A 57,671-nucleotide genomic window follows, 5' to 3' on the forward strand; every position below is an offset into this window, starting at 1 on the left:
CCATATTGTATTTTCGTCAAACAGATTCTGTATCTCTGTGGTATTCAGTAGTTCGTCCCAACGGAATTGACAGGTTTCGTTCTTATTAAACCCGGGAATATTACTGATATATTCATAACCGTATTTGTGGGAGGTTTTGGTAATACCGGCTACCGTGTCTTCTGTAAATTTCGGGAAAGCAAACTCCAAGGGATAAGATCCGGTATTGCTGATTGTAATTTGTTTTACAGTGGGAGCGGCATTCAAATCCAGGTCGCCTACAGCTACCTGTGTCGGTGCGATTGTAATATGGGCCGGATTGATAGCTGTACCTGTCAGGGTGATGTTGTGCGTTTCCCCTGTTTCACTGTTCAGGGTAAATTTACAATTGAATATTCCTTGATAAGTCGGCGTGAATTTTAGTTTGATACGGCTGGTGGAACGGGCTTCTAATGCCGGAATCGGGACTCCCTCACCCCATTCTCCTGATGTATTGAAATGGTTGTCACTGAAACTGTATCCACCGTTATAATCGTATAAATCATATCCGCCTTGTCCTGCGAATTTTCCGTAACCGTTATTGAATATTTCGACGATTACTTCTTTTCCTTTGCCGACAAAAGTTTTTCCGAAATCTATTACTTTTGCACTTTTCAGATCGGGTTTGTGTCCTTTTACGGAGAGTGTACCGGGGATCGTTAATTTTTCTTTATCCTTGCAGTTGGTATTCAGGTATAATTTGAAATTGTAATCTCCGTTAATCAATTTTACTTTTTCAGGAGAGGCGATTACAGCTTGTTTATCGTGTGGTCTTACAATACCGGAAGAGGGATTCAGGGTCAGATATTCGATCCATCCCGGAGTTTGGCTCACCGCTTTTATCGACCAGGCCTGTAGGTCGGCATATTTACTGAGATTTCCTTCACTCAACACCTCTCCCAATGTATGCCAGGTTTTTCCCATATTGGAACTGTAATAACTGTAGAGGTGGGCATTGGAATAGTCATATTCATCACCGGTTCCCAGGCATCCGGCATTGCCTTTAGGCATATGAAAAACAAGCCAGAAATCACTACTGGAAGGGATCATGATATCTTCGCTTAGACGTATCGTATGTGAGAAAGGACTGACAGCATCCAGCGTGTCGCTGAGCAACAATCCTTCCGGTGTGAGTCCGCCTTCACCGGAATAAACTTCCACGATGGGACGTCCTTGGGTATATACGCCTTCTACATAGAATCCGGTTAAATTGAATCCTTCCGGATATAATGATGGATCGACAAAGAAATATTGAGCCATGGAATTGGTCAATGCGGTATCTCCTTCTCCGATATAGAATCTCAAATCCTTGTAGTATTGGAATTCTTTCGGATATTCGTCCAGGTTGTAGCCCGATTCGATGACCTCAGTCGGCGTTACGGACTGAGTGTTAATGATACCTTTAAAAGAATAGGTTTTCGGTTGTTTTTTTGCGGTAGCGGAAGCTGTTGTTGTTCCGGGGGTATTGAATATACTCCAGGGGTCTTTGTAGTAGCTTCTTATGCTTGCATTCCATTTTAACAGTCCTTCTCCCGTATTATTTAAGACGATAGAGTCTTCGGCTGTATACGACTGGGTAACGTCCATTTCGATGGTGTAGTCGGTTTTGCTGAGTTCCAGTTCGGGTCCGGCATTGGTAACGATCGTTTTTACTTCTGACAGTTCTGAGCCGTTTTGCCAGCGGTCGAAGGCTTTTACGGCAACCCAGTATTCAGTCTCGGGTTTGAGCCCCGGAATATTGATTGTGATTTTATCTCCGGTTTTATTAAAACGGGTGGCGATTTCCACGCTTTTTAAAACACTCAGATCACTGGTAGCAGTGAAAGCTTTGTCGCTATAGTAAGCAATTCCTTTGGCGATATTGTCATTATCCGGATCGCTGGGGAGCAGATATTCGACCTGTATATCTTCCTGCGAAGCTACAAGTGTAAAATCAGCAATTTTAGCCGGAGCATTGTTGTTTTTAGCATCCAGGGCCATGTAAGCATCGATTATTCCGGAACCTAATTTCCCTATATATTGCGGATTATAGCCGTATATGTCATGTACGGATTCCGTCAGGCGGTTTCTTAAATCCGTATTCGTGAAATCAGGACCTCCGTATTTAGCGATAATTAATGCAGCAATACCAGAAACATGAGGACAGGCCATAGATGTGCCGTCATAATAGCCGTAACGGTTACCCGGGAATGTACTGAGTACTCCCCAGGATTCTCCGCCTAATTCCACATCTCCCCCGGGGGCACTGACATCGGCCCAGTCCCCGCGGCTGGAGTAAGAGGCTACTTTGTAGTCAACGCTTAGTGCCGTAACGGATACGGCCGTTGCATAAGCACCCGGATAGAACGTACCTTCCAAACCGGTGTTGCCGGCAGCAAAGATGCAAAGGCCGCCTTTCATCGGGCTTCCTTCGTAATTTCCGGCTTCCTGGGTAAAATAGTCCATAGCATCCAATACGGCTTGCTCTACATAGCCGTCATTGTCCCAGCCCCAGGAGCATTGTGCTATGACAGCTCCTTTGTTGGCAGCGTAAACAAAGGGAGTGGCGAAGTCGCCCTGTCCTGCGTAATCGTCGAATACCTGACAGGACATCAGAAGAACCCCGTCTTTGTTACCGGTACCTCCGGCGACACCGCATACCCCTTTGCCGTTGTTATTTACGGCAGCTACTGTTCCCGCTACGTGAGTACCGTGTTTGTGTGCTGTCAATGCCGGCGATTTGGCTGCAAAATTATAACCGTATATATCATCAATATATCCGTCACCATCATCGTCGACGCCTTCTTCACCATTTAATTCCGCTTCATTGACCCATAAATTGTCGATCAGGTCTTCGTGTGTAATATCTATACCACCGTCAATAATGGCAACAATAACGTTACGGGCGCCTGCCGTAATTTCCCAGGCTTTGTAAAGATTGATGTCGCAACCTGCGATACTGCCTTGAATACTGCCATCGTTTGCATAGTGCCATTGATTAACTAGTAAGGGATCGTTAAAAGGAAGAGTAGCCCGTGTTTGAGGGGTTGGGGTTACATCTACCGTTTTAGAGGGCGGTAAGGTTTGTACTCTTACGATTTCAGCTATTTTTATACCGGATATTCCCTTGAATCGGTTTACTGCTTGTTCCGGAGTTAATTTTTCATCGTAACTGATTTCATACCATAAATGAAGCCCGTGTTTCCTCATTCTCTCCTCGAATTTAGGCGCATAAGGGAATACCCGCTTCATGTTTACGGCTTTAATTTCTTTATTTACCGCATCGAAAGATTGAATTCCTGTCGATACGATTCCACCTCTTGTCCGGGGGGTGTTACCCAGTTGTTCTGCCACTGCCGGATCAAGTTTAACCCTGATTACACCGTCTTTGGCATAACTTGCTAACTGTTGTCCATTTATCGGTAAACACCAGAGTACCGATAGTAATATGAAACAACTGAAAATCCATGTTTTTCGCATACTTTTAAATGTTTAAAATGATTTTGCTATTTTTTAATAAAATGTGTGTATGTCTTCAAAATAAATGTTTATATAAATTTTAAATTGCCTGACAACCTGATTCGTTATCAGATTTTTTAGTCTAAAATCATAAATCTGCAATTAAAATGTTCCATAATAATGGATGATTTTATTTAAAGTAGTTTTGGAAAGAACATGAGTCATTTGTAACAGATAATTTAATGTCTGTTAGTGAATTAGATAAAAAAGTAGCAATGAAAAGAATGAATTTTGTAGACCTGTCGATCTTCGACTGAAAAAAAGGAACGATTTTGGTTGGGATAGAAACTTAAATCCGATATTTTCATTTCTTTTACAAAGAAAAGGATTTATTTTTAAAAATTGGTTAAAATGGGCGGTCGTTTTTTTATTTTATTTTTGAAAAAATTGCTTGCGAATCCCAATAGAATATAACCTGGCCGACTGTCGTATATTTACATAATTGAAAATTAGTAACATAAAATTTTTGAAAAAAATGGCAGGTCGAAATAGAAGCGCGAGTTTATGGTCTCCTTAGGTGTTTAATATATGAATTTCCCGGATTGGCGGCATGGACGATTTTGCAGGTTTATGGAAAGAGGGTGTATGCCAGAAAGTTTACTTGTTTAAATTTGGTATAATTGCTATATTTGTCAATATGAAGACTATGGATGCTTTATGAAATCAATCAGTGAATATTTACAACTATTGGCAGGCTATATGCAAACACATGCCTCCATTTATCATATTAAAAGGATAGGTATATTTGGCAGTGTGGCCAGAGGTGAGCAGACAGAACATAGTGATATTGATATTTGCTATGAAGGGGAAGCTCCGACTCTGTTTACATTGGCTCGTATTAAATATGAATTGGAAGCCTTATTAGGATGTCCTGTGGATTTAGTACGTGTGCGTGAGAGAATGGATGAAGTATTAAAACAAACTATTCAGAAGGAGGCTATCTATGTATGATGTAAAAGTCCTGCATTTACTTGATAAAGTAATCGAATTCAACAGCGGACGGAAACCATTCACTGTGTCAATGATTTTTGGGATTCTGCGACAGGTACGTTATTGCTGGACGGTGTTTGTATGAAATTGATAGCATCGGGTGAAAGTATAAAGAATCTGGATAAACTGACTGCTGGAAATTTACTTGTTCATTATCCACAGATTCCGTGGCGTGAAGTTATGGGAATGCGTGATATCATTGTTCATCATTATTTTGAAGTGGATGCTGATGTTATTTTTAATACGGTTCAGGAAAGCATTCCTCCTTTGTTGGAGGTGTTGGAACAGATGCGAAAAGACTTGGTAGAAGGAAAGTAAAAAAGGATGCCTCGGGCATCCTTTTGTTTTATGTATAAAGTTTACGAATCAAACCTACCGTTCAGTATATGAATTTCCAGAATTGGCGGAAAGGATGATTTAGTAGTTTAATATACAGATTAAAATTTAATTAGCTGAGTTTCTATATATGGAAACTTATTTTTATATTTGTGCTATGATTTCTATTGAAAAATTTAAGGTTATATTTTATAAGGATGCTTTAGAGTTTTTACAGAGAGTGGAATCTAAAACAAGGGAAAAGATTGTTTATAATATTGATAAAGCACGGTATACTTTAGACCCTAAATTATTTAAGAAATTAACAGGAACTGATATTTGGGAGTTCAGAACTTTGTACAAGGGGAAGCAATATCGTTTATTAGCTTTCTGGGATAAAGACGTTGATGTATTGGTGATTGCTACTCATGGTTTTGTGAAGAAAACGGATAAGACACCCATAAAAGAAGTGGCAAGAGCAAAAGAGATAATGAAAGAATATTTTGAACAAAAATAAGGGAGCTATGGAAGAAAAGAAGTTTTATACGCAGGAGGAGGTGAAAGATATGCTGATTGGAAAGAAAGGCACACCTGAACGCGATAATTATGAAAGTGAACTGAATTTATTTTTGATAGGTGAAGCTATTAAACGTACACGTTTGGATAAAAATATGACTCAGGAAGACTTAGGGAAACTGATAGGGGTACAAAAAGCTCAAATCTCCCGAATAGAAAATGGTAAGAATTTGACTTTGGCTACTGTTATTAAAATATTTAAAGCTTTGGGGGTAAATGCAAGGTTAGAAATAGAGGATAATGGTTATAAAGTAGCTTTGTGTTAAATAAAAAAAGGATGCCTCAAGAGAGCATCCTTTCGTTTTATATATAAAGTTTACGAATCAAACCTACCGTTCAGTATATGAATTTCCCGAATTCGCTGATTATGGTAAGCTTATTTCCTTCGCCTTCGTCATTGTCATAGCAGCGACCGACGATTTGGGCATCAATATTAAAGCTTTGGGAGATAGCGATGATTTTATCGGCTAATTCTTCATCGACGTATATTTCCATACGGTGTCCCATGTTGAATACTTTATACATTTCTTCCCAGGATGTGCCGGATTGTTCCTGTATCAATCTGAATAGGGGAGGAACCGGGAAAAGGTTGTCTTTTACAACATGCATATTTTCGACAAAATTCATCACTTTGGTTTGGGCTCCACCGGAACAGTGTACCATGCCATGGATTTGGGGGCGGTATTGATCCAGGATTTTTTTGATAACCGGAGCATACGTACGTGTCGGTGAAAGGACCAATTTGCCGGCATTGAGGGGAGAATCCGTTACGGTGTCCGTCAGTTTGCATTTCCCGGCATATACCAATTCTTCCGGTACGGCGTTATCGAAGCTTTCCGGGTATTTTTCCATCAGATATTTAGCAAATACATCGTGGCGGGCTGACGTCAGTCCATTGGAGCCCATACCGCCGTTGTATTCCGTTTCATAGCTGGCTTGTCCATAAGATGCGAGACCGACGATGACGTCTCCTGCTTTGATGTTGGCATTGTCGATGATCTCTTCTCGCTTCATCCGGCAGGTGACTGTCGAATCGACAATAATGGTGCGTACGAGGTCTCCGACGTCGGCTGTTTCGCCGCCGGTAGAATAGATACTTACTCCTAATTTCCGGTATTCTTCCAATAATTCTTCGGTGCCGTTAATAATGGCGGCGATCACTTCTCCGGGGATCCGGTTTTTGTTACGTCCGATCGTGGAAGATAAAAGGATATTATCGACAGCCCCTACACAGAGTAAATCGTCGATGTTCATAATCAGTGCATCCTGGGCAATCCCTTTCCATACAGAGAGGTCACCGGTTTCTTTCCAGTACATGTAGGCCAGGGAAGATTTTGTTCCGGCTCCGTCGGCGTGCATGATATTGCAGTAAGAAGGGTCACCTCCTAAATAATCGGGTACAATTTTGCAGAAAGCTTTGGGGAAAATTCCCTTGTCGATGTTTTTGATCGCGTTATGAACGTCTTCTTTTGAAGCGGATACGCCGCGTTTATTGTATCTTTCGTCTTTTCTCATGCTTAAATTCGTATACGAGGTTACGGATGTTTTACACTTTTACGTCGATTCGTACGTTTGTATGTCGTATTGAATATGCAAACTTACGGAAAACAATTAGAAAATCTCAGAAAAATTGAAAATTTTCAATGCCATATCCGGTTGAAGATCGCATATAAACGCCACCAAATCAGGAGTACCAGCCCGATTGTGATGATATAAGTTGCTGTCGTTCCCGTATGTAGGAAATAACGCACGGTGAAAGCCAAGCCTTCTATGCCATTCCAGGGATTGAGTCCTATCCAGGTATATCTGAATTCTTTAGGCATCGAGCTCATCGATAACAGGCTGAAAGCGACGACAAGAACGATCAGGGAAACAAAAAATGCGATTTTGTTGATACGGTTCATAGGTATAATCTTGAGTATTTAAAATATAAAATGTCTGTAAAAACAGAATAAGAGGTGGAAAGAAAACCTTTTAATATTAAAAAAGGATACCGGTTTCCGGTATCCCCTTCGCTCCTCAAGTAGGACTTGAACCTACGACCTACGGATTAACAGTCCGCCGCTCTAACCAACTGAGCTATTGAGGAATTTGTTTTAAGAACGACTTGTTTTTCTTGGCTCCTCAAGTAGGACTTGAACCTACGACCTACGGATTAACAGTCCGCCGCTCTAACCAACTGAGCTATTGAGGAATTTTCTAAAGCGATGCAAAGATAGAGCTATTTTTGAAAGTCACAAAATTTCGAAAGGAAAAATTATCGGTTCGGATTTTTTTTTCCTATGTTCATTTCTGGTGTAAAAAATTTGAATGAATTATGAAAAATAGTTAAGTTTGTGTGCTATTGGTAAATATGTGCATTATGACTTTTTTAAGCTGTTTATACAGAGCTGCGGTAGTGTGGCTTGTATTCACCCCATTGTGGGGGGAAGCGCAGACCTTGGTGTTGGGAAATGAAAAGAATTTCAGAAATTGTGTAGAAGGGGACGATAGTGAATTCAGGTTGGTAATAGAAAACAGGTCGGATGTTACAGCTTTTCAGGAAGGAACTTATTCTATTGATTGGGGGGATTCAAAACCCGGAGAAAATTTAACGAATGTAAATCATGCGGCTTTAAATACGTCCCATCTTTATACGGAGTGGGGGGTATATGAATTGAAGGTAAGTGCTGTTTCGAAACAATCCGGAAGAAGAGTGGAGCAGGTATATCAAGTGATAAACCTTTCAAATCCTGCCGTCGGTTTTGAGCGGAATTTATCGGGAACTCCTTGTGTGAATTCGGAGGCGGAAATCTATGTGACGAATTATAATTCCAATTCGGCGGCAACGACGTATACATTGGATTTCGGAGACGGGAGTACGCGGGAATATACTCAGGCACAAATTGTGGCTGACGGAGGAAAAGTTTTGCATCAGTATGAAAAGACCCATTGCCAATTGAATAAACCGAAAGGCATAACGATACGTGTGACGGCTAAAAACGAGTGTGGTTTTACGACTTCGATGGATTTCCCGAATTACATGATTATTCTTCCGCCGACCGCTGATTTCGATTACAAGGAGAAACCCGGTTGTACGGAACGGGAGGTGCAGTTTATCAATCAGACGGACGGTGGTTTGGGAAAAGATTGCCAACCGTTAAATCTGACTTATGAATGGGATTTCGGAAAAACCGGAGTGGGAGTGGGGCAGGAGAACGTAAAAAATCCATTGGTTGTTTACAATGAAGACGATACGTATCAGGTGACATTGGAAATTAAAAATTCCAATGGGTTTAAGTGTGCATATGTAAAGAAGACTTTGCCGGTCAGGATTATTAAGAGTGTAAAGGCTGGTTTTATCGTCGATAAAGATTCCGGATGTGATCCTCTGGGAGTTTCGTTTACGGATAAGTCGGCGGGTGAGGAACGCAAATATCAATGGACGGTTGTCGAACAGGGTGTGAACGGCGGTTATGCACCTACCGGGGGGCTGAATCAGGCCAATGTTCATATTAATTTTCATTACGGAACTTATAAGGTAACGCAAATTGTCAGTAACAATTGTTCGACGGATTCCAAAGATACGACGATAAGTGTGAAGAAGGATCCGGAAATTGTCGAATTCAAGGCATTGCCTGCCTTATGTCCGGGAAGTGTGTTGAGTTTGCCCGATTATATTACGTATGCCTGGTATAACAATACTCCGGATTTGAAGTGGGAGATTACCCCAGCGTCCGGCTGGATACTTAGGGCCGGAACGACACTGACGTCGGAAAAACCTCAGATTGAGTTTACACAACCGGGGAAATATACGCTGAAGGTTACTTTAAAAGGGGCCGGTTGTGGGGGTACGAAGCTGGTCGGAACACAGTTGTTGACGGTTTATGATCCGTCCGTGAAGGCAGAAGGGATGGTAGCCGATAAAACGGAAATGTGTGAAGGAGAGCGGTTGACCGTGAACGGCATTCCCGGGGGTGTGATTAACGGTGTAAATTGGTACGTAAAGACGGCTGCGGGAGTTACGGCATCCTGGAAGCCTCAAACTTCGGGTAACAGCACTTCGATACAGATACCGGAATATGGAAAATATGTATTGGTAGCCGATATCGACGGGGTATGTACGGATTCTGTAAAGAACTTTGAAGTAAGGGTATACAGGGCTCCTGAAATCGACTTATCGGCATTTCCTGCTTATCATTGTCCGGATAACGAGTTTTATCCGGGTGATTTCGTGAGGTATAAGGATAACGGAAATGAAAATGTCGCTGTGAAGTGGGAGGTTTTTACCGAAGGGAATCCGACGGATAAGGTAACGGTTATCGGAGGGAATACGATGACACCTAAATTAAAATTCAGTGAATGGGGGGATTATGAGATTCGGGTGACCTTGACGAATCCGACGTCTTGCGGTCCGACGGATAAATTGAGTGCTTCCCAGGTGTTGCATGTGGTGAATCCGCGTTTAGACGTGATTATTGAAGCAGACCAGAAGCAGATTTGTATCGGAGAAAAGTTGACGTTTACCAATACTTCTTCGGCTGCGGTAGAACCGACTTATTCATGGTCGGTGACCCCGGGTGTCGAATCTGTCGATTATGAGTTTACGGATGGAACGGATGCCACTCATAAAGCTCCGCATATTTTGTTTCATACTTCCGGAACATATAGTGTCAGTGGGTATGTGCAGGGTGTTTGCGGTGGGGAACCACTACCTTTTACGATTGTCGTTAAACAAGACCCGAAAGTGACGATCGATCCTCTGGAGGCGATGTGTCCTGGAATGCTTCGTTTGTCGGATACTCATGTACATTATGTATGGAATGACAGTTGGAACGGGGGAGCGGAAAGTTTGCGGAAAGTCGAATGGACGTTAGTGAATAAGCCGTTGAATGCGGAACATACGCCTTATACTTCTCCGGAATGGGATAAATTGTATCCGGAGATCGAGTTAAGGACTCCGGGAGAGTATACGTTGCAGGCAAAATTGGTTTCTGCGGCGAATTGCGGTGGGGACTTGGTAGCAACTCAAAAGATTTTGATATATGATCCTGAAATATATACGAATATAAAGCCGCATTTGGATGCTAATGTCCAGGATTTGGGGAGTGGTCGTTATCAGACGTTACAGGGAGAACCGTTGAATTTTGAGAATACGACGACGGGGGTAAATTTGAGTTATCAATGGACTGTCACTCCGGATGTCGGTTACACGATTTCGGATAAGAATGCGGACAAACCGGCGATTACTTTTAATAAGTACGGGGAATATAAGGTACGGGTGGATATTAACGGGGCTTGTAAGTCTGATTTCCGGGAATTTACAGTTGTAGTTAAGGGAGTACCCAGCTTTGTTTTTGACGTGATCCCGAATCGTTGTGATAATTGGGAGGAAGTGGTTGATATACGGGATTATCTGCATTGTGATTCGGCTGGAAGTGCGAGGATTCTTTGCAATTGGACAATCGTACCGGCAGACGGAGTGGTGGCTGTAGGGAGTAATTTGAGTGATATGTTTCCGAAATTGCGCTTCACCCGCAGCGGGGTATATCAGTTGACATTGCAGGCTGAAGCCGAGTATGGTGGTGTGCGGACTGTGTCCGGACAGGTGAATGTGTTGAAACATACGGTAGTAGCCAAGGCTGAGTTATCACAGGTAGCCGGATGTACGACGGACGGAGTCGTATTGCATTTAACGAATCGGTCAGAAGGAGATTCGTTAAGTTATGTATGGCGGGTAGAACCACAAATCGGATGGACCGGAAATTTGAATGTAGAAAATCCGGATTTGACATTTACCGATCCCGGAAATTATCAAGTGTTTCTAACGGCTGGGAATATTTGCGGGGAACAGCCGGTTGTGTATGATTTCCGGGCTTTTTCAAAGCCGGAAGTCGAGCGGTTGGGAGCAGAGGATTTAGGACGGCAATGTGAGCGGGATTATATATTTATCGGGACAGAACATGTCGGAGAAATCCGGGAGAATAACGACGAGTTGAATTATATCCGGTGGAAAATTACACCGGCGGGTGTAAATTGGGAAAACGGTACGGATGCTTCTACGCGTAAGCCGGATATGACGTTTGCGGGAGGAAAGACGTATCGTATTGTCGGAGAGTTTGCCAATCACTGCAAGGATACAGCCAGAATCGCCTATACTTTGGAGGTCGATAAGTTTGAGAAGGTCGTTTTGACTCAGCCGGATCCTTTATGTGCTATGAGTGAACCGATTTTGTTGCAGGCCACTCCGGAAGGAGGAGAATGGACTACCCGCGAAGCCGGCATGTTGATAGAGAAACCCGGAAAACAGTTTTATTTTGATCCGAACCGGAATGAGGAATCGGTCGTTTGGACGGTGTATGAGTACGGAAACGGAACTTGTATCGATAAGGACAGTATCCGGATAAAAATACGAAAACTACCTGTCGTTGATGCCGGTGGGGATTTGGATTATTGTCTGAATTCCGGGGAACAGAATCTGATCGGTATAGAACCTGCGGGATTACCTAATTGGTTCGGGAACGGTGTGAAAAACGGGAGTTTGTTTGATCCGGAAATTGCAGGAGAAGGCGTATCCCGGTTGGAGTACCGTTATACAGATCCTTTGACCGGATGTGATAATCTGGATACGGTGTTCGTAACGGTACATGAATTGCCGGATGCGGTTTTCAATGTATCAACCCGGCAATGCCGGGCGGTAGACTCCTTGTATGTCCCTGTCGAATTGGGTAAAGGACATCGTTTTAACTGGGATTTCGGAAATGGGGATACACAGGAAACAATAGATGCTCCGGCTTCTTATCGCTATCCGGCAGTCGGCGAATATCCGGTTACTTTGATCGTAACTTCTGTATATAATTGTGTCGTGGAGGGAACACCCCAGGTGGTAAAGGTCTTGAATCCTCCGCCAACAGCTCTTTTTGAAACAGATAAAGTGAACGGTTGCGGACCTTTGGAGGTTGCTTTCCGGGTCGACCCGGCACATTTTGCGGGGGATTATTATGATTTGCAATATTTATGGAGTTTTGGAAACGGAAATGTTACGACTGATTTACAGCCTGGAGTCCAGACTTTCGAGCCCCGGCTTTTCGATACGACTTATCAGGTGACGTTTAAGGTTTATAATGTATGTGGTACGGAAGCGACGATAAAGGATATTGCTGTTTATTCCCCGGCTGTAGCTGACTTTGTTTCAAATCCCGAAGATGAGGGGTGTACGCCTTTGGAGGTGACGTTTATAAACCGGAGTACGGGGTCCGGGAATACTTATGTTTGGGATTTCGGGGATGGAGAGACGTCGCAGGAGGAGGATCCGGTTCATATTTTCCGTACGGGTACAACCATGTCGGTATTCGAGATCGGCTTAACGGCTGTTAATCGTTGTACGCCTGATGGCAGCCGTGCAACTCGTTATATTAAAGTTAAGCCTAATACGATCCTGGCCCGTTTTATAAAAGACAAAAAATATTTATGTGCCGGGGATACGGTATGTTTTGAAAATTATTCGGTGGATAAAGATCCGACGGCTGCGTTGAATTATTTCTGGGATTTCGGGGACGGGGAGATCGCTGCCGTATGGGATACGTGTCACCGTTATCTGAATGCCGGTGTATACAAGATAAAGCTCGAGGTCGACAATGGGTGTGCCAGCAGGCAATACGTGGATTCCGTCGTTGTGCATACCATACCGGTTCTTCAAATCGAGGGAGAAAATGCCTTGTGTGAAGACAGTGAGTTGGATTTGCGTTTGGTATCGAGTGAGGCATTGAAAAATATTACCTGGAATTTTGGGGACGGAAAGACGGACCGGGGAATATGGCAAGTGTTCCATGCTTTTACGGAGCCCGGAATTTATGAGATAAATGTGCGTGGAGAAAGTAATCAGATACCTTCTTGCCCGGGAGTGGCAACAAAGCAGGTAGAGGTGTGGCCGAAGCCGCGGGTACAGATTGAGCCGTTGGATACGGTCGCCTGCCCGCCCTTCCTTTATCGGCCGAGAGTTGTAGCTACCGGTTATGATTATTTCCGCTGGGATTACGGGGACGATACGGGTTTGACCTCAGATATGGAGCATTTGTATGAGAATGACACTAATTTTATATTGGAATATGCAATTACGGCTTATGTGGAAAATAACAGGGGATGTAAGGAAGAGCATTCCGGTCGTATAAAAGTGTTTAACGGTCCCCGTGTCGCATTTGATAAAGATATTGCTTATGGGCGGCCGGAGAAAGTGACGTTTATCAATTTATCGAAAGATTATACGGAATTTATTTGGTACCTGCCGGATGGCCGGGTGGTTTATTCTCCGGAAGATCAGGAAGTCGTATTCAATGAAAAAGGGACTTATCCGTTGTCAATGGTCGGTATAAATGAGTACGGTTGCCGGGATTCGGTCTATACAGACCATATCGCTTATATGGGAGGCTTGTATTTTCCAAATACATTTATTCCGCATAATTCGAATCCGAAGGTCAATAATTTCCGGGGCATCGGAATGGGACTCAAAGAATATCATTTGGAAATATTCGATTTATATGGGAATAAAATATGGGAGACGACGGCATTGGAAGACGGTGAGCCTTCTGAAGGCTGGGATGGCCGTGATAAAAATGGGAAGTTGTTGCCACAGGGCGTATATATGTGGCGGGCAAAGGCTATTTTTTACAGTGAGGATCTTTGGACCGGGGATAATAATCCGTCGGGGGCTAAACAATCAACTCAGGGAACTGTATTGTTGTTAAGAAAATAATGAAAATTAAAGATAGAGAGATATGGGAAAGGTAGTTAACTATGCGACGTTGCTTTTGCTGGGGTGGACGATTGGCTGGCATTCGGCCGGGGCGCAGGATACGAAGTTGCCGCATCCTTTTATGTGGAAGTCTTTCAATAATCCGGGCTATAGCGGTTTCGACGGGTTGGCAAGTGTAAATGTCGGCATAAGGCGTGCTTATTGGAGTAAACCTTTGGATTTCCGGAGTTATTTCGTATCCGCGGATTATCCGTTTCAGGAAAAAAAGACGTTCGGTTTGGGGGGTGTTTCTCTGTTTTACCAACGGGATCAGGAAAATTCGTTGATGTATGTTACCAATACCATCGCAGCAGCTATTTCCGGACGGGTAAAGATTGCCCGTTCTACTGTTCTGCAAGTGGGTATACAACCGGCTCTTTATTTGAAAAGTCTCGATCCTTCACGGATCAAATTAGGAGATCAATTCGATCCTTATTACGGGCAAATTTTGGCGTTATCACCGGAGCTGATGGCTTTTTATGCCGATAATATTACCATGTTTGATGTGGCTGCCGGTATATACGGGCGGACCGATTTTTATATCGGATTCCGGGGGCTTGCAAGTTTGGAATATGGTTTATCTGTGTATCACATCATTGAATCGACACAATCATTTTTATCGGAGCACGGTTCGGTTTCTTCGGAAGAGAATTTATTAAACCGTCGTTATTCGGCTTATCTGGCTTATTCTCATCCCTTGCCTTTGGGTAATGGAATCAATACAGTGCTTGCTCCTTATTTGATGGTGGATATGCAATCGGTTATGAAGAACATACAATTCGGAGTTTATTGGGAGGAGGAGCGGTTCGGAATGATAGGCCTCGGGTTGCGTAGCGATCAGTATGAGGGGATGAATATCGGGACGTTTTTGTTGAATTTGGGATTGAACCTTCGGAAGAATGAGGATCAGGGCTGGAAAATCGGATATACATTTGAGGTACCTACTCACCAGGGAACGATGTATAAAAATACCAGTCATTCATTGTCATTGCATTGGTATTTTAAATACACACCTTCCCGTTGTATCGGTCGTTTCGACAATTCGCCGGATAATTTCCGGCGTCCCAAGGCGAGACGGAATGCCGGAAAGTCTTATCGGTTTTAATAGTTAGCAGGTTAAAAACGAAGGAGTATGATCGGACGTAAATTATTATATGGCGTTTTTTGTGTTTGCTGGCTTGTGCTTTGGTTGGTCGGGGATGTGACCCAAGGATATGCACAGGGTGCTGGTTTGGAAGATAAGTTGGTTTTGCACGAAGAAAATGATTTTTTGATTTGTAACGATGAGGGAAAGCAATTTCGTACGACGGTTACCAATGAGACGCCCGCCGGGATTTTTCAGGACGGTACTTATGAGGTGGATTTCGGAAACGGGACAGTAAAGTCGAATTTGTCGATGTCCAGCTTTCCTTTGTTATTGACTTATACTGAAAGTAAAGAATATATTTTAAAATTTTCAGCGATTGCGATATCTACCGGAACGAAAGTGACAAAAGAGTATAAGGTAAGGGCTTTGGGACGTCCTGTTATCGATTTGCGTAAAGTGGATGAAAATGCACAATGTATCGGAAGTGATGTCATTTATTTAGTGGAGGTGGCTGATAAAAATACGCCCGGAACGACCTACACCATGAATTACGACGACGGGACGGAGCCGGAAGTGTTGACAAACGATCAGTTGAAGAATCAGAATCAGCGGTTTGTACATCGGTATGACCATTCGTATTGCGACCGGGAACATATGGGTTCGTCTCATGAACAGTTTGAAGTGAAGTTGACGGTTAGAAATGAATGTAATTATTCTGATTTCAAGATTATCAGTGAGCATGTCGTAACTCCTTTGGATGCAAAATTTACATTCGATAAGAAAAAAAATTGTACTTATGAAAAGGTAAGGTTGCGGAACCTGACGACCGGCGGGGGAAATTCCGATTGTAGCGGGGGAAATATATTTTGGGAGTGGTATTATGGTGACGGGAAGGAATCGAATGCTTTTGAGCCGGAGATTACTTTTGAGGAAGCCGGAAATTATCCGATAAAATTAATAGCAACGAACAATTATTCCTGTGCCAACGATACGGCGACGGAAGAAGTGGTTTTGATCGACCGGGTAAAAGCTTTGTTTAAAATTGCGGACGATACGTTGTGCAGTGGCGAGACATTGGAATTTAAGAATTTGAGTACGGGTGACGAACTTCGTCCTTTTCGTTGGCAGATATTTCCCGAGGATGGAGGAACGCCTCCGACGATTGTAAATGGAAATTTTACGGTTACGGATCCGCAGATCAGATTCGATCATTATGGCCGTTACCGGGTATCACTTACCGTAACCAATGATTGCTCCGAGTCTGTCATGGATACGACTATTATCGTCAGGGAAGATCCCGGTATTTTAAAATTTGATTTACCTGCAACGATTTGTCCTCCCCGTTTGAATCTATCGGATTACGTTCGTTTTTCCTGGAATGGGAACGAGGTGAAGCCTGTATGGACGATTACCCGTGATGGCAGCGGTGAGACAGGATATACTTATGCCGGGGGAACCGGAAAAAATTCGGAATTTCCGCAAATAGATTTTACGCTGCCGGGAGATTATACCCTGAAAGTGCAATTGACGTCAGTCGGTTGCGGAGGGACTGTATTGGAAAAGTCGGGGCGGGTGAAAGTATATGATCCGGATTTGTTGATGAAGGTTACAACCGGTAATCTGGATATTTGTGAAGCCGGAACAGTTTTATTTACGAGTAATTCCGAAGGGGAGAATATCGACCATAAATGGACAGTGGCACCTTCGGCCAATACGAGTTTTGCCGGAGGAACAGTTGCTTCGGACCGGACCCCTTTGATTCGGTTTGATAAATACGGGGATTACGTGGTCCGCCTGAATTTGAAGACACATTGCACGGAAAAGGATTCTTCTTTTACGGTGCATGTACATAAAGAGCCGAATATTGCTCATTTTGAGCCTCAGGCTGCCGTATGTCCGGAAGATGTGATTGATTTTCACGATTGCATTATTTATCAGTTCTGGAATAATCCAGAGGAGGCAGAATGGACGATTACTCCTACAGCCGGACTTGAATTTTTGAACGGAACAGATGAACATTCCACCTATCCGGTAATTCGTTTTAAAACCCCCGGGACGTATGAATTTACGGTAAAACTGAACCCGGTTTCCTGTTCGACGGAGGGAGTTACGCAACAATTGACCCGGAAGGTGAAGGTCAGGAATTCGGCAATGACGCTGAAGGTTAGTGCCGATGATACGGCCGTATGTGAAGCCGGACGGTTGTCTTTTTCGATGACGGCGGCAGCAGCCGAAGACGATCCGATTGTTTATAATTGGACCGTTTGGTCTGATGCCCCGCAGGCCGATTATGCTTTTGAGGATTACGGAAATCAAAAATCGGTCGCCAAAGTTTTGTTCAATACCTGGGGAACTTATTGGGTACGGGGAGAGGCCAGCGGATATTGCGGCACGTTGGATTCTACGATGACGGTGACGGTGAAGAAAGATCCGGAGGTGCATTTGAGGGATACCGGTGGAATATGTCCGGGAACTGTGCGATTGGAGGATTATGTGAGTTATGAGTGGTATAATAATACACCGAAAGTGACCTGGGAAATTGTACCTGCCAGCAGCGGAACTCCGACCGATGGTTTTGGTTATTCGGAAGGGACGGGTGCCAATTCTTTATATCCGGTTGTCGATTTCCGGAAAAAAGGAGATTATCAGGTAAGAGCGACTTTAGAAACTGCCGGTTGCCGGGAAGAATATCTTACGGCGTTAAAACTATATACAGTTTTCGATACAACGATACTTGTGGATGTCCGGCCTTTGGGGGCGACGGATATTTGTGAGGGGGAGACGGTGCGTTTCCGGAACAGAAGTGAGGGGGTAGGATTGGTTTGTCATTGGCAGGTTGAAGGTCCGGAGGGCGGGTGGTTGTTTGCAGAGGGAACGGATGCGATGACAATGGCTCCGGTATTTCAGTTTTCCCGGTACGGGGATTATGTGCTGACGTTGGTTATGGAGGGTACCTGTAACCGGAAAGAACGGAAATTTCCGGTCAAGGTAAGAGGTATTCCGGATGTTGTGTTGACGGAACAAATGGCTCCGATATGTGCGTCTTCTGCGGCAATCGATATGGGGCGGTACGTGGAATACCGGGATTTGAAAAATTGTGATGTCACCTATTATTGGTCTGTAAATCCCGGGGATGGGTATGAATTTGCCGACGGTTACGGAAGAGATTCCCAATACCCGCAGATCAGTTTTACGAAGAACGATCGTTATACGATTACATTGGAAGTTTATTCCCAATGTGGAACGGGAGGGGTACAAACTTTCGATGCCAAGGTCAATGTGTTGAATAATAGCCTGAAAGCAGCTTTTGTATTGGATTCGACGGTTTGTATTCCTGCAAACCTGGTGTTGGATAACCGGTCGGAAGGTGATTCGTTGGTTTATAAATGGCATGTTTTACCTGAGACGGTTTCAGGAGGAGGGTGGGAGATTTCCGGAGAAGGGCAGGATACGGCGCGTTCTCCGCATTTGACGTTTTCGGAACAAGGGTATTATAATGTAACGTTGGCAGTGCAGAATCTTTGTGGTACGGACGATACGACGTTCCGTGTCCGGGCTTTTGCCGTACCGGAGGTGACTGTTGCCGATATAGCCGGGGTATGTGAGCCTTTTGCTTTTTCAGCCCGGGATCGGATTCTCGTAGAAGGAAATAATGATCGGATTCATAAGGCTGAATGGACAATAACATCGGCAGCCGTTTACGATTATTTTGATAAAACGGCTTTGTATCCGGATGTTGTATTTCATGCCGGAGAGTTTCAGGTGAATGTAAAATACTGGAACCGTTGTGCTCAACCCGGTGAAGGAAATTTTTCTGTTGTCGTGGATGAGTTTGTCCCGATACAGGCATTGAGGGATACGGCAGTATGTGTATTGACCGATCCTTTTCTTTTAAAAGCACAGCCGGATTGGGGAAGCTGGGGGTCAGAAGAGGGGGAGGTGTTGCAAAAAGACGGGAAATATTATTTCAATCCTCATTTCGACGCTTACTATGAAGGGGATATACAGGTCGTTTATAATTTACCGAACGGAACCTGTTTGGCTAAAGATACCTTAACGGTTCATATTCATCCTCTGCCGCGTGTAGATGCGGGGACGGATCCGGAAATGTGTTTGAATCACGCTCCTTTGCCGTTGACGGGAACTCCGGTTGCCGGGCATTGGGAGAGTGCCGGAGAGGTATTGCCCGGAGATAAATATACGCCATCGACGGCTGGTGATTTTGCCGTATATTATTATTATACCGATGGAAATGGGTGTACGAATTTTGACTCGGTAACACTTACGGTGCATCCTTTGCCGGTAACGACCTTCCGGACCGAAGCGCAGCATTGTCGTTATGCCGAAGCATTGTTTATGCCGGACCAGCCGGAAGGAAATCGTTTTGAGTGGGATTTCGGGGATGCTGCACCGGTTGTTGTTTCCGGAGGAGATACCGTACATGTGTATGACGGATACGGTTATTACGATGTCCGTAATGTGACGACATCCTCGCATGGGTGTATCGATCGGTCGGCACCAGTTCGGATAGAAGTCGTCAATTTACCGCCAGACGCTTATTTCGATGTGGATCGTATCAATGGGTGTGCTCCTTTTGAAGCGATGTTTTCTGTCGATCCGTCCCGTTATCCGGACGACCATAATCATCTTTCTTTTGCTTGGGATTATGGAGACGGAACGATAACGGACAGTTTAATGCCTATCCGGCCGAAATTTTATCAGGAGGGACTTTGGGACACCAGTTATATAGCTACTTTTACGGTGAAGAATAAGTGTGGCGTGAGAACTTACGATACGTTGCTTACGGTGAATTCCTATCCCATTGCCGGTTTTGAATTAATGCACAAATGGGAATGTTCTCCGGTAACGCTGGAGTTACAGAATACGACAACAGGTAACCAGTGTAAGTTTACGTGGGATTTCGGGGACGGAGCGCCGGTAGATCATACCCCTAATGCCGTTCATGTATTTACAACAGGAGGAACTTCTACAAAATACCATATCACTCTTGTTGCTGAAAATAAATGCGGGAGGTCGGAGCATACCGATTCCCTGATTGTAAAGCCACGTTCCTTATCTGCCCATTTTACACCTGCTAAGCCATATGCCTGTGTGGACGAGGTGCTGTGTTTTAAAAATAATTCGACGGATACTTTAGGGTTGGTAGAGAATACCTATTGGAATTTCGGAGACGGAGACCGGGATTCTTTGTGGGATGTTTGTCACAGCTATGCTGCTGCCGGTAAATATCAGGTACAGTTGTATATCGAAAACGGCTGCGGGTTCGATACAATCAGCGACTGGATTCAGGTGCATCCTTTGCCTCAATTGGCCATACTTACTTCCGAACATTTGTGTGAGGCGGATACATTTACTTTTGTTGTCCGTTCGGATCAGGAATTGAAACGGGTACAATGGGATTTCGGAGACGGTAGTACAGGAACAAAAGACAGTATGCGGTATGTATATGCGGGATATGGACATTATCATGTTGCTGTGACGGGAATTGCAGCCAGCTTACCGGCTTGCCGGGCTACTGTGACAAAGGAAGTTGATGTTTATAACAAACCGATTGTTACCATATTGCCGTTAGATACGGCTCATTGTAGTCCTCTGTATTATAAGCCGTCGGTAGAGGCTGTGGGAGTGAATTTTTTTATGTGGGATTTCGGGGACGGTTCAGAACCGGTTTCTGTCGGAGAGCATCGTTATGAAAATGAGACGGATGAGGTGCAGCAATATACCGTAACGGCGAATGTGGAAACCGATAAGGGGTGCCGTTCGGAATATAAACGGCATGTAACGGTATACAACCTGCCCCGGGCTAAAATGGAGAAAGAAGTGATAACGGGTAAGCCGGAAAAGGTTAAATATATCAATTTGTCGGAAGAATATACCGATTGCATTTGGCTTTTGCCTTCCGGTGAAGAAGTGCACGGTATGGGTGATTGGGAATTGGAATTCGACCGTAACGGGGTTTATGATGTCACTTTGATAGCTTTTAATTATCATGGTTGCAGTGATTCGATTACTCTTGAGCATGAAGTTCTGATGAAGGGACTTTTCTTCCCGAATACTTTTATCCCGCACAGCAAGAATGAAAAAGTAAATCGTTTTAACGGAATCGGTATGGGGTTACGGGTTTATTGCCTGGAGATTTACGATCAGTATGGAAATAAGCTTTGGGAAACCCGGGCTTTGGAAAACGGAATGCCTTCCGAAGGTTGGGACGGTACGAACAATAAAGGAGAGACGATGCCGCAGGGAATGTATATCTGGAGAGCCCGGGCCATTTTTGGGGATGATGATGTATGGACCGGGAAAAACAATGATTCCGGAGTTGAGCAGACCGTTCAGGGGAGTGTGTTGCTGTTGAGAGAATAAGTTCATATTTATTTTAGATTTTAGATTTAAAATTTTAGATTGCTTGCAATCTGATTTGTTATCAGATTCTTTAATCTAAAATTGTAAATTGAGTGCGCATTCCGGTTTTTGAGAGGAGTATAAATTGGGGCTTGAAATAGGCAAGCGTTATGATATACCGGAAGTGTAAGGAATACAGAACATAACCGAATAATTAAATAGAAAAAAGATGGATTATTTTAAAGAAGCAGATGTCGCAGTAACCGTATGTGATAAAGAGGGGCGTATCATAGATATGAACGATAAATCGCGTAAGACATTTCTGAAACCCGGAAGGGAAGAGCTGATCGGTAAAAATGTGTTGGATTGTCATCCGGAACCGGCGAAGTCTTTGTTGGCTGATATGTTACAACATCCGCGGACGAATGCCTATACGATAGAAAAAGAAGGTGTAAAAAAGTTGATTTATCAAACGCCATGGTATGAAAATGGTGAGTATATGGGATTTATGGAACTTTCGATGGTTATACCGTTTGAAATGAAGCATATGATTCGCAAATAGATTCGGAAACGGAAAAATCTGAAAATCTGGAATCCAAGGGACGGATTTTTAATTATTTTTGAGTTTCAATAAAAAGAATGTATGAAAGCAATATTTGATTTTTTGCGTAAGTTGCGGGACAATAACGATAGGGAGTGGTTTAATGCTCATAAGCCGGAATACCTGGAATTGAAGGATCGTTTCGAGAAATGGGTCAGTGAGTTGATAGAGCGGACGGCAGATTTCGATGAAGAAGTCCGGGGGCTGGCTGCAAAGGATTGTGTTTACCGGATTTATCGGGATACTCGTTTTTCTCCGGATAAAACGCCTTATAAAACTCATTTCGGTGCTTATATTGCAAGTCCGGGCGGACGTAACAGCAATCGGGCAGGATATTATGTACATCTGGAACCGGACGGAAGTTTATTGGGAGGTGGTTTATATTGTCCCGATCCGGCTTTGCTGAAAAGATTGCGGCAGGATATTTATGATAATATCGAGGAGTTTACTTCGATATTGCAGGAGAAGGCTTTTGTAAAGGAATTTACAGGCATAGATGATACGGATAAACTGAAACGGGTGCCTGCTCCTTTTCCCGCAGATTTTCCACAGGGAGATTTGCTGAAATACAAGCATTACGATGTCGTTACTTATAAGCCGGAAACTTTTTTTGAGGGAACGGAAGCAATAGCCCGGGTTGCTGAAGTGTTTAAGAAGATGTACACTTTCAATCGTTTTTTGAATTATACGGTAGATGAGGGCTGATTAATAAACCGTGAAAAAATTTGCTTTGCAGAATACGATACCGGTAAGGAAGAGTAGAAAAAGAAAGATATCTCCTAAAAGGCCGATACGTTGATTGATAAGTTGCTGCGAATAAATGTAAGTGAGAGGCATAAACAGCATATATAGCATATCCGGATAGATATCGGGAATTACTAAAAAAGATAAGCTGCAAAAGCAAAGCATGGATAGCAGTGACAGGATGCCGCGCCGCTGATTGACTACCGATATCGGATAAAAGACAATGATACCGTATAAAGATACCAGTAGGAGTAAAATTAATAATCCGTAAAAGATCACGCTTGCTCCTTCCGGATGTGTCAGAAATTCTCCGGCCAAAAGACTGTTTTGGAATCGTTGGATACACTCCTGGAGGTTATCTGTCCAAAAATAATAGAAGCAGGTAAGAAATACCGGTGTAATTAAACCGAGTAGGATAGCACTGATGTCTTTCAGGGTGGATCTGCCGGAGAACATCAGTACGCATATTGCCCATGGAAAAAGAAGGACTGATTTCGGGTATACCAATATGGCCAAGGCCGTTAAAAAACCGAAACTATAAATGGAGCTATTGGATTTTATATCGTTAATGGCCTCTTGCAGGCCGGCGAAGGCGAATGCCACCAGTAGGGTGGCTATTTGAATATAGCTGAACCCCTGGTACAGGACCAGTCCCGTCGTCAGTAGGATATAGATCGTTGCCGGAAGTGTTGAGATTTGCGGTAAAAATTTGTATCTGGCATTGACGTAAAACATAAAGTAGGCTATGGCCAATGTGATTCCCAGTCCGGTGTATCTGCTGTGTTCGGCAGATAAATTCCGTAAAAATTCGGCGTATATGACACCTTCATTTAAAGACAGATGGGGGCGGACCGGTTGCCAGTAAAAACCTATGGCAGCTATTGCCAATGCCAGAAAAGGCAGAAGGAAAAGCATGTACAATTTTTTCGATTTCAGAAATCTGTCGAAAACCATAGGTAAATTATTTTAAAAGTTTTGCATTCCACCTTTCATCCTGTTTTTACGGATGTCCTGTATTTTATTTCTGATCTACGTTTTTCTTTGACAGGGGACGGCTGTAAGCGAAGTTATGCCGTAAGTTCAGAATCGTATTGAAATATACCGGTTTTTATTGCATCAAATCCTTGCCGATGTCCTTTCTGAAAGTTTTGCCGTTGAAATCGATTTTTTCCAGATTTTCATAAGACAAAGTCAGTGCTTCCTGCATTGTATTTCCATAAGAACTGACGGCAATGACACGTCCTCCGTTTGTTACTACCCGGTTTTCTGTTTTCTGGGTACCTGCATGAAATACGATAGAGTCCTGTATATTTCCGATTTGAATTTCTTTTCCTTTTTCGTAGTCTTCCGGATAGCCTTTGGAAACAAGCATGACTGTTGTACAGAATCGTTTATCCATGGTAAAGTCAGCTTTGGCCAGTTTACCTTGGGCAGTTGCTTTAAATAGCTCGAGAATATCGGATTGTATGCGGGGAATAACGACTTCTGTCTCGGGGTCTCCCATGCGCACATTGTATTCGATAACCCAAGGTTCGCCGTTGCAATTCATCAATCCGAAAAACAGAAAACCTTTGTAGCTAATACCGTCTTTTTGCAAACCTTCAATGGTCGGACGTATGATTTTGTCTTCTACTTTTTTATTGAAAGCCGTGTCGGCGAACGGTACCGGCGAAACGGCTCCCATACCACCCGTGTTCAGGCCTGTATCACCTTCTCCGATTCTTTTGTAGTCTTTAGCAGATCCCAGTATTTTATAATCTTGGCCATCCGTCAGCGCGAATACGGAAATTTCGATGCCTTGCAGAAATTCCTCGATAACGACTTGATTGCTGGCCTTTCCGAATTTTCCGTTTAGCATGGATTGTAATTCCTGTTCGGCTTCCGACAGATCATTTAAAATCAAGACCCCTTTCCCGGCAGCCAGTCCATCGGCTTTCAATACATAGGGAGGACGTAAGGTTCGTAAAAAAGAGATCCCTTTTTCTATGGAATCCGGCGTTACTGTTAAGTAAGCGGCTGTAGGTATATGATGGCGAAACATGAATTCTTTTGCGAAGTCTTTGCTTCCTTCCAGAATAGCTCCTGCCTTTCCGGGGCCGATAATCATCAGGTCGGTCAGACGTTCGTCGTTTTCGAGATAATCCCGTACACCGGCAACCAGAGGATCTTCCGGTCCGACAACAACCATATCGATATTTTTTTCGGCAATGAAGCCGGCGATGGTTTTAAAATCTGTCGGTTTTATGGCAATATTTTCTGCGATTTCACTTGTTCCTGCATTTCCCGGGGCTACATATAGCTTTTCCAGTTCCGGACTTTGAATCATTTTCCAGGCCAGGGCGTGTTCACGGCCTCCGCTTCCTAATAATAAAACCTTCATATCGTTAAAACCTTCATATCGTTGTTGTGCGTGTTTTCAGATGTTTTACCGCTTAATGCGGTCGTACAAAAATAGAAAAAATTATTGGCTTTCAACAGAACTCCAGCATTTCTCCCCGATAGTTGTCGTCGAATTTCCCGTTTTCATAAACTTTGTGACCGTTGACAAAAGTGGTCTGTATTTTATAGTCAAATGTCATTCCCTCCAGCGGTGACCACCCGCAGCGATAGAGGATATTTTCTTTTGTGACCTGCCAGGGACGTTTACCGAATAAGCAAATGTCAGCTTTGTATCCCTCCCGCAGATAACCTCTGTCTTTGATACGGAATAGCTCGGCCGGTGCATGGCACATTTTGTCTACGATATTTTCCAGACGGATTTCCCCCTGTTCCATTAGCTGAAGCATGACGGTTAAGGAATGTTGTACCATTGGGCCGCCGCTGGCCGCTTTTGTGTAAGGTCCGGATTTTTCGGCCAGGGTATGGGGGGCATGATCGGTGGCGATGACATCCATTCTGTTCTCATTCAGGGCTTGTATCAAAGCCTGCCGGTCTTTTTCCGTTTTTATGGCCGGATTCCATTTGACAAGATTTCCTTTTTTCAGATAAGCTGAATCATTGAACCAAAGATGGTGTACGCAGACTTCCCCGGTAATCTTTTTGTTTTTCCGGCTGCCTGTATCCAATAAAGCAATTTCTTCCGCAGTACTGAGGTGCAGAATATGAAGGCGGCTATTGTGTTTGCGAGCCAAGGCAGCAGCTAATGACGAACTTTTGTAACAGGCTTCCCGGCTACGGATAAGCGGATGATATCCGGCCGGAATATCGTCCCCGTATTGTTCTTTATACAGAGCCAGATTACGGTTAATGATCGGCGTATCTTCGCAATGAGTGGCAATAAGTACCGGTGATTCGCTGAAAATTTTTTCAAGGGATTCCAATTTGTCGACCAACATATTACCGGTAGAAGAACCCATGAATACTTTGAGTCCGCAGGTCGTATGCGGATCGATATTCCGTATTTCGTCCATATTGTCCGAGGTGGCGCCTAGATAGAAGGAATAGTTTACAGCCGAATTACGTCGGGCAATTTCTTGTTTTTCTTCCAGTCGTTTTAAGGTGGTTGTCGGGGGAACGACGTTGGGCATGTCCATAAAAGAAGTTACTCCTCCGGCTGCGGCTGCCCGGCTGCCTTCAGCAATGTCTCCCTTATGCGTTAAACCGGGTTCCCGGAAATGTACCTGATCGTCGATAACACCGGGTATAACAAATAATCCTGTTGCATCTGTTATTTCCGCATTTTCCCAGACTTCTTCAGAAAGACGGTCTGATATGCAGGAAATCCGGTCATTTTCAATGAGAATATCGGCTTGAAAAATCCGGTTTTCATTGACCAGTGTCCCGCCTTTGATGATTTTTTTCATAATAGAATCATTTGATTTTAGATTTTAGACAACACATACAATTCCCTCCTGTGATATCTGCGATTTCAGATTAACGAAATTACAGCTCTGATTCGTATTTCAATCTGAAATCGTAAATCTAAAATTAAAATTATTGTTGTTTTTTGTTCCGTTTCGAAAATAGACTCCGTATTTTCATTGTAATGACTCCGAGGAAAGCTTCCGTAAAAATACCTCCGCTCATTTTCGATGTTCCCAAAGTACGGTCCGTGAAAATAATGGGTACTTCTTTCAGGCGGAATCCCAGCGTCCAGGCTGTAAATTTCATTTCAATCTGAAAGGCGTATCCTTTAAAGCGGATTTTATCCAGATTTATGCTTTCCAATACTTTCCGGGTATAGCAAACAAAACCGGCTGTGGCATCGTGTACTTTCATACCTGTGATAAAACGTACGTATTTTGAAGCAAAATAGGACATTAAAACACGTCCCATAGGCCAGTTGACAACGTTGACTCCGGTGACATAGCGGGAACCGATGGACATGTCTGCTCCCGTGCTACAGGCTTCGTATAGTTTGACCAAATCGTCCGGATTGTGGGAGAAATCGGCATCCATTTCGAAGATGTATTCATATCCGTGTGCCAGACTCCATTTGAAGCCGGTGATGTAAGCGGTTCCCAAGCCTAATTTACCTGCCCGCCGGATCATGTGAAGCTGGGGGAGTTCTTGTTGTAGTTTTTCGACAATGTCGCCTGTCCCGTCGGGTGAATTGTCTTCTATGATCAGAATATCGAATTTCGGAGTCAATCCGACGACATACCGGATGATATTTTCGATGTTTTCTTTTTCGTTATAGGTCGGAATGATAACAACTCTGTTGTTCACTTGTTCAGAATTATAAGTATTCTACAATACGCTCCAATTGGTTGCCTCTTGAACCTTTCACCAGTATACAAGAATCTTGAAGCGGGTGATTTTTCAGAAACACGATTAAGGCATCGGTATCTTTGAAATAACGGATAAAGTTAAGGTTATTGGAACAATGTTCAAAATTATTCCCGACGAGAAAAGCCGTATTGAAATGATTTTCCTGTAATATATCGATAATTTTTCGGTGAGCTTCTTCGCTGACCTGTCCCAGTTCACGCATTTCGCCCAATACGACGGTTTTGTGGGGAGCCGGCATTTCGGCAAAATTGGCTAAAGCTACCGCCATACTGCTGGGATTGGCGTTGTAAGCATCTAAAATGATGGTATTATGAGCTGTTTTTATCAGTTGCGACCTGAGGTTTGACGGACGGTAATCTTCGATTGCATGTTGGATGGAAACGGCTGATACATCGAAGTAAGTCCCGATACAGGAAGCAGCCATAGCATTGTCGAAATTATAACCGCCTGTCAGCTTGGTCCGGATACAAAGGTTTCCTTTTAAGGTTTTCAGTTCATATACCATATAAGGGATTGACTGAAGTAGCTCGCCTTTCAGGTAGGCTTCTGCTTTACCGTATAAAATCCGGTTGTGATCCCGGGATAATTCCATAAGAAGAGGGTCTTCCGCATTGACGAATACTTTTCCTTTTTTCCGGAAGATATGATCGTAGAGTTGCTTCTTAGTAGATATGATATTTTCGTAACTGCCGAATCCTTCTAAATGAGCCTGGCCTATATTGGTGATCACGCCGAAGTCCGGGTCTGCAATATCACATAATATTTTTATTTCACCGGGGTGGTTCGCGCCCATTTCTACGATTCCGAATTCTGTGGTTTCATCCATACTCAACAAGGTGAGAGGCACTCCGATATGATTGTTTAAATTGCCTTGGGTTGCGACGGTTTTAAAACGGCGTGAAAGTACGGCATAACACAGTTCTTTCGTTGTTGTTTTACCGTTCGTCCCGGTTATTCCCAGTATCGGAATTCCCAACCGGTGGCGGTGATAGGCGGCGGTTTCCTGCAGGAAGGTTAGCGTATTTTCCACTAGAATGTATCCTTCTCCGTTGTCGAATTCCGGATCGTCGATAATTGCCGTAGCAGCCCCTTGGGACAGTGCCTGTTGTGCAAATTTATTACCGTTGAAATTGTCTCCGCGCAGGGCGATAAAAACATCCCCCGGTTGGATATTCCGGGAGTCGGTTGTTACCCGGTGTCCCCGGATGTAAGTTTCGTATAGAGAGGCGATGTTTGTAGTCATTTTTTCTGAAATGAATTGTTTATCAGGTTCGTAATAAAAAAGGTTGTGAATTTCACAACCTTTTATTTTTATCTCTTTTTGACTTTCCCGCCGCCGATTTGACTCATTGCACACCGGAAGCCGATATCGTTGGTCGATTTTTTCTGATTCAGATAACGTCTTGTTCCCGGATTTTGCCAATAAGCCCTGTCTTTGAATGAGCCCCCTTTATATATCCGGGCTTCATCATCGATCATGGTTGTCGTTTCTTCGTTGGAAACATAGTACATATCTTTTGTGCCTTTGTTGTCCTGTGCTTTCCAGTCGATGTCCGAAGAAATCCGGGATTGGATATCACCGTCTTTGTAGTTCCGGTTATCGGCAGTACGATAGTTTTCTCTATTTGCCAGTTCTGCGTCGGTTTGAACACGGTAACGCATGTGTCCCAGGCTGTCTTTCTGGGCGATGTTGCCTTCTTCGTCGGTTACGAGCGTCTTGAAGACATTCCCGCGATAAGGATTGAATTCTGCCATATCCTGGAAGGATAAAGGACGATAAACGTCCGAAACCCATTCGTTTACATTGCCGGCCATGTCGTACAGTCCGAAATCGTTCGGCCAGAAACTTTTGACGGGAGCTGTCATGGCAAAACCGTCATTCGCGTCTCCGGCAACCCCCATATAGTCCCCTTTACCTCTGACAAAGTTTGCCATCATCCGGCCTCTGTGCTTTTTCTCAGCATATCTGACCCAGGAGCCGTCCCACGGATAAATGCGGGAGTTGCTGATGCGCTCGTCGTGTGTATTTCCGACTAAAGCGTAGGCTGCATATTCCCATTCAGCCTCTGTCGGCAAACGGTATTCCGGCAGTAAAATCCCGTCTTCCCATTTGACAGGTCTTCTTTCTTTGCCTAATCCTTTGATATTCTTTTTTACCGTCCCTACATATTGTCCGTTCAGGTAAGCTTCTGTATTGAAGTTGTTTTCGTCTCTCTGATTGTCCGGATCGTGTGCCAGCACCTTTTTGTCAATCAATAACTGTTCGTTTACACGGTCGGTTCTCCACACGCAATATTCCGTAGCTTGCTCCCAGTTTACACCGACTACCGGGTATTCGGCATAAGCGGGGAATCGAAGGTAGTTGCTGACCATCGGTTCATTATAAGCTAATTGCTCGCGCCATACCAGTGTGTCGGGTAACGCTTTTTTATACACTTCGGGATAACTGACGTATACACGTCGCAACCAGGTGAGGTATTCCAGCCAGTCGATATTCCGCACCTCATGTTCATCCATATAGAAAGATTCGATTGTGACCCGCCGCTGTGGGTTATTCCAGTCTCCCATAACATCTTCCTGTGTCCGTCCCATCACAAAGGTACCTCCGGGGATATATACAAGTCCCGGGCCTGTCTTTTGATTCTTCACCTTTTTATATTCCATACCCCCGTTTTTCTTATCATTGTAAGTCCAACCGGTAGTAGAAGATTTTTGGCCTCCTCCGAAAAGTTTTTTTACTTTTTGGCAAGAACTTGCCGAGAAAAGCATCACACAACACATTCCCAAAACTAAAAAACCATGTTTTTTCATGAGCAGTTTTTTTTAGCTATTTAATTTAGTATTTTTATTCGAATCAAACGAAACGCAATTAATTCACAAATATACTTAAAAATGTATTTACAAAAATAAAAATCTTGTTTTTTTTGAACATATAGCTCTGTTTGCGGCGGATTTAACGCTTTTTTTGTTAATCTTGCGACCGGATTAAAAAATGATGAAAATGAAAATCAGAACAGGAATCGGTTTTGACGTACATCGCTTGGAAGCGGGCTTACCCTTATGGCTCGGAGGCGTGTTGGTGCCACATGAGAAAGGCTGTATCGCTCATTCGGACGGAGATGTGTTGATACATGCAATTTGCGATGCCTTGCTGGGGGCTGCCGGCATGGGAGATATCGGTTATCATTTCCCGGATACAGCCCTTGAATTTAAAGGTATCGACAGCAAGTTGCTTTTGAAGCGAACGGTGGAACTGATAAGGAAACAAGGATATGAGATCGGTAATGTAGATAGTGTGATTTGTATGCAGCGTCCGAAATTACGTCCTTTTATTGAAGATATGCAACACACTCTGGCTGCTGTTATGCAAGTAGCTCCCGAAGATGTGTCTGTAAAAGCAACGACAACGGAAAAGCTCGGCTTTGAAGGGAGGGAGGAAGGTGTATCGGCTTATGCAACGGTTTTGTTGACGAAGGAAGGTTGAAAACAGATGGGGTGAGTTAGAACAGAATGGCCAAAAGCCTGGGAATTTCCCGGCTTTTGGCCATTTCTGTTTCTATTTCTGTTTTTAGAACATATAATCCCACACGGGCAATTGCACCGGTTTTTGTTTGAGAGCTTCTATGGCTTTGGCATCTAAGAATTTCCGGTGGATAACGATACGGAACATATAATCATCGAACCAGTCGTCTGTGAAGGTCAGATAACCGTGGTTACCGCTTGCACTTCCCCAACTGTTTTCAAATTCCCATTTTACGGGCTGATCATTTGCATCTGTATCACATCCGATCAATGTCATGGCATGTGAAGAGCCGCTTTGACGGGTAAGTATACGTGCTTTCTTATCCATTTTGAGTTTTACGCCCAGTAAGGATTCGTAATCGTACATTTCAGGATCGAGTATACCTGTTTCCCGTTGGTGTTGTTTCCCGACATCGCAAGAAGCATACATTGCTTCATTGTTTTTTATGGAAGCCAGGGCTGCTTTTTTGATATCTTCGTTCGGAAGGTTCAGGTAAGTCCAGTTAATGCCTTCCTGGGCATTCCGGTAATTTTGTATTTCATATATCTTGTAATATTCCCGGGTCGGATCATTCATAATCATGATGTAATTATCTGGGTTATAATCAGCGGGAGTGATTTCTTTGTAGAATTGCATGGGAGTGTAATTCGCCAATTCTTTGATATTCCCGTCTTTGTCTTTGAATCTCCAGGTAAAGGAATGAGGCGGTTCTCCCAGGCAAAGAGCCAGTATCCGATAGACATCTTTCAGTACTTCCTTTTTTGTGTTCCGCAGTTCTTTTGCCGATTTGCCGGCAGCAGCCATTTCCCGTAACTCATACCCTCCCAATCGTAATTTTTCATTGATGATGTTCACCATTTGCGAAGTATTGTCTGAATGTGCGGTTTCCGGCATGACTTCCTGGGGTACGACACCGTATTTTTGGGCTACATTGTAATACAAGTTCCATACGCCTCCGTCACCGACCGGAGATTTGAAATATTCGCATACTTCCCGGTCTTCCATGTCTTTTCCGGCTGTGGAGATGATGTTTTCAAGGAATAGGTTTGATTTCTCAAAAATATCCCAGAAGTAGGTATAGTTGTGGGAAAAATCGAATTTGTCCAGGTTGTATTTCTGCATAACTTCCGGGCGGAGTACGTTCATGGAAGTGAACATCCAGCAGCGTCCGGAGCTGTGCTGATCCGTAATTCCTTTGACATTTACACGGTATTTGAAAAAATGGTCGATTTTACCTTGCAGTTCACGGTTAAGTGCATTCCCTTTCAGATTTTTATCTGCTGTAAGGATGTTTTGTAAAGCGCGCGTAGGAGTATCTTTTTTAAACGAGGCTTGAATTTCCTGCAAATCCTTGCCTTCGATTGCCTGGGCGAAAATTCCGGAACAACTAAGGCTTAAGGCTGCAATTAATAAAGTCTTTTTCATGTAAAAATATTTAATGGTTTTATAGATGTATTACTTCGTCATAAGCGGCAGCGGCAGCTTCCATAACGGCTTCGCTCATTGTCGGGTGAGGATGTACCGTTTTAATCAATTGATGTGCGGAGACTTTTGCTTTACGGGCCAATACCAGTTCTGCTATCATTTCCGTTACATTGGCACCGACCATATGGGCACCCAATAAGGTATTGTCTTTTGCATTAAAAATCAGTTTGACGAATCCGTCATTGGCGCCTGCTGAACTTGCTTTACCTGAAGCTGTGAAAGGAAATTTTCCGATGCGTAACTCATAGCCGGCTTCCAGGGCCTTGGCTTCGGTCAGACCGACGGAAGCGACTTCCGGGGTTGTATAAGTACATCCGGGGATGTTGCCGTAATCGATAGATTCGGTTTCCAGGCCGGCAATTTTCTCAACGCAGCAAATGGCTTCTGCTGAAGCTACGTGGGCTAAAGCAGGTCCGTGGACAATGTCTCCGATGGCATAGACTCCGGCGATGTTGGTGCGATAGTAATCGTCGACTTTGATTTTGCCTTTTTCCGTTTCGACACCCAATTCTTCCAGACCGATATTTTCAATATTAGGCGCAATACCTACGGCAGACAATACGATTTCGGCTTCCCGGACTTCTATATCTCCTTTTTTGTTGCGAATGTTTACTTTTAATAATTCGCCACTGTTATCGACGCTTTCGACAGATGATTTCACCATGACTTCGATACCGGCTTTTTTGAAGGAACGTCCGATCTGTTTCGATACTTCTTCGTCTTCTATCGGTAATACGTTGGGCATAAATTCGACTAAAGTAACTTTTGTACCCATTGCATTGTAAAACCAGGCCAATTCAGAACCGATGGCTCCGGAACCGACAACCAGCATGGAAGCCGGCAAATGATCCAGGGTAAGAGCCTGCCGATAGCCGATGATGCGCTTGCCGTCTTGCGGAATAGCCGGAAGCTGGCGGGAGCGTGCTCCTGTAGCGAGGATAATATGTTTGGCTTCGTAGATTTGTTTTGCACCGTCGTTTGCCGTTACTTCTACTTTTTTATCTGCCGTTAATTTTCCTTGTCCTTCAATAACGGTGATGTTGTTTTTTTTGAAAAGATATTGAATGCCTTTACTCATTTTTTCCGCAACACCCCGGCTACGGGCTATAATGGCACCGAAATCCGGTTGCGTATTTTCTATTTTCACGCCGTAGTCTTCTGCATGACGGGCATAATCGAGTACTTGTGCCGATTTTAGAAGGGATTTGGTCGGAATACATCCCCAATTCAGGCATATACCTCCGATCTCGGCTTTTTCGATTACAGCAACATTCATCCCTAACTGGGCTCCCCGGATTGCTGCTACATATCCGCCAGGACCACTTCCGATGACGATCAGGTCATAATTCATATCTCAAACGTTTTAAATTTTTAAATATAAAGTTCCGTCTGCAAAGCTAACAAATCTTCAGGCAAAAAAGAACGTTTTAATTGCAGATTTTAGATTTACGATTTCCAGATTTTCTTTCCCAGCCAGGCCAGGAGAAAAAATAGTAAAAAGCATACGACAATTGTAGCTCCTGAAGGGGTATTCAATGCCGCCGACACGAAGAGCCCGATTACCGACCCGATAGCACTGATTATAGAGGAAGCGATCAATTGTTGCTTGAAATTTTTGTAATAAGTGCCGGCAATAGCCTGAGGCAGTGTCAGGTAGGAGATAACTAAAATGATACCGGCTAATTTCATACACAATATGATGCATAGGGCAATAATCAACATAATGGCAACATCAATGCGGTTGACATGTACGTTGTGCGTACGGCTGTATTCTTTGTCAAAAGCAATATAGAACAGCGGACGGTAGAATAATACGAAGAAAACAATAATCACCAGACAGAGTAAAACGGAAAGGAGAATTTGTCCCCAGGTAACCGTCAGTATGTTGCCGAAGAGGTAGGACATCAGGTTGGGAGCATATCCGGGAGTAAGGTAGATAAAGAGTACCCCGATGGCCATTCCGGCCGACCAGAAAATGCCGATTAAAGAATCTTCCCGTATTTTTTTGTTTTCGGCAAGAAAAAGTATGCCGATGGCCGTTGCGATTGAAAATACGGCGGCTCCCAATAAGGGTGAAATACCGATGAAGTAGGCAAAGCCCAGGCCTCCGAAAGAAGCGTGGGTAATTCCGCCGCTGATGAACACCATCCGTTTGGCAACAATGTAGGTGCCGACCAGTCCGCAGCTGATACCGATCAGGACGGTACTGAGCAAGGCATTTTGAAAAAAATCGTATTTTAGGAATTCGAGCATGGCAATGGAAGCGATTAATGGCTGAAGTTTAGGATTTGTTACAGTTACAGTTCTTATCGGAGTGGTCTGTCAGTACCCGGTGGGGGACAGGACCGTGGGAGATCAGCTCGATGGGGCAATTATAAGATTGCAATTGCTCCGTGCTGATGAGGTTCGACTGGTGGTAATGTAAACCGTGATTGACACAGGCAATTGTTTTTACGTACGAGCAAATGGTTCCCAGATCGTGCGAGACCATGACAATGCTGAGGGTTTTGTTTAGTTCTTTCAGTATGGTATAAAATTCTTTTTCGAAATTACTGTCCACATAGGTCGTCGGTTCGTCCAGAATCAGGATACGGGGAGATGAAATAATTGCCCGGCATAGAAACACCCGTTGCATTTGTCCTCCCGAAAGTTCTCCGATGGGAGCTTTGCTGTAGTCTCCCATGCCGTATTTTATCAGTAATTCGTCGGCTTTTATCCTGTCCTGACGGGAATAATAGCGGTACAATTTTTTTTCAGACATCAGTCCCGACATTACGACTTCTCTGACACTGATCGGGAAGCGGCGGTCGAACTGGCTGTTTTGGGGAAGGTAACCGAAGAGATTCGTTTTGGAAACGTAGTAATGAATGTCTCCGCTGAAAGGTTTCAGAAGGCCTAAAATGACTTTTAAAAGAGTTGTTTTGCCTCCACCGTTCGGGCCGATTATTCCGATGAAATCCTGTTCTTTTATGGCTAGATTTACTTCTTTCAGAACTGGGATACCTTCATATCCGGCAGTGATATTTTTTAATTCGAGTATTGTCGACATGCTGTTTTAATTATAAATTCGGATTTACGGTTTTGGATTATACGCGCAAATCAATTTCTATTTTTTGGGAAAAAAATGGAATGAATGTATACTGAATCTAGTTTAGTTTTTCCTGAAAAATTTGCAGTAATTTTTGCATTTCAGCAAGCCAGTCTTCGTTTAGCGGATCAATCGGGATGATATCGGTTCCGATGGCTTTGGCTATCGATTGGGCGTTGCTGATATCGAATTGATTTTGAATAAAAATGACATGAATGTCTTTTTCTTTTGCCGTATCCATGATTTCTTTCAGGTGCCTGGGATCCGGTTCTTTCCCTTCATGCTCGATCGAGATCTGTTCCATGTTGTAGTCATGGGCAAAATAGGTCAGTGCCGGATGGTAAATCAGAAAAGTTTTGTGTTTTTTTTCTGACAGTATGCTATCGGCTGAATGCGCAATTTTGTCGATGTCCTGTTCAAGTAATTTGTAGTTGGCTAAAAATTCTTGCTGTTTTTCGGGGTATTTTTCGGATAATGTACGGTAAATATCTCTCCCGATAGATTTTGCATAGTGCGGAGAGAGCCATACATGAGGATCTACGCCGCCTTCGTGTGTGTGATCGTGGTGATCGTGATTGCAGCTTCCTGCGATCAGTTGCAATGAGTCTGAATGCCGGATAAGCGGGATATCGGGACGATTTGAGAGTGCCGGATAAAGGTGGGTGGTTTCGAAGGGAAGATAGCCGATGGCAAAACATAAGTCGCTATCGTATAACTTTTTCAGTTGTCCGGTATTCAAATCGCAGGTTGCCGGATTCATTCCGGGGGGAACCATGACATTTACTTGCAAGTAGTCGCCGGCAATTCTTTCTACAAAGTATTTTTGAGGAAGGATGCTTACCGTAACGATATGTCTGTCTTGTTTTTTCTCTTTGCAGGAAAACAGAAACAGTGAGAGAAGTGTGAATAATGTGATAACGTGTATGTGTTTGGATATCATTTTTTTGGCGTTTTAGATGTATCGTTCATATAAATTGTAAATTTTAGATTGTAAATTTTAAATTGCCAGGAACCTGATTCGTTATCAGATTTTTTTATCTAAAATCGTAAATCTGAAATCTACAATTAAATCGTTGGCTTTAGCATGTTAAAGATAGTCCTTTTCGCCCGAATCCCGAAGGCTAAAAATATTTTTTTGGAATCTTCTTTTTTTATTTGCGATTATCTTCTATTTTTGTTCCGAAACAGTGGAACGACCATGAGAAATCTGAATAATAATCTTCTTTTTAATAATTGCAATTATAATTATAATCGATTGCAAGGGGGAGGTTATTATCGATAGCAGTGTATTTTGATATATAATTTATATAGCCTTCCTTTTTTCGGGAAGGCTTTTTTTTGTAATGAAAGTCAGATTCGGAAGTTAAAAGAACAGCAAGACGGATTTATGATTTCAGATTTACGATTTTAGATTGGACTTACAATCCTTTCCTGCAAAAAAGAGGAGTCGTAAATCATAAATCTGCAATAAAAAGATTCGTCTGAATTGTAAATTTTAGATTGTAAATTTTAAATTACCCGGTAACCTGATTCGTTATCAGCTTTTTTAATCTAAAATCGTAAATCTACAATTTGTATTTTATTTTTCCGGTTTCTGGCTTTAAACCGATAAAACACATGAAACAATTATTTTTACCACAGGATTATTGCTCTCAGCTCGACGTTTGGCAAACGGAACATGCTATTAAATTTGTAAAGGACACTTTTCAACTGGCTTTGGCTGCGGAATTGAAATTGCGGCGTATTACAGCGCCTTTGGCGGTCCCTTCTGGAAAAGGTCTGAATGACAATTTAAATGGTTCGGAGGCTCCTGTCAGCTTTCAGGCCCGCATGTTGGGAGGTAAAAAAGCAGAGATTGTACAGTCTTTGGCCAAATGGAAACGGTATGCTTTGTGGCGGCACCACATTTCCCCCGGTTTGGGTATTTATACGGATATGAATGCGTTACGGCCGGATGAAGCTGTCAGTAATATCCATTCCGTTTATGTCGATCAATGGGACTGGGAAAAGGTCATTACTCCGGAGGAGCGTACGGTGGAACGTTTATATACTTGTGTACGCCGGATATATGCTGCTTTGAAACGGACGGAATTTTTGTTGAGCGAACAATTTCCTGTGCTGACTCCTTTTTTACCGGAGCAGATCACATTTATACATGCGGAAGAACTGCGGAAGCGTTATCCGGAAGCAACGCCGAAACAGCGGGAGCAAGCTATTACAAAGGAATACGGGGCTGTCTTTATCTGTGGAATCGGGGGGGCTTTAAGCGATGGAACGATACATGACGACCGCTCTCCGGATTACGACGATTGGTCGACGCTGGAGAACGGTTTACCCGGTTTGAACGGAGATATATTGGTTTGGAACCCGGTGTTGCAGTCGGCTTTTGAAATATCATCGATGGGGATACGGGTCAATCCGGAAGCTTTGGAAAGGCAATTGGAAATCCGGGGATGTGAAGAACGGAAAAAATTGTTTTTTCATTCTTTATTGTTGGAGGGAAGTTTGCCCCAGACAATGGGAGGAGGGATCGGGCAATCCCGCTTGTGCATGTTGTTGTTGCAGAAATGCCATATCGGAGAAGTGCAGGCAGGCTTGTGGCCGGATGAAGTGCGGCAGGCTTGCGAGAAAGCAGGTGTATTTCTTTTTTAAAAAAAATCGGATTATGCGGCTTTAGCCGCGTAATCCGATTTATAATTTTTACAATTAGTCTGATTTTTTATTTGATCTCTTCTAACAGTGATTTGACTGTTGCTTCCAATTGCAGGTCACGTCCCTGAATGGCAGAAGCCGGGTCATTGTTAACACGGATATCCGGTTCCAATTGCAGATTTTCCAGGAAACGTCCCTGGTTGTCTTTCATTCCGACTTCCGGAATACCGAATACAAGTGTCGGGTCTTGCTGGGTTTCCCACCAAACGGCGGTCATCGTGCCCGGAACCGGCATTCCGACCAGCTTACCGAGTTTCAATTCTTTGTATACCCAGGGGAAACCGTGTGCATTACTGTAGTTGCTTTCGCTCATGATAACGGCTGACGGTTTCGTCCATTGTGCGAACGGATCCTGACCGATATATTGACCGCGGGGAACAAATTCAGCAAATTTCTTTCCGCTGAGCATGTTTACCAGGTCTTCGTGTAACCAGCCGCCACCGTTAAAGCGGGTATCTAAAATGATGGCCTCCTTATTCCGGTAACGTCCGAAAACTTCGGAATAAACTTCCCGGAAACTTGCACTGTTCATGCCTTTGATATGTACATATCCGATTTTACCTCCGGATAATTTCTCAACAAGTTCTTTCCGTTGTTTTACCCATCTGTCATAAAGCAATCCTTTTTCTGCACCGGCAGAAATCGGTTTTACATATTCGTGCCAGTGTTTTTTGGTATCAGGATCGTAAAGTTTCAGATATACTCTTTTGTTTGTTAAGTTTTCAAATAATTTGAAATAGTCTTCACCGGCTTTGATCGGTTGATTATTGATTTCCTCGATCACGACTCCGGCTTTGATTTTGGTTTCGGCTTTAGTCAGCGGACCTTTTTCGATCACTTCCTTGATCTTCAAACCGTCGCCTTTGTATGTCGGATCGTAGAATGCTCCCAAAACGGCTGTCTGAGGTGCATTACCATAGGCATAATAGCGGGCGCCGGTATGTGAGGCATTCAATTCTCCCAATAATTCGCCTAAAGCTTCTGCAAAATCATAGTTGTTGTTGATATGCGGTAAAAAGCGGGCATATTCTTTTTTGTAGAAATTCCAGTCTACATTGTGAAGTGCCGGATCATAGAATTTATCAACGACTTGTTGCCATGCGTGATTGAAAATGTATTCTCTTTCCTGGGGTTTTTTCAGTTCGAATTCGGCATTGTAGGTGACCGGTTTGCTTTGTCCGTTGCTGATGTTTATTTTGCTGATCTGTCCGCCGGATAACATATAAAGGTTTTTACCTTCCTTGTCCATTTCCAGAGAACCGCCCCATTTGTTCAGCTTGGCCAATATTTTGGTGCTGCCTTCTTTGAAGTCGCGAACCCACAAATCGTATCCGCCTTCGAAGCTGGTCAGGTAGTATAATTTGGTTGCGTCTTTTGTCAGCACGGCATCTCCCAGATTGGAAGAATTGATCGTCAGGCGTACAATGCGATCTTCCAGGTTATCCAGGTTCATTTTAAGCTCGGGTAATTTGACCTCCTCTTTTTTGCTGTCTTTCTTGTCTTCCTTTTTATCGTCTTTTTTCCCTTTTTTGTCGTCTTTTTTATTCTTTTCTTCTTCTTTCTTTTGGAGGGCTTTTTCTTCTTTGGCCAGGGCTGCTTCTTCCTTACTCATTTTGAAGTCATCGTAAGCTTCCGGGTCGAGGAACAGGGCATACACGTCATAGTAGGCACCCCAACTACCGTGGCTGCGGTAACCGGCTCTGTCCGAGAACCAGATGATTGCTTTGCCGTCCATCATCCATTTGGGACTGGCATCCGAATATCCGCTATTGGTCAGGTTGTGGATTTCCCCGCTACCGTCGGCTTTTACCAAGGCAACATCTCTGTTTTGCCAGCCTCCTTTTTCGAAATAATTGGCCAGTATCCATTTGCCGTCCGGAGACCATTGGTACCATTGATCGCCGTCGGAATAAGAGTAGTTGTATTTCCCGTCGAGTACTGTCCGGGATTTTTTACTTTTCAGGTTGATTACTTTTAGGGTCGTCCGGTTTTCCAGATAAGCGATTTCTTTTCCGTCCGGAGAGAATGCCGGTTCGAAACAAGCGTCTTTGCCTTTCGTAATCTGTTCTTCCTTGATATCTTTAGCATACGTAAATGATTTGTCCGTGCTGTCGGTCAGGGAAGCCGTGTATATATTCCAGTTGCCATCCCGTTCGGCTGCATATACCAATGTACGGCCATCCGGAGAGAAGCTTACGGAGCGTTCCTGGCTGGCTGTGTTTGTGATACGTTTGGTTGTCGGATATTCAACAGAGGTAACGAAAACATCTCCTCTCACGATAAAAGCAACTTCTTTACCATTGGGCGATAATGCCATTTCACGGGCTCCGTAAGGCAGATTATTCAATCTGGATTCTGCTTCCAACTGGTCGGTAACAACTTGTATATTCAGTTTTTTAGGTTGCTGGCCATCTTTTAAGGTATAGATTTCTCCATTGAAAAAGTAACAGAGAGTACCGTCGTTTGCTTTGGATAAAAAGCGTACCGGGTGTTTCGAATGCTTCGTGATTTGTTTGACTTCGGTCGGATTGTTCAATGCCAGTTTGCATACATTGAAGTCTCCGAAGCGCTCGCTTAGGAAATAAATGCTTTGCTCGTCATCGCTGAATACCGGGCTACGATCTTCTACTTCTTTGTCGGTTATGTTTGTAAATTTACCGGTTTTTAAGTCGTGTAACCAGATGTCGCGTGTAACGGAAGAGGTATGGTGCTTACGCCAGTTGTCCTCATATCCTTTATAATCATGATAGATGATTTTATCTCCGGCCTTATTGAATTGTATATCGTATACATCGAAAGTCAGAAATTGTTCCGGTCTTCCGCCCTTTACAGATACGGCATAGATTTGGCTGCCGCTCGGAAATTGGGTATATTGTGCATCCGGCAGGAAGTTGGCACGATACAGTATTTTCTTGCCGTCCGGGGTAAATGCAACCGGAGTTTCGGAAGCCGAGTTCCAGGTCAGGCGGGTTGGAGAACCTCCTGTTACGGGTACGGTATATACGTCCATACTGCCGGCCCTGTCGGAAGCGAACGCGATAGTTTTGCTGTCCGGAGACCATACGGGATAACCGTCATAAGCCGGGTTTGTTGTTAATTGAGTGGCACGTCCGCCTTCGCTGCCTACGAGGTAAACGTCTCCTTTGTAATTAAATGCGATTGTTTTTCCATCCGGAGAAATAGCCGGATAACGCATCCATAATGCATTTTCCTGAGCCATGGCAGTCCAGGATGCCAGACACACGACTGCAACTGTGATTAATGTTCGAAATAGGTTCATAATATTATATTTAAAATTATAATTGCTACACTTTGTAAAAATAATTTATTTTACACACAAATGATCTCCAAAAATTATTTTAACGTTTTTTTAAAAGCCATATTTTAATTGTAGATTTATGATTTATGATTCCTCTTTTTTGCAGGAGAAGATTGTGGGGATAATCTGAAATTTTAAACGAATGCTTTTGGGGAGGAAAAAATAAAAATTTTAGATGTTTGCTTTTGAATGTTTTATAAAAAAAACGCCCCGCAGGGCGTTTTTTTACTTTTTGTATATACCCAGTTTATCTGGATCGAAATTATGGATAAATCCTGCATGAGCAGCCACTTTAGCCTGTCCGTAATTGATAAAGATTTCGGCAGATTTCTGGAACTTCTCACAGCGTTGGGCGTCTTGTAATAACAAGTAGCCGATGATTGTATATCCGGCGATTTCGACCAATCGGCGTGCATGGAAATCCGTATATTCCGTGTTTCCGGCTTCCGCTACCTTAGCTGTGCAGGTTTCCAATTGACCGGTCATGCATTTCAGGGTTTCACGCAAATATTCGTGTTCCGGTTTGATGGCCATTTTTTCATACACTTCATGAATGTATTTGGCATATTGTCCGGTAGTTACACCGCGAATCGCAGCTACAACCTGTAGTTGCGAAGTCCCTTCGTAGATATTGGTAATACGGGCATCACGCACATACCGCTGAATGGGATAATCTTTCATAAATCCGGAACCACCGTGAATCTGTAATGCGTCATAGGTGATTTCATTGGCATATTCGCTGGCGAACAATTTCTGCAACGGGGTATAGATATCAGCCATTTTCTGATATTCTTTCATTTCGTTACGCTCGTCTTTTTCCAATGTTCTTTCTTTGGAAATGTGGTAGTAGGTTTTGTACATGTCGACAAAGCGTGCTGTTTCATAAAGTATGGAACGGATACCGTGTAGCTTGGCTTCCATATTGGACAGCATTTCATAGATGGCCGGGAATTCGATGATAGCTTTACCGAACTGTTTCCGTTCTTGCGCGTATTTCAGGCCTTCACGGTAAGCGGCTTCAGCAATACCGACAGACTGGCCGCCGATACCCAGACGTGCAGCATTCATCAATGCCATAACGTATTTGATCAATCCCATTTTCCGTTCACCGACTAATTCGGCCGGTGCATTTTTGAATACCAATTCACAGGTCGGAGAGCCTTTGATTCCCAATTTGTTTTCGATACGGCGCACGGTAACGGCATTGTTATTGCGGTCGTAGATAAACATGGACAGACCGCGTCCGTCGTTTGTGCCTTCTTCCGAGCGGGCCAGCACCAGTGAAATATGTCCGTCTCCGTTGGTAATAAAACGTTTTACTCCGTTCAAATACCACTGGCCGTCTTTTTCATTGTAGGTTGCTTTCAGTTGTACGGCTTGCAAATCGGAACCGGCATCCGGTTCTGTCAGGTCCATGGCACAGGTTTCACCTTCACAAACGCGGGGCAGGTATTTCGCTTTTTGCTCCTCGTTCGCAAATTCGTTGATTGTTTCGGCACAGTCCTGCAATCCCCATATATTTTGCAATCCGGCATCGGCGCGGGCTACAATTTCCGCTGCCATGATAAACGGAGTGATCGGAAAGTTTAATCCGTTGTATTTCCGCGGCAGTGAGATCCCGTTCAATCCGGCTTGGTTGATTACATCGATGTTTTGTTGTGTACCGGCAGCATACTGTACATGACCGTCTATCACCTGCGGACCTTCTGCGTCTACTGATTCTGCATTTACCGCTACGACATCTCCGCAAATTTCTCCGACAATTTCCAATACTTTGTCGTAGTTGTCAATAGCATCTTCGAAATCACGCGGAGCACTTTCAAATTCCTGTGCTTCCGTATAGTTACGCTCTTTTAATGCTACAATTTTTTCCATCAACGGGTGTCCGAGATGAAATTTTATATCTTCGTTATCTGTATAAAAATTAGCCATACTTACTTTATTTTAGATTTATGATTTTAGATTTTTGATTTCAACTCACTTCGTTAATCGTAAATCAAAAATCGTAAATCAAAAATTATTTACTTGCTGTTCTTCTTATAATACTGTATCATCTTCGGAATGATGACATTCAGGTCTCCGGTGATGACATAGTCGGCAAACTTATTGATCGGGGCGTTGTTATCGGTATTGATGGCGATAACCATAGCCGATTCTTCCATACCGGCAGTATGCTGGATTTGTCCGGAGATACCGCAGGCAATATACAATTTCGGACGAACGGTGGTACCCGTCTGACCGATCTGACGCTCGTGCTCACAGAAACCGGCATCGACAGCAGCCCGGGAAGCCCCTACTTCTCCGCCTAGTACACCGGCCAGTTCGTGTAATAACTGGAAGTTCTCTTTCGATCCTACACCGTATCCTCCGGCAACGATGATCGGAGCTGCTTTCAGGTTTACCTTCGATTTTTCCATGTGGCGTTCGATGACATGGATTACGAAGTCTTCCGGAGCGGTAAATTTATTGACATCGATTGTCTTTATCTCTCCTTTGTGATTGGCATCGAAAATTTCTTTTTTCATAACACCTTCCCGTACTGTCGCCATTTGCGGACGGCAATCCGGATTGACAATGGTGGCTACGATGTTACCTCCGAAAGCCGGCCGGATTTGGTACAGCAGGTTATGGTATATTTTATCATTTTTTTTGTCTTCGTAGTCTCCGATTTCCAGACTGGTACAATCGGCAGTAAGACCGCTGTGCAGTGCAGAAGAAACGCGGGGTCCGAGGTCACGTCCTATGCTTGAGGCTCCCATAAAAGCAATCTGGGGTTTTTCCTGCTTGAATAAATTAACCAGGATAGAGGTGTGGGGAAGAGTCGTGTACGGATATAAACGTTTGTCGTCTCCTACCCAAAGGGTATCTACTCCATAAGGAAATACTTGTTTTTCAACTCCTTTCAGGTCACTGCCTAATACGATGGCTTCAAGCTTTACCCCGAGCTCCGTGGCGAGGGTACGTCCTTTCGTCAGCAGCTCAAGACTTACGTCTGCTACAACACCCTCTTCTATTTCGCAATATACAAATACGCTGTTCATAATTTCATTTTTGATTTTTGATTGAAGATTTTTGATTCCGTTGCTTATAGCAATCGTAAATCGTAAATCATAAATCGTAAATTAGCCAATGGTGTGGTTTGTAATTAATTCTTTCATCATAGCATCGATGGCTTCGTCGCTGGGTTCCAGTACTTTGGCTTCTTTAGCCTGGAATACGACACTCTCGATGTTTTTTACTTTTGTGGGAGAACCACTTAAGCCCAGTTCCTGGGATTCGCATTTGATGTCGTTTACACTCCATTCGGTAATTTTCAGATAAGGACGCTCGTGCAGTAAATTGATATAGTCTTCATCCGCGTCCTGCATTTCCTGTGTGGCACGGGCATATTTGTATTTCATGACGTAACGTGCATTACGGGGACGGCAAGGGGCAGCCGAGCCATTGACTGTAACGACACAGGGCATAGGACTCTCAACGACTTCAATGCCTCTTTCGAGACGGCGTTTGATCGTTATTTTCTGATCGTTACATTCAAGAATTTCTTCTGCATAGGTAACTTGCGGAATTCCTAATTTTTCTGCTACCTGGGGACCTACCTGTGCGGTATCGCCGTCGATAGCCTGACGGCCGCAAATCAGTAAATCGGTTTTTAAATTTTGTAAGGCGCAAGCCAGCGCATAGGAGGTTGCCAAAGTATCCGAACCGGCAAAAGCCCGGTCGGACAACAAAAAGCCTCCGTCTGCTCCGCGGAACATGGCTTCCCGGATAATTTCAGCGGCCCGGCCCGGACCCATCGTTAAAATGTGTACGGTTGTCCCTTCAATTTTATCTTTTAATCTTAATGCCTGCTCCAGAGCGTTCAGGTCTTCAGGGTTAAAAATAGCAGGTAAAGCTGCCCTGTTTACAGTTCCGTCGGCTTTCATTGCATCTTTTCCCACATTTCTCGTGTCGGGAACCTGCTTCGCAAGAACAACAATTTTCAGTCCTTTCATGTTAATTTATTTAAGTTATCATCTTCCTGGCCGGTACAACCGACCCGAAAGATTCTTTGGATTAATATTTTAACTAATTGTTCAAAATTAATTGTATATTTCAATATTTTAAGTGTCTGTACACAAAGAGTCTGCGAAAATAGTAAATAAGCCTACGGACTTATTTTACAAAAAATCAATAAAATATATTGATGTTTTTGACGGGTAAAGATAATACAATAAAGGTAAAAAATAAAAAGGAAAGGGGAAAAAGATTCTGAGAGAAGGGGATGAGGTGTATGAAAACAGCTGGCTGATATTTTTTTCAGCCGGCTGTTTTGTTTTTCTATTACCGGTAGTTTTGGGCAAATTCCCTTCCGGCCCGCAAGGCTTTTAAATTCATTTCGACGATATCTTCACCTTTACGTGCAAAAATGGCGCGAATGCCTTCTTCGAGGTATTCAAACGGAATTTCGATAAAAGGAGAGGCGGCGCCTAACATGACAAAATTGCCGGCCCGGACATTCCCGGCTGATTCTTTTGCAAGGGTATCGGCATCGATAATGACCTGATGAGGTAATGCCTTCAACGTCTCCATCAATAACCCGGTATCCGGGTAGTTCGGAATATTGATGAAGGGAGTGGAATTCGTTACCACATATCCTCCCCGGCGCAAATAGGGAAGATAGCGAAGAGCTTCCATGGGTTCTACCGATAGGATGATGTCAGCGGTTCCTTTAGCAATCAGATCGGAAAAAATGGGTTGGTCTGAAATGCGCATAAAGGATTGTACATCTCCTCCCCGCTGGCTCATGCCGTGGGTTTCGGCTTGCTTCATATATAGATTGTTTGTCAGGGCTGCCGATCCTAAGGCTGCGGCGATGGACAAGATGCCTTGCCCACCGACTCCTGCTAATATAATGTCTGTTTTCATGAGTTACGATTTATGTGTGGTTTGTTTCAATGCAGTATGATACAAACTGGTGATGAAACATTGATTATTTCTTTTTACTGTCTCTTGCAGCTTTCTGTATGCAAACCCTGCGGGGAATAATTACCGATACACCTTTGTATTCCAGTTCCTCACGGATAATTTTACACAACTCTTCGTGGTTTTTAGGAACCGGAAGAAGAACGCGGATATGCTCGGGTTCGACTCCGATGCCTTTACAGATCGACTCTATTCTGCCTAAAGCGGAAGATTCCTGCCCGCCGGTCATTGAAATCGATTCGTTATCGGAGATGATGACTGTAATCGGTGTTTTTTCATTGACGGCATCCAATAAGCCGGTCATGCCCGAATGAGTGAACGTGGAGTCGCCGATGACGGCTACCGTCGGAAACAGTCCCGCATCGCAAGCACCTTTTGCCATCGTAATGGAAGCGCCCATATCTACGCAACTGTTGATGGATTCGAAGGGAGGGAGTGCTCCCAGGGTATAGCAACCGATGTCTGAAAATACACGTCTTTCTCCGTATGTGGAGATGACTTCGTTCAATGCTTTATAAACATCCCGGTGGCTGCATCCGGTACAGAGGGCCGGAGGGCGTGGCGTTACAATTTCCGGTACCGGAGCACCTTCGGTCGTCGGGAAGCAAAGTGCTTTCGCTACTAAATCGGGATTCAGTTCTCCGTCGCGGGGAAGGGTTCCGTCCAGACGGCCCATAATATTTTCCAGGCCGGGATAACCTTTCAGCATTTCCTCGACTATCGGATACCCTTCTTCCAACACCAATATCTGCTTGCATTCCCGGAGCAGACGTTTGATCATTTTGCGGGGTAGCGGATATTGACTGATTTTAACAACAGGGTATTTGCATTTACCGTTGAAATTTTCCATCAGGTAGTTGTATGCGATACCGCAGGCAATAATCCCCAGTGATTTATCTTCACCGTCCAGGTATTGGTTGAATGGTGATTGCTCGGAAGCTCTGACAAAATCGGCTTGTTTTTCCAATAACAGCTTGTATCTTTTTCTTGCAATGGCCGGTAATAATACAAATTGGCGTTTGTTTTCCGGGAGATGCAAATGGTTTTCCGGAAGCCCGTCAGATGGCGTAACACCGGCCCGGGAGTGTGCTAAGCGCGTTGTAATACGCAGCAATACCGGACTGCCGACGGTTTCCGAGAGAGCAAAGCCGTAACGGGTCATTTCGTAGGCTTCCTGCTGATTGGAGGGTTCCAGGGTCGGTATTAAGGCAAATTTTCCGTATGTCCGTGAATCCTGTTCGTTTTGGGAAGAGTGCATCGATGGGTCGTCTGCTGCAATTATAAGCAGACCGCCGTTTGCTCCTGTGACGGCTGCATTCATAAAACAATCGGCTGCCACGTTCATCCCTACGTGTTTCATGCATACCAAGGCTCGTTTTCCGGCATACGACATTCCTAATGCCGATTCCATGGCCGTTTTTTCATTTGCAGCCCAAGCTCTGTGGATGTTACGGGCAATGGCTTCTTTGGAAGTTTGAATATATTCGGTAATTTCAGTCGAAGGGGTGCCGGGGTAAGCATAAACGCCCGATATCCCGCTGTCTATTGCACCTTGGGCAATAGCTTCAACACCTAATAGTAGCTGTCTTTGCATAATTGTTTGGGTTTTATAATCGTCAATAATTGAATTCTGTTATGGAAAGCCGGATATACGAAAGAACATGACGGTTGATGCCGGCTTTGTATCTGGTAAAATTGTAGCAAAAAAAATTATAGCCCCCAGTGGAATTTCAGGGTGCCCATGATGTAAGCTAAAACAAAATAATATTCAGACGGTCGGTACATAGATTTTTTATCCGATAACGTTTGCGAAGATAAAAAGAAAAGATGAGATTTAAAAATCTGGAAATTTAGAAATTCGAAGTTTCAGATAAAATTCAGTCTGACCGGAACTGTTCAAGCTAAAATTTACACACTGGGACGGACTTGTTGTGTAATTTTAGATTTTGGATTTTAGATTTTAAATTGAAAAACAGAGGTTGAGAGGAGGGAGAGCGTATTTATGATTTATGATTTACGATTTTTGATTTTTCTCACGGGTTTTGCGGATAAGTTTTGGGTTTATAGTTGAAGGATAAAGTGATGTATAGGGTTTATGGGAAAATAGTGAAAAGGGATTTTAGATTTTAAATTGAAAAATGAGGTTTGAAAGGAGGGAGAGCGTATTTATGATTTTTGATTTACGATTTACGATTTTTGATTTGCCTCACGGGTTTTGCGGATAAGTTTTGGGTTTATGGTTGAAGGATAAAGTGATGTATAGGGATTATGGGAAAAGAGTGAAAAGGGATTTTAGATTTTAAATTGAAAAATGAGGTTTGAAAGGAGGGAGAGCGTATTTATGATTTACGATTTATGATTTACGATTTTTGATTTTTCTCACGGGTTTTGCGGATAAGTTGGATTTATTGCGGTTATACCGGTCTGTGGATTTGGCGAAAATAGTGTATGGAATCCGGTGGATAATGTATTTATCGATTGTTCCAAATTTTCCAGGCGGCTTCGGCTTGTCCGATCAACATGCCGAGTCCGTTGCGGACATGAGCTCCAGCCTGGAGTCCCTGTTGCATGAAAAGGGTGATATCCGGATTATAAACCAGGTCGAACAGATAATGGGCAGGTGTCAATTGCTCATAGGGGATGGAAGGACAGGTCGCCGTGTCGGGCCAGGTGCCGAGCGGAGTTGTATTTACAATCAGAAAATGTGTCGGTAAATACCGGTGTACGTCTGCATATCCGATCTCATTTTCTCCCTGTGGGTTGCGGGATACGGTTAAAGAAGATATGCCCAGCTTTTTTAATGTGTAGCGGACGGCTTGGGCAGCTCCGCCATTGCCGAGTATTAAAGCCCGGGTAACTGTTGGCGGGATAAAATCAGACAGAGATAAGCGGAATCCTTCCGTATCAGTATTGTAACCGGTTAAGCGGATACAGTTGTCCTCCCGTACGATTTTCACGCAATTGACGGCTCCGATTTCCCGGGCAGCCCCATTCAGTTCGTCTATGTATGGGAGGATGGTTTGTTTGTGGGGGATGGTGACATTGAAGCCTTGCAATTCCGGGTTTTGAAGGATGATGTCGTTCAGCGCAGCGATATTTTCCAGTTCGAAATTCCGATAAAAAGCTTTTATTTTTTCTTTTTCGAATTTCTCTGTGAAATATTTTTGAGAGAAAGAATGTCCCAGAGGGAAACCGACCAGACCGTAAAGATACATGAATGTATGTGTTTTGTTTGTTCGTTTTCAGATTTCGCTATTCTGTAAATTCCATTTTAGTTTTTCCGGCTCATTTTTTTCCCGATTTTCTCAACGCCCCAGATTAAAAAGAATCCGGCCAGACACATTATTATCGCTTGTGCTACCAACGGATCACCTTCTATGCTTCGGGGCAGTACATTTTGTTCTGTCAGAGCTTGTCTTACGCCGTGTTGGTCGACATAGGTCTCCAAGGTGATTTTCCAGGGCCACACTTTGTTCAGCGAGCCGACCATAAATCCGGTAAGCATCGCAACAGTCAAGCTGTGGTAGTTTTTCAGTAACCAGGATAAAATATGAGAGAACGAAATAATACCGATAATGGCTCCAATGGCAAATACAGATATGATGCCGAGATTCAGGCTACTGACGGCTGCCATGATGTAAGCATATTGCCCCATCAGCAACAGTATAAAAGCACCTGAAATTCCGGGTAAAATCATAGCACATATGGCAATTGCGCCGGAGAGCATGATAAACCACCAGGTTTGTGGTGTGGATGCCGGGCTAAGTACTGTGATCGTATATGCAGCAATTCCCCCGGCGATCAGGGATATTACCGTAAAGATATCCCATTTCCGGATTTCCTTTGCAACCAAAAAAGAGGAGGCGATAATCAAACCGAAAAAGAAAGACCAGATTTCAATGGGGTGGTACTTTAGCAAATAGGTCATCAGACGGGCCAGAGAGAAAATAGAAATACCAATGCCACAGAGTACAGAGAATAAAAAACTGCCGTTTATTTTTCGCCAAAAAGCATTGATTTTCAGACTGAACAGCAATTTTATGGCTGTCCAATCGATGCTTTTGATTGAGTTGATCAGTTCTTCGTAAATACCGGTAATGAATGCGATGGTTCCTCCGGACACTCCGGGAACGACATCTGCCGCCCCCATACAACACCCTTTTAATACGAGTAAAAGGTAATTTCTTTTTTTCTCCACGTTTGATTACGATTTTTGATTTTAGATTTACGATTTTTGACCGGTGATTTTATTATTTCAGTAGTAAATTGTAAAATATAAAACCTCAGAATCCAGGTTCATCATGATAAAATAACTTCGGCTGCTATCATTCTTTTCCTAATAAAAACCGTAAATCAATAATATTGATGTTCAGCATTTGAAAAATACATTCCGGTGTTCCGTCCGGCGCAAATCGAATACGGTTTTTACCGGAGTAAAGGTACTCAACGGTACTTCCACGAAAATGGATATCCAATTTCCCATGGCACCGTTCCACAGTCCGGGTAATTCCTGTACACGGATGTCTTTTCCTTTGTAGGATTTGGTCGTAATAAACCCTTGATTGTAGTCGATAAAATCTGTGAGATCGAATTGCTTGCCTTTGTGATTGCGGGTTCCGCAAACCAAATCTACGGGATTAAAATGTGTGGCATGTTCGAATATTTTTTTCTGCTCTTTGTCTTTCAGGTCAATTTGAGCGGATTCGATGATCATTAACCGTTGGCTGCCGTCTTCGGCTTTTACCCAGAACGGACCGCCTCCCGGTTCGCCTTCATTTTTCACCATACCGCATACCCGGATCGGGCGATCCAATAAGCTTTTTAAAAAACGAATCCGTTTTTTACGATCCGGAAAGGTAAGATCGGCCGGTTTTTTATATCCGGTATTTTCTTCAATGAATTTTTCAATCTCATCGAGTTTTTCGTCGGTAAGGCCCCGTTTATCCAATAAGTCCAGTTGTTCAAAGATTTTACTTTGTATTTCGAACAACATACCGGCCAATAACTTTTTGTATTTGACCGTATCGGCTTTGCTTCGGTCGGGAATAACGTTGTCGATGTTTTTAATAAAAATAATATCGCCTTTGATATCGTCTAAATTGTGAATTAAAGCACCGTGACCGCCCGGACGGAAAAGGATTTGTCCGTTTTCATCCCTGACAAGTTCTCCCTTTTCGTCGACACTAACAGTATCTGTAGACGGTTTTTGAATTGAAAAAGTAACCTTATATTTTACATCGAACATTTTTTCAAATACTTTCGTTACTTTTCTCAAACGCTCCTTGAACCGGGGAAGATACTCTTCTGATACCGTAAAATGCAGATTGGCATCTTTTCCGTTTTTGCAATATAAAGCTGCCTCTACCAGATGTTCGTCAAAAGGAGTGCGGACGAAGTCGCGGTATACATGAAAGTCAACCAGTCCTTTCGGGGTGTTGCCGTAGTTCAGGCCTTTATCTGTAAGGATATATTCCAGAATTTCCTTGTATTCCCTTTTTTCCAGCATTTTTTCGAGATCTCTGCTGTCTTTCCACATGATACTTTTTAAATGTTCATAAAATGGAAATTCATTCAGATGCAGGAAAAATTCATGCATGCTGTTGGGGGCTTTATCTTGTACGAATTTCAGAAATTCTTCCGTATCGCCTTTGTATGTTTCCATAAAGGAAAATAATGTTTTGAACATTCGGGAAGCGGAACCGGAAGCTGGAACCATTTTTATAACATCTGCTTTCTGGCTCCCTTTTTCATAGAGATCGATCAGGTAATTTTCTTCTTCGGCCGGAATGATTTTGATGCCATTCCCGATTACAGCCGGTTCGGACAGCCGGACATAACCGAAACCTTTCTTGAAATTTTCAAGTTGTTGGTTTACCTGTTCCTGCTTGATACCCCGATGCTTAAAATCTTTGAGGTCTTCTTTCGTGTAGATAACTTTATTTTCCTTCATTTTAAATCAAATTTTCAAATGTTAACCCTACTCCTCTTCTTCATCGTAAACTTCTTCCTGGTTATCGAGTTCTTTCTCGTAAAAATTTTCAGCTTCTTCCATTAACGAATCGATATCGTCTTGTGAAAGCGGCTCTTCGTCAATCCAATAAATACGCTGATTGCTGTAAAAACCGTCTAAGTCACATTGAATAATACACCGTGGACTCTCCGTATGTACAACATATACCAGATCGAGAGCTTCCTGGGAATTGTCAGCAATAAGAAATTTAGGTAACATGTTTTTTGTGATATTAAGTTAGTTACTTGTTTTAGGTCAGCAGGCTACATGTCATTTTTACCTTTGACTTTGAACTATAATTTGGATACAAATGTACATATAAATTGTAAATTTTAGATTTTAAATTTTAAATTGTTTGTCGGGCTGTTTCTTCCTTAGATTTTTTTTAATCTTAAAATCGTAAATCTACAGTTAGAATCTATATTTTTCAGCTTGTAAATTTTTCTTTTCAAACGAAAGAAACGGTAATAATGTTTGCGAAATTCTTTTTCCGGATTGGCTTATGTGGCCTTCCCGGATCGTAAATCCATGACCGTTTCCGGGGCCTTGCTTAAATGTATTTCGCTTTCGACTGAAAGTCTGAAATTTTCGGTCGGTGTAGTTGTAAAAAGGAATGGTTAAAAAAGTGTGTTAAAATTATCAAAAATGCCTGTTTTTATTATAAAATTAGGATTCGTTTAATAGATTTATTATTACTTTTGCCTAATTAAAGTAGATGTATAATATATATGTTAAGTAGGGCGTTGTGTGCTGTTTTGTCGGGAGGCAAAGGCGATAAAACGTTGTTTGTGCTTCTAATCGTGAGTCTGATGAAAAAAAAGTGGTATATAAGCCTATTGTTTTTACTTATGGCGTCCTATGCGGATGCTCAGAATGAGTTATTTTCCCGTCAGTATTTCCTGAACAATTATTTAATGAATCCGGCGGTTGCGGGGGTGAATGATTATATGGACGTCCGGCTATCTTACAGCCGTCAGTGGACGAATATCAAAAACTCTCCGACCTCTATCCTGTTTACTTTCAATACGAATTTGGCGAAAGATAAGGATCAGGTGTTGCGTTATTCTGATTTTGATAAAAGATACCGGGTAGAAAAAGGTCATTTGGATTACAATTACCGGCGGATCAAGCATGGGGTGGGGGCAAAAGTGACTTATGACAAGCTTAATATCTTTACTTATACGGATGTTACGCTCAGTTATGCCTGCCATGTGCCTTTGAGTCCTTATTGGACATTGTCTGCCGGTGTGGGAGCCGGAGTATCGATGTCGACGATGAAGATCGGGGATGAATATGTGGGAGATGTTGATGATCCTTTGTTAAAAGTCGGCAAGCGGAATGAAGCGACACCTTTGGTTGAAGCCGGAGTATGGCTCTATTCTACAGGGCCTTTTGTAGGTGGATCCCTTTCCCGGTATATGAAGGATCCGTATGATGAGGACAATAAGGAAAGATACAATAACATATATGCGACAGCCGGGTGGCAGCTATATTTCAGCCGTTTTGCTTTTGTTCCTTCGGTGATGTATAAAAATGACGGCTATTCGGGAACGGGTGTGGATATCAATGCCGTGTTATGGTATGAGGATATGGTGTGGATCGGCGGATCACTCCGTAAATTGGAGAACCCGTCTGTTCATATGGGAATATTGCTTCGGAATACGATAGAGCTGAATTACACTTACGATATCAACAAGCGTGACTGGGGTGCTTCCCATGAGATCGGTGTGGCTTATCGTATATGGAAGCGTGCTGATGCTTGTAAAAATAAGTGGTATTTTAGGTAAGCAGGAGGGGGAATTCCCAAGGAGGTATTGAGATGAAACGTATATTAAATGTGTTGATGTTGGTGTTGTTTGCCGGGATTCTGCCGGCACAAAAAGTCGTGTATGTGTCGGAAAGAGGGGATGATAGCTGGTCGGGGGCACAGACACTACCGTATGAATCCGTATATAAAGCTTTGGAGTCGGTAAAGGATGTAGCCGGACCGGTAGAGATCCGGGTGGCTGTCGGTAAGTATTTGATATCGGCCCAAAAGGGAAAAAAGAAAGGAGAACTGCTTGTTCCGGCGAATGTGACGATAAGGGGAGGTTATATCCGTGAGGGAACGGGTGTGAAGGATATGTTGTCGGATAACCGCGGAAATCCGGACGGACAAACTATTTTTCAAGGGGATTCTACTTGCCGGATTGCGACTGTAAAAGGGGTTTTGGAGCAGGTTGTAGTTGCCGGAGGACGTGCAGAGGGTGCTAATGGCGGAGGGATTCTTGTAGAGAGTGGCGGAAAGGTGGTGAATTGTATCATTCGGAGTAATCAGGCTTCGGGGAGTACGCCGAAGGTCGGTGATCTTCTGTTGAAAAGCGGTGATTTTATGGATGTTTCCCAATATGTGTACGGACAGGCCGACGAGGTGGTGGGAATTGTTTTTTGGGTAAATCCGAAGCGGGACGCTCCGGTAGGTGAGAGGGCCCGGGCGATGTCGATAAAAGAGTTCAATGAGCCGTGGGTTGCTGTCAAAAATAAATGTAAGTATAACGAGGAGTTTCTTGTGAATTTGGTGGAGGGTACTTATTGCCCGGAAGTCGAATCGGCATTATCGGATACGGATGGTGCTGCGAACACGGAATTGCTTTTATCGAACACGAATGCTTATGTGACAGATTTTCCTTTGGCCAGGGCCTGCCGGAATTATGGAGAAGGCTGGTATTTGCCGGCTATCGGTGAGATCATGTGGATATTGACGGAGTGGAATACGGTGGATAATTCTTTTAGAATGGTATGGGATAAAATACAGATCGGGTCCGGATCCGATATGGCAGTGATGAATAAATATTTTGGTATTGTGAATCCGAGTATTGCTTATGCTTCCTGGTATGAGGCCGATTTGTTATGGTTTAAAAGCTGGCCGACTTCTTCTTCCCGTCCGGATGCGGTGAATTGCTGGCAGTTGAGCGGTTTTTACAATGAGGCGGCATTACGGACTTATGTAATCGTCGAGGATCGTAAAGGTGTGGCAACGGTTACTCGGCCGCAAATGGCGTATGCCGTAAAATGTTTTTGATTATGAAGAAGGTGTTTTGGTGTATATGGTTGCTGTGGTTTTGTGTTGATACTTGTGCTCAAGGAAAGGGGGGTGGTATATATTTGCACGATGACGGCAGTTGTGTCGGTTCGGTTGTATATCAAAATCAGGCTCAGGACGGTTTCGGAATTGCCGGTGGCAATGCCCGGGTAATCAATACGACGGTGATTGCCAACGAGAAGCTGAAGGTAGATACGACCCGTGTCGCTCCGGGATATATTTATTGTTTGAACGGGGAGATCGTGGATACCGTGACTTATGAGAGTGACGGGCGGCAGGATGCCATCGGTATTGTGTATTGGGTGCGTGGGGATATCAATGCCGTTTATCCGAAAGGGGCCGCGATTGCTTTGCAGGAATTCCAGGGGTCCTGGGGAGCTGTCAATGTTTTGAATATATCCGGGCAGTATGAACTGGAAGATTGGGGAGGTGTCGCTTTTTTGAAAGATACGGCTTGTTACGGCAATACGTTGAAGATGGAGCAGGAATATACTGACAGAGGGTATAGGGAATTCGAAGCCGGACATATCTGTTACGGTTACCGGGCTGAAAAACAGGTTGAGGGTACACCCCGCTGGTGTTTGCCGACTTATCTGTATTTGCGGCGTATTTTTAATCAGATTTCGGCTTTGGATGCTTCGTTGCGTTTTTTGAAACGTGTACATCCGGGGTTGGATATTGATATGTTAGGGGGCAAGTCCAGGACGGCTGCTTGGTATTGGAGTTCAAACGACGGACTTGCCGGAGAGCACAACAGCGGATGTGTCGTCAATTTTGTGACGGGGGCGTACGGTCGCTTCGGTAGCACGGAGGCAGAGAAAACGACCCGTAACAATGTGCGTCCGATTTTTGTTTATTGAGATATAATGTATCCGTAAAGACAGGATGAAAGGTGGAAGGCAAAACTATTAAAATAATAAAGTAAGCTATGATAAAGAAAATAGGCTTGGTGTTTATCGGCTTGCTGATTATGGTAACGGTGGGGGAAGCACAGTTGCGTTATGTGGTGCCCGGAGGTTCCGGCACCCGGGACGGTAGTAGCTGGGAGAATGCGATGGCGGGGATAAAGGAAGCGATAAACGGCGGAGGGAAGAAGGTTTTGGTGCGTTGGGGGACTTATGCCTTGACGGAGGAATTGGTTGTTCCGTCCGGTGTGGAGGTGTCAGGGGGATATGGTTCTGACGGTGAAAGGCAGAGCGGAGGTACGGAGATGACTGTTTTACAGGCAACCGCAAAGTTTCGGGTTGCCCGGGTGGAAGGGATTTTGGATGGATTTACGATTTGTGGAGGTATTGCTGCCGGTGAAAATGGCGGAGGTGTATATGTTGTAAGCGGTGGAACGGTAAGAAACTGTATCGTCCGGAATAATTATGCGGGACGTTATTATCCCCGGGTCGGTGATGTGCAGTTGAGAGACGGTTCTTTTTTACGTATGGAGGAGCTTACGGCAGCAGATGAGCCCCGGGTAAGAGGGATTGTGTTTTGGATCAATCCCGATCCGGATGCCGTGGAGGGAAACAGAGGATGGCTGGTTAGCAAATATCCGATTGTAAATATGGGCAAATGGGCCGTAACCGACGGAGCAGATATTCAGGTGACGGATGCTACGTTTGAAACCTGGAAGGAGGCTGTGGAAGATACGATGGGGTGGAGCCATTGTCAAAAAGTGAAAGCGAGCGGCCGGTTGGGGTATGTACCGGCTATACAGGCGTGTTTAGAATATGATGGCGGAGGCTGGGCCGAGGAAAAAGGGAAATGGTATCTGCCGGCTTTGGGGCAATTGAGGTGTCTCGT

The 57,671-nt window shown here is 43.6% G+C and carries 39 protein-coding genes and 2 tRNA genes (2 of these 41 cut by a window edge); 15 read left to right on the forward strand and 26 right to left on the reverse strand.

The window, feature by feature from the left end; genetic code table 11:
* Positions 1-3,477, reverse strand: partial view of a S8 family serine peptidase gene (locus DD657_RS09540; protein ID WP_287049687.1) — the 5' end (the start) only. It extends 4,197 nt beyond the left edge of the window; 3,477 of the gene's 7,674 nt are visible here — the first part of the coding sequence; the start codon lies at positions 3,475-3,477; its stop codon lies beyond the left edge, outside the window.
* Positions 3,478-4,173: 696 nt separating this feature from the next.
* Between DD657_RS09540 and DD657_RS09545 the strand changes: the two genes are divergently transcribed.
* The 4 genes from DD657_RS09545 (at position 4,174) to DD657_RS09560 (ending at position 5,663) form a co-directional block, all read left to right on the forward strand.
* A complete protein-coding gene (locus tag DD657_RS09545) occupies positions 4,174-4,467 on the forward strand; it encodes a nucleotidyltransferase family protein (protein WP_068690811.1) in 294 nt (97 codons plus the stop codon).
* Positions 4,468-4,587: 120 nt separating this feature from the next.
* Positions 4,588-4,824, forward strand: a complete 237-nt coding sequence (locus tag DD657_RS09550; RefSeq protein ID WP_287049689.1) for a HepT-like ribonuclease domain-containing protein — start codon at positions 4,588-4,590, stop codon at positions 4,822-4,824.
* Between the two features lie 148 nt (positions 4,825-4,972).
* Positions 4,973-5,338 carry a type II toxin-antitoxin system RelE/ParE family toxin gene (locus tag DD657_RS09555; protein WP_287049690.1) on the forward strand — a complete coding sequence of 122 codons (366 nt, stop codon included), beginning with the start codon at positions 4,973-4,975 and terminating at the stop codon, positions 5,336-5,338.
* 7 nt (positions 5,339-5,345) lie between these two features.
* The gene (locus DD657_RS09560) at positions 5,346-5,663 is read left to right on the forward strand and encodes a helix-turn-helix domain-containing protein (protein WP_068692258.1); all 318 of its coding nucleotides are present in this window, start codon (positions 5,346-5,348) and stop codon (positions 5,661-5,663) included.
* A gap of 70 nt (positions 5,664-5,733) precedes the next feature.
* Here DD657_RS09560 and DD657_RS09565 read toward each other — a convergent pair whose 3' ends face one another.
* The 4 genes from DD657_RS09565 to DD657_RS09580 form a co-directional block, all read right to left on the reverse strand.
* Entirely contained in the window at positions 5,734-6,912 is a 1,179-nt protein-coding gene (locus DD657_RS09565; RefSeq protein WP_068690807.1) for an AIR synthase related protein, read from the reverse strand.
* A gap of 125 nt (positions 6,913-7,037) precedes the next feature.
* A complete protein-coding gene (locus DD657_RS09570; protein WP_021987115.1) occupies positions 7,038-7,301 on the reverse strand; it encodes a hypothetical protein in 264 nt (87 codons plus the stop codon).
* A gap of 111 nt (positions 7,302-7,412) precedes the next feature.
* A tRNA-Asn gene (locus DD657_RS09575) sits at positions 7,413-7,486 on the reverse strand.
* A 28-nt stretch (positions 7,487-7,514) separates the two neighbouring features.
* Positions 7,515-7,591 (reverse strand) — tRNA-Asn (locus DD657_RS09580).
* A 168-nt stretch (positions 7,592-7,759) separates the two neighbouring features.
* Between DD657_RS09580 and DD657_RS09585 the strand changes: the two genes are divergently transcribed.
* The 5 genes from DD657_RS09585 to DD657_RS09605 all read left to right on the forward strand — a co-directional run bounded on the left by DD657_RS09585 (position 7,760) and on the right by DD657_RS09605 (position 22,923).
* Positions 7,760-14,128, forward strand: a complete 6,369-nt coding sequence (locus DD657_RS09585) for a PKD domain-containing protein (RefSeq protein ID WP_287049694.1) — start codon at positions 7,760-7,762, stop codon at positions 14,126-14,128.
* 22 nt (positions 14,129-14,150) lie between these two features.
* The gene (locus tag DD657_RS09590; RefSeq protein ID WP_021987117.1) at positions 14,151-15,272 is read left to right on the forward strand and encodes a PorP/SprF family type IX secretion system membrane protein; all 1,122 of its coding nucleotides are present in this window, start codon (positions 14,151-14,153) and stop codon (positions 15,270-15,272) included.
* Positions 15,273-15,299: 27 nt separating this feature from the next.
* On the forward strand, positions 15,300-21,638 hold the full coding sequence (locus DD657_RS09595; protein ID WP_287049697.1) for a PKD domain-containing protein: 6,339 nt from the start codon (positions 15,300-15,302) through the stop codon (positions 21,636-21,638).
* 208 nt (positions 21,639-21,846) lie between these two features.
* Entirely contained in the window at positions 21,847-22,179 is a 333-nt protein-coding gene (locus DD657_RS09600) for a PAS domain-containing protein (RefSeq protein ID WP_021987119.1), read from the forward strand.
* A gap of 81 nt (positions 22,180-22,260) precedes the next feature.
* A complete protein-coding gene (locus DD657_RS09605) occupies positions 22,261-22,923 on the forward strand; it encodes a DUF2461 domain-containing protein (protein WP_021987120.1) in 663 nt (220 codons plus the stop codon).
* Here DD657_RS09605 and DD657_RS09610 read toward each other — a convergent pair whose 3' ends face one another.
* The 6 genes from DD657_RS09610 to DD657_RS09635 form a co-directional block, all read right to left on the reverse strand.
* Complete coding sequence (locus tag DD657_RS09610; protein WP_287049700.1) at positions 22,924-23,916, reverse strand: hypothetical protein; 993 nt, start codon at positions 23,914-23,916, stop codon at positions 22,924-22,926. It abuts the gene before it with no gap.
* A 154-nt stretch (positions 23,917-24,070) separates the two neighbouring features.
* Entirely contained in the window at positions 24,071-25,342 is a 1,272-nt protein-coding gene (gene purD / locus DD657_RS09615) for a phosphoribosylamine--glycine ligase (protein WP_287049702.1), read from the reverse strand.
* A gap of 91 nt (positions 25,343-25,433) precedes the next feature.
* Positions 25,434-26,765, reverse strand: a complete 1,332-nt coding sequence (locus DD657_RS09620; RefSeq protein ID WP_287049704.1) for a dihydroorotase — start codon at positions 26,763-26,765, stop codon at positions 25,434-25,436.
* Positions 26,766-26,895: 130 nt separating this feature from the next.
* A complete protein-coding gene (locus tag DD657_RS09625; protein WP_021987124.1) occupies positions 26,896-27,630 on the reverse strand; it encodes a polyprenol monophosphomannose synthase in 735 nt (244 codons plus the stop codon).
* 10 nt (positions 27,631-27,640) lie between these two features.
* On the reverse strand, positions 27,641-28,936 hold the full coding sequence (locus DD657_RS09630) for a UDP-N-acetylmuramoyl-tripeptide--D-alanyl-D-alanine ligase (RefSeq protein ID WP_287049706.1): 1,296 nt from the start codon (positions 28,934-28,936) through the stop codon (positions 27,641-27,643).
* A 68-nt stretch (positions 28,937-29,004) separates the two neighbouring features.
* Entirely contained in the window at positions 29,005-30,504 is a 1,500-nt protein-coding gene (locus DD657_RS09635; protein ID WP_021987126.1) for an SUMF1/EgtB/PvdO family nonheme iron enzyme, read from the reverse strand.
* A 190-nt stretch (positions 30,505-30,694) separates the two neighbouring features.
* On the opposite strand from DD657_RS09635, the gene ispF reads away from it, so the two are divergent.
* Entirely contained in the window at positions 30,695-31,177 is a 483-nt protein-coding gene (ispF, locus tag DD657_RS09640; RefSeq protein ID WP_021987127.1) for a 2-C-methyl-D-erythritol 2,4-cyclodiphosphate synthase, read from the forward strand.
* 84 nt (positions 31,178-31,261) lie between these two features.
* Here the strand turns inward: ispF and DD657_RS09645 are convergent, their stop codons facing one another.
* From DD657_RS09645 to DD657_RS09665, 5 genes are all read right to left on the reverse strand, one after another.
* On the reverse strand, positions 31,262-32,641 hold the full coding sequence (locus tag DD657_RS09645) for a C1 family peptidase (RefSeq protein ID WP_021987128.1): 1,380 nt from the start codon (positions 32,639-32,641) through the stop codon (positions 31,262-31,264).
* Between the two features lie 19 nt (positions 32,642-32,660).
* Positions 32,661-34,052: a dihydrolipoyl dehydrogenase gene (gene lpdA, locus DD657_RS09650; protein ID WP_068690791.1), complete on the reverse strand. Its 1,392-nt coding sequence runs from the start codon at positions 34,050-34,052 to the stop codon at positions 32,661-32,663.
* 95 nt (positions 34,053-34,147) lie between these two features.
* On the reverse strand, positions 34,148-34,954 hold the full coding sequence (locus tag DD657_RS09655; RefSeq protein ID WP_021987130.1) for a metal ABC transporter permease: 807 nt from the start codon (positions 34,952-34,954) through the stop codon (positions 34,148-34,150).
* 28 nt (positions 34,955-34,982) lie between these two features.
* Positions 34,983-35,750 (reverse strand): metal ABC transporter ATP-binding protein, encoded by a 768-nt coding sequence (locus DD657_RS09660; protein WP_118773737.1) that lies wholly within the window; start codon positions 35,748-35,750, stop codon positions 34,983-34,985.
* A 97-nt stretch (positions 35,751-35,847) separates the two neighbouring features.
* On the reverse strand, positions 35,848-36,729 hold the full coding sequence (locus DD657_RS09665; protein ID WP_118773736.1) for a metal ABC transporter solute-binding protein, Zn/Mn family: 882 nt from the start codon (positions 36,727-36,729) through the stop codon (positions 35,848-35,850).
* A 677-nt stretch (positions 36,730-37,406) separates the two neighbouring features.
* Between DD657_RS09665 and asnA the strand changes: the two genes are divergently transcribed.
* On the forward strand, positions 37,407-38,441 hold the full coding sequence (asnA, locus tag DD657_RS09670; protein WP_021987133.1) for an aspartate--ammonia ligase: 1,035 nt from the start codon (positions 37,407-37,409) through the stop codon (positions 38,439-38,441).
* 67 nt (positions 38,442-38,508) lie between these two features.
* On the opposite strand, the gene DD657_RS09675 is transcribed toward asnA, so the two are convergent.
* The 10 genes from DD657_RS09675 to DD657_RS09720 form a co-directional block, all read right to left on the reverse strand.
* The gene (locus DD657_RS09675; RefSeq protein ID WP_068690783.1) at positions 38,509-41,781 is read right to left on the reverse strand and encodes a S41 family peptidase; all 3,273 of its coding nucleotides are present in this window, start codon (positions 41,779-41,781) and stop codon (positions 38,509-38,511) included.
* A 264-nt stretch (positions 41,782-42,045) separates the two neighbouring features.
* Positions 42,046-43,752 carry an acyl-CoA dehydrogenase family protein gene (locus tag DD657_RS09680; RefSeq protein ID WP_287049711.1) on the reverse strand — a complete coding sequence of 569 codons (1,707 nt, stop codon included), beginning with the start codon at positions 43,750-43,752 and terminating at the stop codon, positions 42,046-42,048.
* Positions 43,753-43,841: 89 nt separating this feature from the next.
* A complete protein-coding gene (locus DD657_RS09685) occupies positions 43,842-44,861 on the reverse strand; it encodes an electron transfer flavoprotein subunit alpha/FixB family protein (protein ID WP_021987136.1) in 1,020 nt (339 codons plus the stop codon).
* An 81-nt stretch (positions 44,862-44,942) separates the two neighbouring features.
* Positions 44,943-45,815 carry an electron transfer flavoprotein subunit beta/FixA family protein gene (locus DD657_RS09690; protein WP_021987137.1) on the reverse strand — a complete coding sequence of 291 codons (873 nt, stop codon included), beginning with the start codon at positions 45,813-45,815 and terminating at the stop codon, positions 44,943-44,945.
* 328 nt (positions 45,816-46,143) lie between these two features.
* Positions 46,144-46,728 carry an indolepyruvate oxidoreductase subunit beta gene (locus DD657_RS09695; protein WP_021987138.1) on the reverse strand — a complete coding sequence of 195 codons (585 nt, stop codon included), beginning with the start codon at positions 46,726-46,728 and terminating at the stop codon, positions 46,144-46,146.
* Positions 46,729-46,792: 64 nt separating this feature from the next.
* A complete protein-coding gene (locus DD657_RS09700) occupies positions 46,793-48,379 on the reverse strand; it encodes a thiamine pyrophosphate-dependent enzyme (protein WP_287049714.1) in 1,587 nt (528 codons plus the stop codon).
* 877 nt (positions 48,380-49,256) lie between these two features.
* Positions 49,257-50,000 carry a shikimate dehydrogenase family protein gene (locus DD657_RS09705; RefSeq protein WP_021987140.1) on the reverse strand — a complete coding sequence of 248 codons (744 nt, stop codon included), beginning with the start codon at positions 49,998-50,000 and terminating at the stop codon, positions 49,257-49,259.
* 56 nt (positions 50,001-50,056) lie between these two features.
* A complete protein-coding gene (locus DD657_RS09710) occupies positions 50,057-50,935 on the reverse strand; it encodes a DUF368 domain-containing protein (protein ID WP_068690777.1) in 879 nt (292 codons plus the stop codon).
* Positions 50,936-51,154: 219 nt separating this feature from the next.
* Positions 51,155-52,735, reverse strand: a complete 1,581-nt coding sequence (locus DD657_RS09715; protein WP_021987142.1) for a DUF4301 family protein — start codon at positions 52,733-52,735, stop codon at positions 51,155-51,157.
* Positions 52,736-52,762: 27 nt separating this feature from the next.
* Positions 52,763-53,014, reverse strand: coding sequence for a DUF8828 family protein (locus DD657_RS09720; RefSeq protein WP_021987143.1), 252 nt, complete (start codon positions 53,012-53,014; stop codon positions 52,763-52,765).
* Positions 53,015-53,523: 509 nt separating this feature from the next.
* On the opposite strand from DD657_RS09720, the gene DD657_RS09725 reads away from it, so the two are divergent.
* From DD657_RS09725 to DD657_RS09740, 4 genes are all read left to right on the forward strand, one after another.
* Positions 53,524-54,582, forward strand: coding sequence for a PorP/SprF family type IX secretion system membrane protein (locus DD657_RS09725; RefSeq protein WP_118773731.1), 1,059 nt, complete (start codon positions 53,524-53,526; stop codon positions 54,580-54,582).
* A 32-nt stretch (positions 54,583-54,614) separates the two neighbouring features.
* On the forward strand, positions 54,615-55,856 hold the full coding sequence (locus tag DD657_RS09730) for a DUF1565 domain-containing protein (protein ID WP_148453300.1): 1,242 nt from the start codon (positions 54,615-54,617) through the stop codon (positions 55,854-55,856).
* Positions 55,857-55,858: 2 nt separating this feature from the next.
* A complete protein-coding gene (locus DD657_RS09735) occupies positions 55,859-56,737 on the forward strand; it encodes a hypothetical protein (RefSeq protein WP_287049718.1) in 879 nt (292 codons plus the stop codon).
* A gap of 68 nt (positions 56,738-56,805) precedes the next feature.
* Positions 56,806-57,671 carry the 5' portion of a hypothetical protein gene (locus DD657_RS09740; RefSeq protein WP_287049719.1) on the forward strand. The gene runs 226 nt beyond the window's last position, so 866 of the gene's 1,092 nt are visible here — the first part of the coding sequence; it begins with the start codon at positions 56,806-56,808; its stop codon lies beyond the right edge, outside the window.

This window comes from Culturomica sp., assembly GCF_003524185.1.
Classification (GTDB): Bacteria; Bacteroidota; Bacteroidia; order Bacteroidales; family Marinifilaceae; genus Culturomica; species Culturomica massiliensis.

Coding starts and splice junctions, on each gene's coding strand:
- DD657_RS09545 (WP_068690811.1), top strand. CDS start 4,174: ATGAAATCAATCAGTGAATATTTACAACTATTGGCAGGCTATATGCAA.
- DD657_RS09550 (WP_287049689.1), top strand. CDS start 4,588: ATGAAATTGATAGCATCGGGTGAAAGTATAAAGAATCTGGATAAACTG.
- DD657_RS09555 (WP_287049690.1), top strand. CDS start 4,973: ATGGAAACTTATTTTTATATTTGTGCTATGATTTCTATTGAAAAATTT.
- DD657_RS09560 (WP_068692258.1), top strand. CDS start 5,346: ATGGAAGAAAAGAAGTTTTATACGCAGGAGGAGGTGAAAGATATGCTG.
- DD657_RS09565 (WP_068690807.1), bottom strand. CDS start 6,912: ATGAGAAAAGACGAAAGATACAATAAACGCGGCGTATCCGCTTCAAAA.
- DD657_RS09570 (WP_021987115.1), bottom strand. CDS start 7,301: ATGAACCGTATCAACAAAATCGCATTTTTTGTTTCCCTGATCGTTCTT.
- DD657_RS09585 (WP_287049694.1), top strand. CDS start 7,760: ATGACTTTTTTAAGCTGTTTATACAGAGCTGCGGTAGTGTGGCTTGTA.
- DD657_RS09590 (WP_021987117.1), top strand. CDS start 14,151: ATGGGAAAGGTAGTTAACTATGCGACGTTGCTTTTGCTGGGGTGGACG.
- DD657_RS09595 (WP_287049697.1), top strand. CDS start 15,300: ATGATCGGACGTAAATTATTATATGGCGTTTTTTGTGTTTGCTGGCTT.
- DD657_RS09600 (WP_021987119.1), top strand. CDS start 21,847: ATGGATTATTTTAAAGAAGCAGATGTCGCAGTAACCGTATGTGATAAA.
- DD657_RS09605 (WP_021987120.1), top strand. CDS start 22,261: ATGAAAGCAATATTTGATTTTTTGCGTAAGTTGCGGGACAATAACGAT.
- DD657_RS09610 (WP_287049700.1), bottom strand. CDS start 23,916: ATGGTTTTCGACAGATTTCTGAAATCGAAAAAATTGTACATGCTTTTC.
- purD (WP_287049702.1), bottom strand. CDS start 25,342: ATGAAGGTTTTATTATTAGGAAGCGGAGGCCGTGAACACGCCCTGGCC.
- DD657_RS09620 (WP_287049704.1), bottom strand. CDS start 26,765: ATGAAAAAAATCATCAAAGGCGGGACACTGGTCAATGAAAACCGGATT.
- DD657_RS09630 (WP_287049706.1), bottom strand. CDS start 28,936: ATGACTACAAACATCGCCTCTCTATACGAAACTTACATCCGGGGACAC.
- DD657_RS09635 (WP_021987126.1), bottom strand. CDS start 30,504: ATGAAAAAACATGGTTTTTTAGTTTTGGGAATGTGTTGTGTGATGCTT.
- ispF (WP_021987127.1), top strand. CDS start 30,695: ATGAAAATCAGAACAGGAATCGGTTTTGACGTACATCGCTTGGAAGCG.
- DD657_RS09645 (WP_021987128.1), bottom strand. CDS start 32,641: ATGAAAAAGACTTTATTAATTGCAGCCTTAAGCCTTAGTTGTTCCGGA.
- lpdA (WP_068690791.1), bottom strand. CDS start 34,052: ATGAATTATGACCTGATCGTCATCGGAAGTGGTCCTGGCGGATATGTA.
- DD657_RS09655 (WP_021987130.1), bottom strand. CDS start 34,954: ATGCTCGAATTCCTAAAATACGATTTTTTTCAAAATGCCTTGCTCAGT.
- DD657_RS09660 (WP_118773737.1), bottom strand. CDS start 35,750: ATGTCGACAATACTCGAATTAAAAAATATCACTGCCGGATATGAAGGT.
- DD657_RS09665 (WP_118773736.1), bottom strand. CDS start 36,729: ATGATATCCAAACACATACACGTTATCACATTATTCACACTTCTCTCA.
- asnA (WP_021987133.1), top strand. CDS start 37,407: ATGAAACAATTATTTTTACCACAGGATTATTGCTCTCAGCTCGACGTT.
- DD657_RS09675 (WP_068690783.1), bottom strand. CDS start 41,781: ATGAACCTATTTCGAACATTAATCACAGTTGCAGTCGTGTGTCTGGCA.
- DD657_RS09680 (WP_287049711.1), bottom strand. CDS start 43,752: ATGGCTAATTTTTATACAGATAACGAAGATATAAAATTTCATCTCGGA.
- DD657_RS09685 (WP_021987136.1), bottom strand. CDS start 44,861: ATGAACAGCGTATTTGTATATTGCGAAATAGAAGAGGGTGTTGTAGCA.
- DD657_RS09690 (WP_021987137.1), bottom strand. CDS start 45,815: ATGAAAGGACTGAAAATTGTTGTTCTTGCGAAGCAGGTTCCCGACACG.
- DD657_RS09695 (WP_021987138.1), bottom strand. CDS start 46,728: ATGAAAACAGACATTATATTAGCAGGAGTCGGTGGGCAAGGCATCTTG.
- DD657_RS09700 (WP_287049714.1), bottom strand. CDS start 48,379: ATGCAAAGACAGCTACTATTAGGTGTTGAAGCTATTGCCCAAGGTGCA.
- DD657_RS09705 (WP_021987140.1), bottom strand. CDS start 50,000: ATGTATCTTTACGGTCTGGTCGGTTTCCCTCTGGGACATTCTTTCTCT.
- DD657_RS09710 (WP_068690777.1), bottom strand. CDS start 50,935: ATGGGGGCGGCAGATGTCGTTCCCGGAGTGTCCGGAGGAACCATCGCA.
- DD657_RS09715 (WP_021987142.1), bottom strand. CDS start 52,735: ATGAAGGAAAATAAAGTTATCTACACGAAAGAAGACCTCAAAGATTTT.
- DD657_RS09720 (WP_021987143.1), bottom strand. CDS start 53,014: ATGTTACCTAAATTTCTTATTGCTGACAATTCCCAGGAAGCTCTCGAT.
- DD657_RS09725 (WP_118773731.1), top strand. CDS start 53,524: ATGTTAAGTAGGGCGTTGTGTGCTGTTTTGTCGGGAGGCAAAGGCGAT.
- DD657_RS09730 (WP_148453300.1), top strand. CDS start 54,615: ATGAAACGTATATTAAATGTGTTGATGTTGGTGTTGTTTGCCGGGATT.
- DD657_RS09735 (WP_287049718.1), top strand. CDS start 55,859: ATGAAGAAGGTGTTTTGGTGTATATGGTTGCTGTGGTTTTGTGTTGAT.